Source organism: Corynebacterium sp. 335C (assembly GCF_053525695.1).
Map to the genome: position 1 here is coordinate 56,424 of NZ_JASTTB010000002.1, position 56,442 is coordinate 112,865.

The 56,442-nt window shown below is 74.4% G+C and carries 52 protein-coding genes, 1 tRNA gene and 2 pseudogenes (2 of these 55 running past the window's edge); 33 read left to right on the forward strand and 22 right to left on the reverse strand.

Annotated elements, in window-relative coordinates:
- Positions 1-649, forward strand: partial view of a biotin--[acetyl-CoA-carboxylase] ligase gene (locus QQS41_RS07255; RefSeq protein WP_448852053.1) — the 3' portion only. Its footprint begins 188 nt before the window's first position; the window shows 649 of its 837 coding nt (coding positions 189-837); its start codon lies off the left edge, out of view; the stop codon is at positions 647-649.
- Positions 650-1,108 (forward strand): hypothetical protein, encoded by a 459-nt coding sequence (locus QQS41_RS07260; protein WP_448852054.1) that lies wholly within the window; start codon positions 650-652, stop codon positions 1,106-1,108.
- Between the two features lie 47 nt (positions 1,109-1,155).
- Here the strand turns inward: QQS41_RS07260 and QQS41_RS07265 are convergent, their stop codons facing one another.
- The gene (locus QQS41_RS07265) at positions 1,156-2,694 is read right to left on the reverse strand and encodes a DUF1846 domain-containing protein (RefSeq protein ID WP_448852055.1); all 1,539 of its coding nucleotides are present in this window, start codon (positions 2,692-2,694) and stop codon (positions 1,156-1,158) included.
- A gap of 56 nt (positions 2,695-2,750) precedes the next feature.
- On the opposite strand from QQS41_RS07265, the gene QQS41_RS07270 reads away from it, so the two are divergent.
- The 6 genes from QQS41_RS07270 to QQS41_RS07295 all read left to right on the forward strand — a co-directional run bounded on the left by QQS41_RS07270 (position 2,751) and on the right by QQS41_RS07295 (position 9,146).
- Positions 2,751-3,986 carry a 5-(carboxyamino)imidazole ribonucleotide synthase gene (locus QQS41_RS07270; RefSeq protein WP_448852056.1) on the forward strand — a complete coding sequence of 412 codons (1,236 nt, stop codon included), beginning with the start codon at positions 2,751-2,753 and terminating at the stop codon, positions 3,984-3,986.
- Positions 3,987-4,088: 102 nt separating this feature from the next.
- Positions 4,089-4,601, forward strand: coding sequence for a 5-(carboxyamino)imidazole ribonucleotide mutase (purE, locus tag QQS41_RS07275; RefSeq protein ID WP_448852057.1), 513 nt, complete (start codon positions 4,089-4,091; stop codon positions 4,599-4,601).
- 519 nt (positions 4,602-5,120) lie between these two features.
- Positions 5,121-5,840 (forward strand): ATP-binding cassette domain-containing protein, encoded by a 720-nt coding sequence (locus QQS41_RS07280; protein ID WP_448852058.1) that lies wholly within the window; start codon positions 5,121-5,123, stop codon positions 5,838-5,840.
- A gap of 156 nt (positions 5,841-5,996) precedes the next feature.
- Positions 5,997-6,743, forward strand: a complete 747-nt coding sequence (locus QQS41_RS07285) for a hypothetical protein (RefSeq protein WP_448852059.1) — start codon at positions 5,997-5,999, stop codon at positions 6,741-6,743.
- Positions 6,744-6,980: 237 nt separating this feature from the next.
- On the forward strand, positions 6,981-8,276 hold the full coding sequence (locus tag QQS41_RS07290) for a sensor histidine kinase (RefSeq protein WP_448852060.1): 1,296 nt from the start codon (positions 6,981-6,983) through the stop codon (positions 8,274-8,276).
- Between the two features lie 12 nt (positions 8,277-8,288).
- On the forward strand, positions 8,289-9,146 hold the full coding sequence (locus QQS41_RS07295; protein ID WP_448852537.1) for a response regulator: 858 nt from the start codon (positions 8,289-8,291) through the stop codon (positions 9,144-9,146).
- Positions 9,147-9,784: 638 nt separating this feature from the next.
- On the opposite strand, the gene QQS41_RS07300 is transcribed toward QQS41_RS07295, so the two are convergent.
- The 6 genes from QQS41_RS07300 to rpmB form a co-directional block, all read right to left on the reverse strand.
- Positions 9,785-10,501: a TIGR03089 family protein gene (locus QQS41_RS07300; protein ID WP_448852061.1), complete on the reverse strand. Its 717-nt coding sequence runs from the start codon at positions 10,499-10,501 to the stop codon at positions 9,785-9,787.
- Between the two features lie 102 nt (positions 10,502-10,603).
- Positions 10,604-11,530, reverse strand: a complete 927-nt coding sequence (locus QQS41_RS07305; protein WP_448852062.1) for an AEC family transporter — start codon at positions 11,528-11,530, stop codon at positions 10,604-10,606.
- 340 nt (positions 11,531-11,870) lie between these two features.
- Positions 11,871-12,122: a 30S ribosomal protein S18 gene (rpsR, locus tag QQS41_RS07310; protein ID WP_303145165.1), complete on the reverse strand. Its 252-nt coding sequence runs from the start codon at positions 12,120-12,122 to the stop codon at positions 11,871-11,873.
- Positions 12,123-12,135: 13 nt separating this feature from the next.
- Positions 12,136-12,441 carry a 30S ribosomal protein S14 gene (gene rpsN / locus QQS41_RS07315; protein ID WP_448852063.1) on the reverse strand — a complete coding sequence of 102 codons (306 nt, stop codon included), beginning with the start codon at positions 12,439-12,441 and terminating at the stop codon, positions 12,136-12,138.
- A 3-nt stretch (positions 12,442-12,444) separates the two neighbouring features.
- Positions 12,445-12,609, reverse strand: coding sequence for a 50S ribosomal protein L33 (gene rpmG / locus QQS41_RS07320; protein WP_018019289.1), 165 nt, complete (start codon positions 12,607-12,609; stop codon positions 12,445-12,447).
- A complete protein-coding gene (rpmB, locus tag QQS41_RS07325; protein ID WP_448852064.1) occupies positions 12,610-12,846 on the reverse strand; it encodes a 50S ribosomal protein L28 in 237 nt (78 codons plus the stop codon).
- Between the two features lie 560 nt (positions 12,847-13,406).
- On the opposite strand from rpmB, the gene QQS41_RS07330 reads away from it, so the two are divergent.
- From QQS41_RS07330 to QQS41_RS07355, 6 genes are all read left to right on the forward strand, one after another.
- Positions 13,407-13,676, forward strand: a complete 270-nt coding sequence (locus QQS41_RS07330) for a type B 50S ribosomal protein L31 (protein WP_448852065.1) — start codon at positions 13,407-13,409, stop codon at positions 13,674-13,676.
- 21 nt (positions 13,677-13,697) lie between these two features.
- Entirely contained in the window at positions 13,698-13,871 is a 174-nt protein-coding gene (gene rpmF / locus QQS41_RS07335) for a 50S ribosomal protein L32 (protein WP_448852066.1), read from the forward strand.
- Between the two features lie 235 nt (positions 13,872-14,106).
- Positions 14,107-14,799 (forward strand): response regulator transcription factor, encoded by a 693-nt coding sequence (locus QQS41_RS07340; RefSeq protein ID WP_448852067.1) that lies wholly within the window; start codon positions 14,107-14,109, stop codon positions 14,797-14,799.
- Positions 14,796-16,379 carry a sensor histidine kinase gene (locus QQS41_RS07345; RefSeq protein ID WP_448852068.1) on the forward strand — a complete coding sequence of 528 codons (1,584 nt, stop codon included), beginning with the start codon at positions 14,796-14,798 and terminating at the stop codon, positions 16,377-16,379. Before QQS41_RS07340 ends, QQS41_RS07345 begins: the two co-directional genes overlap by 4 nt.
- Positions 16,380-16,569: 190 nt before the next feature.
- Positions 16,570-17,970 carry a S1C family serine protease gene (locus QQS41_RS07350; protein WP_448852069.1) on the forward strand — a complete coding sequence of 467 codons (1,401 nt, stop codon included), beginning with the start codon at positions 16,570-16,572 and terminating at the stop codon, positions 17,968-17,970.
- Positions 17,971-18,024: 54 nt separating this feature from the next.
- Positions 18,025-18,675 (forward strand): MogA/MoaB family molybdenum cofactor biosynthesis protein, encoded by a 651-nt coding sequence (locus QQS41_RS07355; RefSeq protein ID WP_448852070.1) that lies wholly within the window; start codon positions 18,025-18,027, stop codon positions 18,673-18,675.
- A 628-nt stretch (positions 18,676-19,303) separates the two neighbouring features.
- Here the strand turns inward: QQS41_RS07355 and mscL are convergent.
- From mscL to QQS41_RS07370, 3 genes and pseudogenes are all read right to left on the reverse strand, one after another.
- Positions 19,304-19,693 (reverse strand): annotated as a pseudogene (gene mscL, locus QQS41_RS07360) (large conductance mechanosensitive channel protein MscL); the annotation flags it as partial.
- A 52-nt stretch (positions 19,694-19,745) separates the two neighbouring features.
- Positions 19,746-20,417 (reverse strand): SAF domain-containing protein, encoded by a 672-nt coding sequence (locus tag QQS41_RS07365; RefSeq protein ID WP_448852071.1) that lies wholly within the window; start codon positions 20,415-20,417, stop codon positions 19,746-19,748.
- Positions 20,418-20,683: 266 nt separating this feature from the next.
- Complete coding sequence (locus QQS41_RS07370; RefSeq protein WP_448852072.1) at positions 20,684-21,361, reverse strand: 5-formyltetrahydrofolate cyclo-ligase; 678 nt, start codon at positions 21,359-21,361, stop codon at positions 20,684-20,686.
- Positions 21,362-21,423: 62 nt separating this feature from the next.
- Here QQS41_RS07370 and QQS41_RS07375 point away from each other — a divergent pair, with 62 nt between their 5' ends.
- The 5 genes from QQS41_RS07375 (at position 21,424) to QQS41_RS07395 (ending at position 26,122) form a co-directional block, all read left to right on the forward strand.
- Positions 21,424-22,398, forward strand: a complete 975-nt coding sequence (locus QQS41_RS07375; protein ID WP_448852073.1) for a UTP--glucose-1-phosphate uridylyltransferase — start codon at positions 21,424-21,426, stop codon at positions 22,396-22,398.
- Between the two features lie 64 nt (positions 22,399-22,462).
- Positions 22,463-23,731 carry a molybdotransferase-like divisome protein Glp gene (gene glp / locus QQS41_RS07380; RefSeq protein ID WP_448852074.1) on the forward strand — a complete coding sequence of 423 codons (1,269 nt, stop codon included), beginning with the start codon at positions 22,463-22,465 and terminating at the stop codon, positions 23,729-23,731.
- An 8-nt stretch (positions 23,732-23,739) separates the two neighbouring features.
- Positions 23,740-24,396 carry a GNAT family N-acetyltransferase gene (locus QQS41_RS07385; RefSeq protein WP_448852075.1) on the forward strand — a complete coding sequence of 219 codons (657 nt, stop codon included), beginning with the start codon at positions 23,740-23,742 and terminating at the stop codon, positions 24,394-24,396.
- A gap of 172 nt (positions 24,397-24,568) precedes the next feature.
- On the forward strand, positions 24,569-25,942 hold the full coding sequence (gene sepX, locus QQS41_RS07390) for a divisome protein SepX/GlpR (protein WP_448852076.1): 1,374 nt from the start codon (positions 24,569-24,571) through the stop codon (positions 25,940-25,942).
- Between the two features lie 104 nt (positions 25,943-26,046).
- Positions 26,047-26,122, forward strand: a tRNA-Ala gene (locus QQS41_RS07395).
- 97 nt (positions 26,123-26,219) lie between these two features.
- Here QQS41_RS07395 and QQS41_RS07400 read toward each other — a convergent pair.
- Positions 26,220-27,314: a GNAT family N-acetyltransferase gene (locus QQS41_RS07400; protein ID WP_448852077.1), complete on the reverse strand. Its 1,095-nt coding sequence runs from the start codon at positions 27,312-27,314 to the stop codon at positions 26,220-26,222.
- Positions 27,315-27,373: 59 nt separating this feature from the next.
- Here QQS41_RS07400 and QQS41_RS07405 point away from each other — a divergent pair, with 59 nt between their 5' ends.
- On the forward strand, positions 27,374-27,970 hold the full coding sequence (locus QQS41_RS07405; RefSeq protein ID WP_448852078.1) for a TetR/AcrR family transcriptional regulator: 597 nt from the start codon (positions 27,374-27,376) through the stop codon (positions 27,968-27,970).
- A gap of 82 nt (positions 27,971-28,052) precedes the next feature.
- Here QQS41_RS07405 and QQS41_RS07410 read toward each other — a convergent pair whose 3' ends face one another.
- Positions 28,053-29,132: a VanZ family protein gene (locus tag QQS41_RS07410; RefSeq protein WP_448852079.1), complete on the reverse strand. Its 1,080-nt coding sequence runs from the start codon at positions 29,130-29,132 to the stop codon at positions 28,053-28,055.
- A 164-nt stretch (positions 29,133-29,296) separates the two neighbouring features.
- Between QQS41_RS07410 and QQS41_RS07415 the strand changes: the two genes are divergently transcribed.
- Entirely contained in the window at positions 29,297-29,701 is a 405-nt protein-coding gene (locus QQS41_RS07415; RefSeq protein ID WP_448852080.1) for a DoxX family protein, read from the forward strand.
- 36 nt (positions 29,702-29,737) lie between these two features.
- Entirely contained in the window at positions 29,738-30,541 is an 804-nt protein-coding gene (locus QQS41_RS07420) for a zf-HC2 domain-containing protein (RefSeq protein WP_448852081.1), read from the forward strand.
- A 60-nt stretch (positions 30,542-30,601) separates the two neighbouring features.
- Here QQS41_RS07420 and QQS41_RS07425 read toward each other — a convergent pair whose 3' ends face one another.
- Positions 30,602-32,263, reverse strand: a complete 1,662-nt coding sequence (locus QQS41_RS07425) for a dolichyl-phosphate-mannose--protein mannosyltransferase (RefSeq protein ID WP_448852082.1) — start codon at positions 32,261-32,263, stop codon at positions 30,602-30,604.
- A gap of 68 nt (positions 32,264-32,331) precedes the next feature.
- Here QQS41_RS07425 and rsmI point away from each other — a divergent pair, with 68 nt between their 5' ends.
- The 4 genes from rsmI (at position 32,332) to QQS41_RS07445 (ending at position 39,017) form a co-directional block, all read left to right on the forward strand.
- On the forward strand, positions 32,332-33,198 hold the full coding sequence (gene rsmI / locus QQS41_RS07430; RefSeq protein WP_448852083.1) for a 16S rRNA (cytidine(1402)-2'-O)-methyltransferase: 867 nt from the start codon (positions 32,332-32,334) through the stop codon (positions 33,196-33,198).
- 411 nt (positions 33,199-33,609) lie between these two features.
- The gene (locus tag QQS41_RS07435; protein WP_448852538.1) at positions 33,610-35,274 is read left to right on the forward strand and encodes a BCCT family transporter; all 1,665 of its coding nucleotides are present in this window, start codon (positions 33,610-33,612) and stop codon (positions 35,272-35,274) included.
- A gap of 21 nt (positions 35,275-35,295) precedes the next feature.
- On the forward strand, positions 35,296-37,242 hold the full coding sequence (locus QQS41_RS07440) for a BCCT family transporter (RefSeq protein ID WP_448852084.1): 1,947 nt from the start codon (positions 35,296-35,298) through the stop codon (positions 37,240-37,242).
- A gap of 89 nt (positions 37,243-37,331) precedes the next feature.
- Positions 37,332-39,017 carry a BCCT family transporter gene (locus tag QQS41_RS07445; protein WP_448852085.1) on the forward strand — a complete coding sequence of 562 codons (1,686 nt, stop codon included), beginning with the start codon at positions 37,332-37,334 and terminating at the stop codon, positions 39,015-39,017.
- A gap of 308 nt (positions 39,018-39,325) precedes the next feature.
- On the opposite strand, the gene QQS41_RS07450 is transcribed toward QQS41_RS07445, so the two are convergent.
- Positions 39,326-40,597, reverse strand: a complete 1,272-nt coding sequence (locus tag QQS41_RS07450; protein ID WP_448852086.1) for a chorismate-binding protein — start codon at positions 40,595-40,597, stop codon at positions 39,326-39,328.
- A 54-nt stretch (positions 40,598-40,651) separates the two neighbouring features.
- Here QQS41_RS07450 and metG point away from each other — a divergent pair, with 54 nt between their 5' ends.
- Positions 40,652-42,490 (forward strand): methionine--tRNA ligase, encoded by a 1,839-nt coding sequence (metG, locus tag QQS41_RS07455; protein WP_448852087.1) that lies wholly within the window; start codon positions 40,652-40,654, stop codon positions 42,488-42,490.
- Between the two features lie 40 nt (positions 42,491-42,530).
- Here metG and QQS41_RS07460 read toward each other — a convergent pair whose 3' ends face one another.
- From QQS41_RS07460 to QQS41_RS07485, 6 genes are all read right to left on the reverse strand, one after another.
- Entirely contained in the window at positions 42,531-42,794 is a 264-nt protein-coding gene (locus tag QQS41_RS07460; protein WP_448852088.1) for a hypothetical protein, read from the reverse strand.
- Between the two features lie 70 nt (positions 42,795-42,864).
- Positions 42,865-43,479 (reverse strand): TetR/AcrR family transcriptional regulator, encoded by a 615-nt coding sequence (locus QQS41_RS07465; protein WP_448852089.1) that lies wholly within the window; start codon positions 43,477-43,479, stop codon positions 42,865-42,867.
- A 79-nt stretch (positions 43,480-43,558) separates the two neighbouring features.
- Positions 43,559-43,699: a hypothetical protein gene (locus tag QQS41_RS07470; RefSeq protein WP_448852090.1), complete on the reverse strand. Its 141-nt coding sequence runs from the start codon at positions 43,697-43,699 to the stop codon at positions 43,559-43,561.
- Positions 43,696-45,153, reverse strand: coding sequence for an ABC transporter ATP-binding protein (locus QQS41_RS07475; protein ID WP_448852091.1), 1,458 nt, complete (start codon positions 45,151-45,153; stop codon positions 43,696-43,698). The genes QQS41_RS07470 and QQS41_RS07475 overlap by 4 nt, the downstream gene beginning before the upstream one ends.
- Entirely contained in the window at positions 45,150-45,935 is a 786-nt protein-coding gene (locus QQS41_RS07480) for an energy-coupling factor transporter transmembrane component T (protein WP_448852092.1), read from the reverse strand. The genes QQS41_RS07475 and QQS41_RS07480 overlap by 4 nt, the downstream gene beginning before the upstream one ends.
- 17 nt (positions 45,936-45,952) lie before the next feature.
- Complete coding sequence (locus tag QQS41_RS07485) at positions 45,953-46,558, reverse strand: MptD family putative ECF transporter S component (protein WP_448852093.1); 606 nt, start codon at positions 46,556-46,558, stop codon at positions 45,953-45,955.
- Positions 46,559-46,831: 273 nt separating this feature from the next.
- Here QQS41_RS07485 and QQS41_RS07490 point away from each other — a divergent pair, with 273 nt between their 5' ends.
- The 5 genes from QQS41_RS07490 (at position 46,832) to QQS41_RS07510 (ending at position 53,376) form a co-directional block, all read left to right on the forward strand.
- Positions 46,832-47,683 (forward strand): TatD family hydrolase, encoded by an 852-nt coding sequence (locus QQS41_RS07490; RefSeq protein ID WP_448852094.1) that lies wholly within the window; start codon positions 46,832-46,834, stop codon positions 47,681-47,683.
- Positions 47,684-48,039: 356 nt separating this feature from the next.
- Positions 48,040-49,170: a transglycosylase family protein gene (locus QQS41_RS07495; protein ID WP_448852095.1), complete on the forward strand. Its 1,131-nt coding sequence runs from the start codon at positions 48,040-48,042 to the stop codon at positions 49,168-49,170.
- Positions 49,171-49,284: 114 nt separating this feature from the next.
- Positions 49,285-50,196, forward strand: coding sequence for a 16S rRNA (adenine(1518)-N(6)/adenine(1519)-N(6))-dimethyltransferase RsmA (gene rsmA, locus QQS41_RS07500; protein WP_448852096.1), 912 nt, complete (start codon positions 49,285-49,287; stop codon positions 50,194-50,196).
- A 151-nt stretch (positions 50,197-50,347) separates the two neighbouring features.
- Positions 50,348-51,331 (forward strand): GHMP family kinase ATP-binding protein, encoded by a 984-nt coding sequence (locus QQS41_RS07505; RefSeq protein WP_448852097.1) that lies wholly within the window; start codon positions 50,348-50,350, stop codon positions 51,329-51,331.
- 194 nt (positions 51,332-51,525) lie between these two features.
- A complete protein-coding gene (locus tag QQS41_RS07510) occupies positions 51,526-53,376 on the forward strand; it encodes an ABC-F family ATP-binding cassette domain-containing protein (protein ID WP_448852098.1) in 1,851 nt (616 codons plus the stop codon).
- 99 nt (positions 53,377-53,475) lie between these two features.
- Here the strand turns inward: QQS41_RS07510 and QQS41_RS07515 are convergent, their stop codons facing one another.
- Entirely contained in the window at positions 53,476-54,912 is a 1,437-nt protein-coding gene (locus QQS41_RS07515; protein WP_448852099.1) for a carboxylesterase family protein, read from the reverse strand.
- 308 nt (positions 54,913-55,220) lie between these two features.
- Here QQS41_RS07515 and QQS41_RS07520 point away from each other — a divergent pair, with 308 nt between their 5' ends.
- A complete protein-coding gene (locus tag QQS41_RS07520) occupies positions 55,221-55,721 on the forward strand; it encodes a YbaN family protein (RefSeq protein WP_448852539.1) in 501 nt (166 codons plus the stop codon).
- Here QQS41_RS07520 and QQS41_RS07525 read toward each other — a convergent pair.
- Positions 55,693-56,442, reverse strand: a pseudogene (locus QQS41_RS07525) (alpha/beta hydrolase family protein); its annotated part runs 6 nt beyond the window's last position; the annotation flags it as partial. The gene QQS41_RS07520 and the pseudogene QQS41_RS07525 overlap by 29 nt on opposite strands.

Sequence of the window (56,442 nt, forward strand, 5' to 3'; positions counted from 1 at the left end):
CGCCGGGCGGGGCCGCATGTCCCGGGCGTGGGAGACCCCGCCCGGGGTGAACCTGGCCCTGTCGGCGCTGCTGCGCCCGGAGGGTGTGCCGCTGACCCGCCTCGGCCTGCTGCCGCTGGTCGCGGGCATGGCCGTGCGCGACGCGCTGCGGGAGGCTGCGGGCGTCGACGCGCAGGTGAAGTGGCCGAACGACGTGCTGGTCGGCGGCCGCAAGATCTGCGGCATCCTCGTCGAGGCCGCGTCGCTGGAGCCGCCGGCGATGGCCGTCGGCATCGGCGTCAACGTGCTGATGACGCGGGAGCAGCTGCCCGTGCCGCACGCGACGTCGCTGGCCCTGGAGGGTGCGTCGGACCTCGACGCCTCCGATCTGCTGGCGGCCGTCTGCCGCGCCCTCGAGGCCCGCGCGGACCAGTGGCGCACCGACGTCGCCGGGTTCCTCGCGGACTTCCGCGACGGCTGCGTCACCGTCGGCATGGACGTGCGCGTCGAGCTTCCCGACGGCTCCGCCTTCACGGGCCGCGCCACCGGCGTCGGCGGGGACGGGGAGCTGGAGGTCGTCGACGACGCCGGCCGCCGGCACGTCGTCACCGCCGGCGACGTCCGCCACGTCCGCGCCGCCGGCGGCGGCTACGCGGGGGACGGCGCGTAGATGCCCTTCCCCTACGACGAGATGGACCCGGGGGAGGAGGTCCTCCTCGACGTCAACCCCGTCTTCACGGACCTCGTGCGGCCGATGGTCGAGCTCGCCGTCATCACCGGCGTCATCTGGCTGCTCGTCGGCTTCATCGACGGCCCCTACATCGGCGACGGCGACCTCCGCGGCCTGCGCGCCATGCTGCTGACCGCCTGGCCGCTGCTGCTGGCGTGGCGCGTCGGCGCGCCCGTGCTCGGCTGGCTGGGCCGGCGCCTCGTCGTCACCGACCGGCGCCTCATCCTGCGCCGCGGCATCGTCCGGCCCGACATCGTCGTCGTCGACCTGCGGTCGGTCCGCGGCGTCGGCCGCCGCGGCTCGGTGCTCGAGGTGTCGACGGGCCCGTGGCGGCCGCCGCTGGTCATCGAGGGCGTGCCCGGCTCCCGCCGCGTCGCCCGCGTCATCGCCGGGCGCTGACGGGGACGCCGCCGGGCGCCGTCGTCAAGCCCCTGACCCGCGGACCCCTAGCGCTTGCGGTACAACGCGCGGCGCTGGAACCGCGGCTCCGAGGTGACCAGCATCCCGAGGTTGCGGAAGATGCCCTCGTCGACCGACCCGAGGATCGTCGTCGTGTGCGCGTCGCAGCCCCGCAGCGTCGACAGCTCCTCCAGCGCCCGCCGCGCGTTCGGGTCCGTGTCCGCCGACACGCTCAGCGCGATGAGCACCTCGTCGGTGTGCAGCCGCGGATTCCGGCTGCCCAGGTGCTCCGTCTTCAGCGACTGGATCGGGCGGATGGACCCCGGCGCCAGCAGCTTCACCTCCGGATCGATGCCCGCCAGGTGCTTCAGCGCGTTCAGCAGCATCGCCGCGGAGCAGCCCAGCAGCGGCGACGTCTTGCCCGCGATGATCGTCCCGTCCGGCAGCTGCATCGCCGCCGCCGGGGCGCCCGTCTCCTCCGCCATCTCCAGGGCGGGGGCGACCACCGGGCGGTCCGACGTCGACAGGCCCAGCTTGCCCATGATGATCGCGATGCGGTCCGAGACCTCCGGATCCGACTCCGTCCGCGCCTCGTCCACCAGCGCCTTGTACAGGCGGCGGATGATCTCCTGCTCCGCCGCCCGGCGGCACACCGCGTCGTCCACGATGGCCATGCCCGCCATGTTCACGCCCATGTCCGTCGGCGACTCGTACGGCGAATCCCCGGAGATGCGCTCCAGCAGCCGCTTCAGCAGCGGGAACACCTCGACGTCGCGGTTGTAGTTCACCGCCTGCTCGCCGTGGGCCTTCAGGTGGAACGGGTCGATCATGTTCACGTCGTCGAGGTCCGCCGTCGCCGCCTCGTACGCCATGTTCACCGGATGATCGATGGGCAGGTTCCACACCGGGAACGTCTCGAACTTCGCGTAGCCGGCGACCGTGCCCCGCTCATGCTCGTGGTAGATCTGCGACAGGCAGGTGGCCAGCTTGCCGGAGCCCGGGCCGGGGGCCGTCACGACGACGACGTCGCGCGTCGTCTCCGCGTACTCGTTCCGCCCGAACCCGTCCGGGCTGATGATGAGATCCGCGTTCGCCGGGTACCCCGGGATGCGGTAGTGCCGCGACACCGTCACGCCCAGCTTGATGAGGCGCTCGCGGAACGCCACCGCCTCGTCGTTCGACTCCTCGTACTGCGTCAGCACCACGTGCTGCACCAGGAAGCCCCGCTCCCGGAACACGTCGACCAGGCGCAGCAGATCCTCCTCGTAGGGGATGTCCAGGTCCGCGCGGACCTTCTTGCGCCGCAGGTCGCGGGCGTTGATGCAGACCAGGATCTCCATCTCGTCGCGGATGCGCTCCAGCATGGCGATCTTGTTGTCCGGCGTGAAGCCGGGCAGCACGCGGGAGGCGTGCATGTCGTCGAAGAGCTTGCCGCCCATCTCCAGGTACAGCTTCCCGCCGATGGACTCGCGGCGGCGCCGGATGTGCTCCGACTGGAGGGTGATGTACTTCTCGCGGTCGAAACCGACCGGACGGTCGCCGTCCGGGGAGGTCGCCGCCGGGGTGGTGCTCGCATGCTCGGCCATGGGCCCCGATGATAGTGGTCGCGGGGGCCGGAGGGCCCGCCGCCTATGATGGGGCCGTGACCGACGACGCCCGCGAACACCCCGCCCACGCCCCCGGTATGCCCGTCATCGCCGTCATCGGCGACGGCCAGCTGGCCAGGATGATGCAGACCGCCGCCATCGAGCTCGGCCAGTCCCTGCGCCTGCTCGCCGGATCGCCCGACTCCTCCGCCGCGCAGGTGTGCGCGGACGTGGAGCTCGGCGACTACACCGACCTCGCGGACCTGCGCCGCGCGGTCGCCGGCGCCGACGCGATGACCTTCGACCACGAGCACGTGCCGACGGAGCACCTCCGCGCCCTCGAGGCCGACGGCGTGTCCGTCCAGCCGGGCCCCGACGCCCTGGTCCACGCGCAGGACAAGCTGGTCATGCGCAAGCGGCTGCGGGAGATGGGCGCGCCCGTCCCGCCGTTCGCCGCCATCGAATCGGTCGAGGACGCGGCCGGCTTCGCGCAGGCCGTGTCGGGCCAGGTGTGCCTGAAGGCGCGCCGCGGCGGCTACGACGGCCACGGCGTGTGGTTCCCGTCCGCCGACGAGCTCGAGCCCCTGGTTCAGCGCCTGCTTGACGACGGGGTGCCGCTCATGGCGGAGAAGAAGGTCGACCTGGCCCGCGAGCTGTCCGCGATGTGCGCCCGCACCCCCTCCGGCGAGGTCGCCGCGTGGCCCGTCGTCGAGTCGGTGCAGCGCGACGGCATCTGCTGGGAGGCCGTCTGCCCCGCGCCGGGCCTCGACCCCGCCCTGGAGGAGCGCTGCCGCGAGCTGTCCACCCGCATCGCGGAGGAGCTCGGCGTCACCGGCGTCCTGGCCGTCGAGCTGTTCGAGATCCGCGACGAGGCCGGGCAGCCCGACATCGCCGTCAACGAGCTGGCCATGCGCCCCCACAACACCGGGCACTGGACCCAGGACGGCTGCGTGACCTCCCAGTTCGAGCAGCACCTCCGCGCCGTGCTCGACGCCCCGCTGGGGTCGACCGAGCCGACCGCCGCCGTCACCGTCATGGCCAACACCCTCGGCGCCGACGAGGACCCGGAGCAGCCCGTCGCCGAGCGCTTCGACGAAGTCCGCCGCCGCTTCCCGCACGCGAAGATCCACTGGTACGGCAAGGGCCACCGCGCCGGCCGCAAGCTCGGCCACGTCAACGTCAGCGGCGCCGACGGCTCGCCGGAGGGCGTCGCCCGCGTCCGCCGCGAGGCGGAGCTCGCCGCCGGCTACGTCGTCAACACCACCTGGGCCGACGGCTGGTCGGCGGACTGACCGCCGCGCGGCCGCGCGGTTGCGCGGGCGCGCCCATCCGACGGCGCTGACCTGCGCACACCCGCACTCACCCTGTACTCGCCCGGACGAAGGAACGGACACATGGAGAACGTCAACGGCCCGCTCGTGGGCCTCATCATGGGCAGCGACTCGGACTGGCCGACGATGCAGCCCGCCGCCGAGGCCCTCGCGGAGTTCGGGGTGCCGTTCGAGGTCGGCGTCGTCAGCGCCCACCGCACCCCCGACCGCATGCTCGAGTACGCCAAGTCCGCGGCCGGCCGCGGCCTGAAGTGCATCATCGCGGGCGCCGGCGGCGCCGCCCACCTGCCGGGCATGGTCGCCGCGGCGACGCCGCTGCCGGTCATCGGCGTGCCGCGCCCGCTGGAGAACCTGGAGGGCGTCGACTCCCTGCTGTCCATCGTGCAGATGCCGGGCGGCGTGCCCGTCGCCACCGTCGGCGTCGGCCAGGCGAAGAACGCCGGCCTCCTCGCCGTGCGCATCCTGTCCGCCGGCCACCCCGAGCTGGTCGCCGCGATGGAGAAGTACCAGGACGACATGCGGGACCAGGTCCTGGAGAAGGACCGCCGCCTGCGCGAGTCCCTGCTCGGGGAGTAGGGGAGCGGGGCGCCCGCCCCGTACACCCCTTCGTCCCGACCCGTTTTCGGCCGTTCCGACCCTGTTAGAACCGGGTCTGAACGGCCGAAAGCGGGTCTGGCCTGCGGGGGATGATGGCTCCGGGCGGCCGAAAGCGGGTCTGGCCTGCGGGGGAGGGCGGATCCGGGCGGCCGGAACGGGGTCGCGGCGGGGCCCGAAAGGGTGCGCAACGAGCACGAACGGGGCCGCGACGATGCATGGGCAGGTGTGCAGGACCCGGCCACATGATTTCCGGGTCGAGCGCAGCGCACGCCCGTACGACCCCGGTATCGGCCGCCGGGCGCGCGGGCCCGCGGAAGTCGCCGGCGCGCCCGCCATCCGACCCCGGCACCCCGCCGGGCGGCCCCGGAGCACCCTCCCGGCTACCCCGGGACGACGCCGGCGCACCCGGCGTCATACCGGGGGATGATTCCCGATGACCTGGGGAAATGGTCCCGTGGTCCGATGTTTCCGCGCCCGCCGCGGACGAACATGATGGACATGTTCAACGTCACGGACCTCACGAAGACCTACGGCGGCAACCCCGTCATCGACCACGTCACCTTCACCGCCCCCGACGGCCTGGTCACCGGCTTCCTCGGCCCCAACGGCGCCGGCAAGTCCACCACCATGCGCTGCATGCTCGGCCTCGACCGCGCCGACTCCGGCACCGCCCACTTCGCCGGCGCCCCGCTGCACGAGCACCGCAACCCGGCCCGCGTCGTCGGCGCCATGCTGGACGCCGAGTGGATGAACCCCGGCCTGACCGCCCGCACCCACCTGCGCTCCATCGCCGCCGGCGCCGGCATCCCCGACTCCCGCGCCGACGAGTGCCTGCGCCAGGTCGGTCTGGAGTCCGTCGCCAAGCGCCGCATCTCCGGCTTCAGCCTCGGCATGCGCCAGCGCCTCGGTCTCGCCACCGCGCTGCTCGGCGACCCCGGCAACGTCATCCTCGACGAGCCGGCCAACGGCCTCGACCCCGACGGCATCCGCTGGCTCCGCGGCACCGTCCGCACGCTGGCCGCCGAGGGCCGCGCCGTCCTCATCTCCTCGCACCTGCTGCACGAGATGCAGCTCATCGCCGACCGCCTCGTGATCATCGGCGGCGGCCGCATCCTCGGCGAGTGGGACAAGGACGACCTCGTCTCCCGCCACGGCGACCTCGAGACCGCCTACTGGTCCATCGCCGAGGGCCACGTCACCTACGGCGCCGGCCGCTAGCCCCCGCCCCCGGCACCGGCCGGAATCGCCCCGGCCGCCCCGGCACCCGGCGCCATCGCGCACCACTCCGCGCCCGGAACGAACGCGCGGACACCCGACCCCGCACCACGCACGACCACCGCGGACGACCACCGCGGACGACGAAGGAGAACCACCATGACCGCCCCCACCACCGCCCGCACCGCCGCCGGCGACCGCACCCGCGTCCCGGGCTTCGGCGACGCCCTCCGCTCCGAGCTGCGCCGCCTCGCCGGACTGCGCTCCACCCTCGTCTACGCCGTCCTCATGATCGGCGCCATCGCCGGCCCGCCGCTGGTCCGCATGCTCTTCATTGACAACGACCAGGCCGTCGGCCTGAAGGGCTGGACCGACGTCCTGGCCATCTACATGGTCATCGCCGTCATCTTCGCCGCCAGCGGCGCCGCCTCCGAGTTCGCCCAGCACCGCATCGCCTTCGTCCGCATGACGCGCCAGCACCCGTGGGTGGGCCACCTCGCCCTCGTCGCCGCGCACGTCATCGTCGTCGCCCTCTCCGGCGTCATCGGCATGGGCCTCTCCATCGCCATGGGCTTCGCGTCCGGCCGCCTGAAGTTCGAGGACTTCGGCGACGTCTTCACCCAGCTCGGCAGCATGGTCTGCCTGGCCGCCGCGGCCGCGGGCTTCGGCATGCTGGTCCGCAACCAGGTCGCCGCCATCGGCGTCCCGCTGGTGTGGCTGTTGGTCATCGAGAGCATCTTCAGCGCCATCCCGAACGAGACCCTGAACCGCATCTGGGAGTTCATGCCGGGCGCCGCCGTGGACCGCCTCTCGCTGGCCCCCGCCGGCTGGATCGCCATCGCCGCCTGGACCATCGGCCTGCTGGTCATCGGCCTGGTCGTCGCCTCCCGCCGCGACCTCCGCTAAGCGCCCGGGCGGACACGGCCGGCACCCGCCGGCCCGCCCGTCCCCGCGCATGCGGCCCCCACCCGGCACCGCCCGGCCACGCCCCGGCGGCCGCCGCACCGGCCACGCCCCGGCGGCCGCCGCACCGGCCCCCGCGCCCACCCCGGGCGCGGGGGCCAAGCGCGCCCCGCGCCGTCGTCAAGCAAATCCACCTGGAGGATGACGCGCGCGGGCCGCCGCCCGCCTAGCGTGAGGGGCATGGACGACACCCGCCGCATCCCGCGCCCCCGCCTGCCCCGGCTCCCCGTCGGGCGCGGGGGACCCGGCGGTCGGCCGCCCGGCGAACCCTCGCCCCGCGTGCTCGTCGCCGCCGACGCGGTGCTGGCGCTGGTGGCGCTGGGCGCGGGCTACGTCATCGACTTGTCGTCGACGTACCGGTGGGGCGGCCCAGACCAGCCGTGGCTGGAGATCGACTGGTGGGTGGGGCCCCTCCTCGGCGCGTGGTGCCTCGCGACGGGCGCCGTCTTCGCCGTCCACCGCATCCGCCCGGGCGTCGCGACCGCCGCCCTGCCCGCGCTGATGCTCGTGCACCTCGCGCTGCTGCAGACGGGCCTCGCCGCGGCCGCCGGCCTGTACCTCGCCGTCAGCCACCTCGGCCGCTACGCCCCGCCGCGGTGGCGGATGCCCGCGCTGGCGGCGGCCGTCGCCGGCACGGTCGCGGCGTGGTGGTTCCGCGGCGGGCACCTGCACTCCGGCGACGATCCCGTCGCCGCGGCCGCGCTGCTCGTGCCCGCGGTGATGGGCATCGCCCTGTTCTGGGTGCTCGGCTCCGCGGGGCGCTTCGACGACGAGCGGCTGGCCGCCATGCGCGACCGCGCCGAGCTCGCGGCCATCGCCGAGCGCACCCGCATCGCCCGCGAGATGCACGACATCGTCGCCCACTCCCTGACCGCCGTCATCGCGCAGGCCGACGGCGGCCGCTACATCGCCGCGAAGGACCCGGCCCGCGCCGCCGAGGCGCTGGAGACCATCGCCGCCACCGCCCGCGGTTCGCTGGCCGAGATGCGCGGCCTCCTGTCGGTGCTGCGCGACGAGGACTCCGCCACCGGCGACGCCCCCATGCCCGGCGTTGACGCGCTGCCGCAGCTGTTCGGCGAGGCCCGTCGCTCCGGCCTGGACGTCGAGGTCGAGGAGACCGGCACGCCCGAGGGCTCCGGCCCCCTCGGCCTGACGGAGCAGCTCACCGTCTACCGCATCGTCCAGGAGTGCCTGACCAACGCCCTGCGCCACGCGGGGCACGTCCCCGTCCGCGTCGAGCTGGACTGGGGCGCCCGGGAGACGACGGTGCGCGTCGTCAGCGGCAGGCGCCCGGGTTCCGCGGGTTCGCGTGACGACGGCGCCGGCCCCGGCTCCCGCACCGCCGCGGGGGAGGGGCCCCGCCCCGGCCGGGGCATCACGGGCATGCGGGAGCGTGTCGCGGCGCACGGCGGCTCCCTCGACATCGACGACTCGCGGGACGCGTTCACCGTCACCGCGCGGATCCCCAGGAGGTAGGACGTGGACGGGATGCAGGACATGACGGGCGCGGACGGCCTGTCCGGCGCCGGCGGCCCGGTGCGCGTGGCGCTGGTCGACGACCAGATGCTCGTGCGCGCGGGCTTCGGCATGGTCATCGAGTCGCAGGACGACATGACCATCGCGTGGGAGGCCGGCGACGGCGCCCAGGCGCTGGAGCGGCAGGCGGCGGACCCGGCGGACGTCATCCTCATGGACGTGCGCATGCCGGGGATGGACGGCATCGAGGCGACGCGCCGCATCACGGAGGCCGTCTCCGCCGCGCCGGAGGGCGGCCCGGCGACGCGGGTGCTGGTGCTGACGACGTACGACGTCGACGAGTACGTCACCCGCGCCATCGCCGCCGGCGCCTCGGGCTTCCTGCTGAAGGACGCCGGGCCGGATCAGCTGCTCGAGGCGGTGCGCGACGTCGCCCGCGGCGAGTCGGCGCTGTCCGCCAGCTCCGCCGCGAAGCTGCTGCGGATGGTGCGGCCGCTGCTGGACGGGGAGCGTGACGACGCCCCGGGCGGCGGCCACGGCGCCGGTGCGGCGGGGTCCGGGGCGGGGGCCGCCGGCGGCCCGGGCGGTTCGGGCGCCGCGGGCGGTGCCGCCGGGGCTGCCGCGGGCTTCGACGGGAGGGGCGGGGACGTCGAGCTCCCGGAGCCGCTGACGGCGCGGGAGGAGGAGATCCTCCGCCTGATGGCCCTCGGCCGGACGAACGGCGAGATTTCGGAGGAGCTGTACATCGCGATGCCGACGGTGAAGACGCACGTCGGCCGCATCCTCATGAAGACGGGGTCGCGCGACCGCATCCACGCGGTGCTCTTCGCGCTGCGGACGGGCCGCGTCGGCGTCGGCGAGCTGGACTGACGCGCGGCCGCGGTTCCGGGCGGCCGACCCGGACGCCCTTCGGCGCCGCCCCACCCTGCTTCCGTCGGACCTGGACGTACGTGGCCCTGGCGGCCGTCCAACGTGGACGTACGTAGCCCGGGAGACCGCCCAACCTGGACGTAGGCGGCCCCTGCGTCCGTTCAACCTGGACGTACTTGGCCCGACCTGGACGTACTTCTAGCTACGTCCAGGTCGGGCTACGTACGTCCGGGTTCGCGCGGTGATGAGGCGAAGTACGTCCGGGTTCCAGCAGCCGGGAGGCCATCCGCGTCCATCGCGGCATCGGGGGCGCGACGGGATCCGCCGGCATTCCGCGGGAACCCCGGCGACCGACGGAGTTCGCCGGACGCCACCGGAGGACTGTGGGCGCACGTGACGCCACGGCAGGGTCGTTTCGACCCGGTTGGCCCCGCGCAAGCGGCTCCCTGCGCATGGACAGACCCACTTCCGGCCGTTCCGACCCAGTTCTAACAGGGTCGAAACGGCCGGAAGTGGGTCGGGGACCGCGGGGCAGGGGCCGCGCGAGTGGAGCGACCCGGCCGAAAGCGGGTCGGGACCGCGGGGGAAGGAGCAGGAGCAGGGGCAGGAGCGGGTCGTGTCCGCCTCCGCGCCCCCGCCTACACCCGCGCGGCGTTCTCCATCTCCGCGATGGCGGCGACGCGCGCCTCGTCGCCGCCGCGGACGACGACTACGGAGCCGCAGGACGCCCAGGCCATCAGCACGCCGGAGACCCAGGCGTCGGCGTCGAGGGCGCCGTCGGCGTCCAGCCAGCCGCGGGTGAGCAGGCGTGCCCGGTCGTTGCAGCGTTCGCGGGCCAGGGCCCGGGCGCCGTCGCCGAGCTGCCGGACGGAGCGGCCGCCGAACAGCGGCTGGTCCGAGTCGGGGCCGGGGCCGGCGTAGGCGTCGCCGTACATCCGCACGGTCGGCCCGAAGTCGACGACGCCGGGCGGCAGGTCCAGCCCGCATTCGACGACGCCGCGGCCGAACGCGTCGTCCGTCACCGCCGACAGCACCGCGTCGGGGGCCTTCTCCTCCCACTCCGACAGGCGGTCGAGGGAGGTGAAGACGGCGAGCGGCTCATCGTCGGAGAGCTCCACCCCCGCCCGGGCGGCACCGAGCACGATGCAGGCCGCCGGCCACGTCAGCGGGAGGTCGACCCAGGCGCGGTCGCCCGGCTCCAGGTCGAACTCGTCGTGGAGCATGTTGGCGACCTTGGACGCCCAGTTGTCCAGCGTCGCGGCGTTCAGGTCCGTGCGGCCGCCGGTCGTCTCGTCGTAGCACGTGAGGCGCGGGGTCGACGGGTCGGTGTCCAGGAGGTGATTGAGGAGATCCACGCCACTCGATCGTAGCGGCGTCCGCCGTTCCGGGTCGCCGGGGAGCCCCCGGGATGCGGTTCCGCACAGCCGGGCGGGCCACCCCGGTGCCTCGTTCCCGCGCTACCCCAGCACCGCCGCGATGAGGAGGATGACGGGGACGCAGGCGAGCGTCGTCACGAACCCGGAGTCGCGGGCCTGCACCGACCCGATGCCGTAGCGCAGGGAGAACGTGAACACGTTCTGCGCCGTCGGCAGCGCCGCCACGACGACGACCGCGAGCAGCGCCGTGCCCTCCAGCCCGAAGGCGACGCCGGCGAGCCACGCGAAGAACGGGTGCGCGGTGAGCTTCAGCACCGACGACAGCAGGACGGCCTTGCGCGGGGAGACGCCGCGCCGCAGGACGGGGGCGCCGTACATGCTGATGCCGAACGTCAGCAGCGCCATGGGCACGGCGGCGTGGCCGAGCATCTCCAGCGGGTCCATGATGACCGCGGGCGGGGCGAACGGCAGGTGACCGAGCGTCAGCCCGCCGATGGCGCCGAGGGCCATGGGGTTGCGCAGCGGCGACAGGATGATGGACCGCCAGTCGATGCGCCCGTGCCGGGACGTCAGCACGTCGAGCACGGTCAGGGTGGCGGGGGAGTAGAGGCCGATCTGGAACAGCAGGGCGGGCACGACGACGAGCGGGTCGCCGAGGACCGCGGCGGCGATGGGCACGCCGAGGTTGGCGACGTTGTTGTAGCTGGCGGCCATGCCGCCGACGACGCGCTCGGCGCCCTTCTGCCCGAGCAGCAGCCGGGCGAGGACGTGGTAGACCACCGCCGACGCCAGGGCGGAGATGGCGGCGACGGCGAGCGGCACGCCGAGGACGTGCGAGGTGTCGGTCGTCGCCAGCGTGTGGATGAGCATCGCCGGCAGTGCCACCCAGAACACCACGAGGTTGAGCGCCGCGCCGCCGCCCTTCGGCAGGATGCCGGAGCGGCCGACGAACCAGCCCGCCAGGACGATGAGCGCCACCGACGCGAAGCCGGACAGGATGTCGGTCACGTCCGGGGCCTCCTTCGGGCGGGTCGGTCGGGTCGGTCGGGTGGGGTGGTGCGGTCGGCGCGGGCCATGCGGCCCGCGCGGGTCACGCGGCCCGCGCGCATCGCGCGGCCGTCACGTGGTCCGCGTGACGACGGCACCCGCCGCGGCGGGCACGTCGCCGGGCGCGCGGGCGCCCCGCGCCGGTGCCAGGGTACGCCCCCCCGGACATGGGACGACCCCGCGTCCCTGCCCGGTGTCGGGCGGGAGGCGGGGTCGTCAGCGCTGTTGTCCGCACTATCCGCGGTCCGTGTGGTCGGACGCGCCAGGTGCGGCCAGCGCCAAAGCAGCCGTCGGGGCCGTTTTAGCGGCTGGTGAACGGCAGCAGGGCCATCTCGCGGGCGTTCTTCACCGCGGTGGCGACCTGACGCTGCTGCTGCGGGGTCAGGCCGGTGACGCGGCGGGAGCGGATCTTGCCGCGGTCGGAGATGAACTGGCGGAGCAGGTTGATGTCCTTGTAGTCGACCTTCTCAACGCCGGCGGCCTTGAGCGGGTTCTTCTTCGGGCGGCGGGACTGCTCCATCCGCGCCTTCTTGGAGGAGTGGTTGCGCTTCATGTGAGTTTCCCCTTTACCAGCTGGACTTACGGACGCCCGGGAGCTCGCCGCGGTGGGCCATCTCACGGACGCGGACACGGGACAGGCCGAACTTGCGGAGGTATCCGCGCGGACGGCCGTCGGCGGCGTCGCGGTTGCGGACGCGGACCGGGGAGGCGTCGCGGGGCTGGCGGTTCAGCTCGTACTGCGCGTCCATGCGATCCTCGTCGGAGGTGTTCGGGGACTTGATGATGCGCTTGAGCTCCTGGCGGCGCTCAGCGTAGCGGGCGACGATTTCCTTGCGCTGCTCGTTCTTCGCGATCTTGGACTTCTTGGCCATGACTTATCGCTCCTCGCGGAATTCGACGTGCTTGCGGGCAATCGGGTCGTACTTCTTCAGGGTGATGCGATCCGGGTTGTTCCGCTTGTTCTTCCGCGTGACGTACGTGTAGCCGGTGCCAGCGGTGGACTTCAGCTTGATGATCGGGCGGATGTCATTGCGCGCCATTTAGATCTTCTCCCCTCGCGCGCGGATCTCGGCCACGACGGCCTCGATGCCACGCTTGTCGATGGTCTTCATGCCCTTCGGGGACACGTTCAGGGTGATCGTGCGGCCCTCGGAGGGGAGGTAGTACTTCTTGCGCTGGACGTTGGGGTTCCAACGGCGCGACGTGCGCCGGTGCGAGTGGGAGACGGACTTGCCGAAGCTCGGCTTCCGTCCCGTGACCTGGCAAATCGCCGACATGGGCTTTCCTTTGCTTTTCAGCGCCCCCTGCCCTCACGTGGTGCCGCACCGGGTCCGCCGCATCCCGTTTCCGGGGGCTGCAGGGCGTACTCGGGGCGCCGACGTGCCGTGCACGGGGCGTCAAACGAATAATTCAGACAACAGCGAGAGTCGAGCATACAGACCCCACCCCCCGTTCTCCTAATCCCCTGGACATCGCCCCGGGGGATCGCGCGGGCGCGCGCCCGCGAGCAGGGCGGACGCCGCGTGGCGACGGGTGCCGCGCAGGTCGTGGCCGCGGCCCGCGGCGCCGCGGGCCGGGCCCGCCGGCCGCCGCCGGGCGGCGGGTGATTATGGAATCCGGGGTCCGCGCGGTAACGTGCCCTCCAGCGTCATCGCCGACGCGCGAGCCGTCGTGCCGTTCCACGGCCCCGCGGCCCGCGGTCCGGCCCCCGCGGGCCCGCCGGCGGTGCGGCATGCAATCGACACCCAACTCGGGCACGACCCGGGCCGCGGGGTTCTCCCCGCCATCTTCGCCCGGGACCGACCCGTAGTTCAATCCTGAGGGACATCGAGAACACATGAAGAAGGACATCCACCCCGACTACCATCCGGTGGTCTTCCAGGACGCGGGCACCGGCACGCAGTTCCTGACCCGCTCCACCGCGACGTCGCAGCGCACCGTGCAGTGGGAGGACGGCAACGAGTACCCGCTCATCGTCGTCGACGTGACCTCCGAGTCGCACCCGTTCTGGACCGGCGCCCAGCGCGTCATGGACACCGCCGGCCGCGTCGAGAAGTTCCAGCGCCGGTACGGCAACCGCGTCCGCCGCTCCAAGAAGACCAACTAGCCCAGAGGAGGGTTATCCGAGATGGCAGTTCCGAAGCGCCGCATGTCGCGGGCCAACACCCGCACCCGCCGTTCGCAGTGGAAGGCCGACAACACGGCCCTCCAGGCGGTCAAGATCGACGGTCGCGTGCACATGATCCCGCGCCGCCTGGTCAAGGCCGCCCAGCTGGGTCTGGTGGACGTCGAGCAGTTCTAAGGCTCCGTTCGGGTCCGGCCCGCACGGCCGGCCCGCGCATCGTCCCGACGGGGGCGCCGCACTCGCATACGCGAGGCGGCGCCCCCGTCGGCGATCGTGCGGGCGCGGCGCGGTTCCCGTCGTCAAGCACCGCGGGGGAACGCGGGGAGCGCGACGGCGCACGCGGCGGCCGCGCCCGACGCGCCGGGGCGCCCCGCCGTGGCCGCGCGCCGCGGCGGTGGGCAGAATGGACCGCATGATGATCCTCGTGGTTGATGACGACCAGGCGGTGCGCGAGTCGCTGCGCCGGTCGCTGACGTTCAACGGGTACACCGTGTCGCTGGCGGAGGACGGGGAGCAGGCGCTGGCCATGATCTCCGCGGACCGCCCCGACCTGGTGATCCTCGACGTGATGATGCCGAAGCTCGACGGCCTCGACGTGTGCCGCCGGCTGCGCAGCGAGGGCGACGACCTGCCGGTGCTCATGCTCACCGCCCGCGACAGCGTCTCCGAGCGCGTCGCCGGCCTGGACGCGGGCGCCGACGACTACCTGCCGAAGCCCTTCGCCCTGGAGGAGCTGCTCGCCCGCGTGCGCTCCCTGCTGCGCCGCGCCGCGCTGGAGCCGACCACGGCGCAGGAGCCGGCGACGCTGCGGTTCGAGGACCTGTCGCTCGACCCGGACACCCGCGAGGTGTTCCGCGGCGACCGGGCGATCTCCCTGACGCGCACGGAGTTCGCGCTGCTGGAGCTGCTGATGAACAACCCGCGCCGCGTGCTCACCCGCACCGCGATCCTCGAGGACGTGTGGGGCTACGACTTCCCGACCTCCGGCAACGCGCTGGAGGTGTACATCGGCTACCTGCGCCGCAAGACGGAGTCGGAGGGCGAGCCCCGCCTCATCCACACCGTCCGCGGCGTCGGCTACGTGCTGCGGGAGACCGCGCCGTGATCCTGCGCCGCCGCCCGGCCACCGGCGGCGGCCGCGACGCACGGGAGGCGGCCGCCGCGGACGCGGGGGAGCCGCAGGCGCCCGCCGATGCGGCCGCCGTCGCGCCCGGGGACGCGCGTGACGACGCCGACCCGGTCGGCGAACGCCCCGCCGGCGCGCCGAAGCGCCGGTTCTCCCTCCGGTGGCGGCTGACGCTGCTGACCGCCGGCATCGTCGCCGCCGCGATGGCGCTGATGACGGGCACCGCCTACCTGACGGTCCAGGCGACGCTGTACCGGGAGGTCGACGAGAACCTGACGACGCAGGCGACGCAGCTGCTCAACTCGCCGTACGCCACCGAGTTCGCCATCGAGCCGGCGGTGCAGGCGGAGGCGCTGAAGATCCTGGCGCCCGACCTGGACGCCATGTTCTTCGCCCGCAACTCCGTGTCGGGCCGCGGCGACGTCATCACCCTCGCCGGCCCGGAGCTGGCGGTGCTGCGCGGCAACCGGCCGGATTCGCTGCGCACCGACGAGTTCACGAACCAGCGCATCTACGCCGTCCACGACGCGTCGGGGGCGACGCTGGTGCTGGCGCAGGACATGTCGTCGACCGACGCAGTCCTGCGGTCGCTCGGCTCGGTGCTGTTCGGGATCGCCGCCATCGGCATCTTCTTCGCCCTGGCCGCCGGCATCACGGTCGCCACGGCCGGCCTGCGGCCCGTCGCCAGGCTGCGGCGCGCCGCCGAGCGCGTCACCGCCACCGACGAGCTGCGCCCCATCCCCGTCCACGGGGAGGACGAGCTGGCGCTGCTGACCCGCAGCTTCAACGAGATGCTCGCGGCGCTGCAGGCGTCCCGGCAGCGGCAGGCGGAGCTCGTCGCCGACGGCGGCCACGAGCTGAAGACGCCGCTGACGTCGCTGCGCACCAACGTCGAGCTGCTGATGTTGGCGTCGCGCCCCGGCGCCGCCGCCAACATCCCGGAGGAGGACCGCCGGGCGCTGGAGGCCGACGTCATCGCCCAGATCGAGGAGCTGTCGACGCTGGTCGGCGACCTCGTCGACCTGGCGCGCGAGGACGGCCCGCAGCAGGTGTTCGAGGAGGTCGACCTGGCCGACGTCGTGGCGACGTCCCTGGAGCGCGTCGAGCGGCGCCGCGCCGACGTCACCTTCGACGTCCGCGCCGCCGACTGGTTCCTCGTCGGCGACTCCGCCGCGCTCGGCCGCGCCGTGCTGAACCTCATGGACAACGCGGCGAAGTGGTCGCCGGAGGGCGGCACCGTCCGCGTGCGCCTGGCGCCCGTCGGCGACTCCCTGGCGGAGTTCACCGTCGCCGACTCCGGCCCCGGCATCCCGGAGGCCGACCGGCTCAAGGTCTTCGAGCGGTTCTACCGCTCCATCCAGTCCCGGTCGATGCCGGGTTCGGGCCTGGGCCTGGCCATCGTGAAGCAGGTCATCATCCGCCACGGCGGCACCATCGTCGTGGAGGACTCCGACGACGGCGGCACGCTCATGCGCGTCCGCCTGCCCGGCACCGCCGACCGCGACGCGCTGGGCGAGCCGGCGGAGCCCGCCGGGGGAGCGGACGGCGCCGCGTCGTAGCGGCCGGTCCGGCCGGCGTGCCGCGCCGGTCCGGCCCGGCCGCCCGGCGCACCCGGGCCGGCCGGCCCGACGGCGGCGCCCCCCCCTGAGCGTCCCCGTGGACGGCGATCATGCATCGTCGCGGGAAATATTCTTCATTGCGAAGACCGTTTTCAGCGTCCGCTCAGACGCCTGATGCAGCATGGTCCGCATGACTGATTTCGGACGTGGCGGTGTCGACGGCTCCTCCGGCCCCATGGGCCGCGGCGATTCCCCCGGCGGCGGCGCCGGGGGCTTCGGGCAGGGCCCCGGCGGACCCGGCCACGGCGGCGCGCAGCAGTACGGCGCGCAGCAGTACGGTGCGTCGCAGTACGGCGCCCCGCAGGCCCCGCAGCAGGGTTACGGCGCCGCGGGACAGGCCCCGTACGGCGCCCCGGCCGGTCCGGTCGGCGCGACCGGCGCACAGGGCGCCGACGGCGCGCATGACCCGGGCCACCCGGCCGGCGACGGCTCCGGCGGGAAGTCCCGCGGCAAGGGCCTCGGTGCCCTGGCGGTGGCGGCGCTGATGGTCGCCTCAGCGGCGGTCGGCGGCGTCGCCGGCGGCCTCGTCGCCAACAACGCCGACGGAGGCTCGTCGTCCGGCGCGATCGGCTCCGGCCAGTCCGTCACGGACGCCGAGCCCGCCCCGCCGGCCCCGGAGGGCACCATCGAGCGGGCGGCGCAGAAGGCGCTGCCGTCGGTGGTGTCCATCGCCGTGGAGACGCCGACGAAGGGCGCGACCGGCTCCGGCTCCATCCTGTCGCCGGACGGCCTGGTGCTGACGAACTACCACGTCGTCGCCGACGCGGAGGATCCGCAGGCGAAGGTCGAGGTGCGGCTCAACGACGGCACGGTGCACCCGGCGCGCTTCATCGCCGGCCACGCGCAGAGCGACATCGCCGTCATCCAGATGGAGGGCGTGCAGGGCCTGCAGCCCATCGGCCTCGGCGACTCGGATCAGCTGCGCATCGGCCAGGAGGTCGTCGCCGTCGGCTCCCCGCTGGGCCTGACGTCGACGGTGACCTCCGGCATCGTCTCCGCGATGAACCGCCCGGTGAGCGCCCAGCAGGGCGGCGGCGAGGCGTCCGTCATCGACGCGGTGCAGACCGACGCGGCCATCAACCCGGGCAACTCGGGCGGCGCGCTCGTCGACCTGGAGGGCAACCTCGTCGGCGTGCCGTCGGTCATCGCCTCGGCGTCCGGCCCGGGCGAGATGGCCGGCTCCATCGGCCTGGGCTTCGCCATCCCGGTGAACCAGGCCCGCCGCATCGCCGACGAGCTCATCCGCACCGGCGACGTCACCATGCCCGCCATCAACGCGACCATCGACGTCCGCTCCACCGGCGGCGCCCTCATCGCGGAGGTGATGCCGGGCGGCGCCGCCGAGAAGGCGGGCCTGCGCCGCGGCGATCTCATCGTCAAGGCCGGCGACCGCCAGATCGACTCGGGCGTCGCGCTCATCGCCGCGATCCGGTCGCAGGAGATCGGCGAGACGGTGAAGCTCGTCGTCGCGGACCCCCGCACGAGGGAGACCCGCGACGTCGACGTGCAGCTCGAGGCCTCGGGGGAGTAGCCCCCGGGGGCGGCGGTCCCCCGATGCGCGGGAACCGTCGACAAGCGCCCCGCGATGGGCGAAGATGAACCCACCTCCGGCCGGGCGCGCCCCGGCCGGCACCGACAGGAAGGCGGCGAGGACGACATGGTCGACGGATACCCCGGTAACCCGGACGGCGACGGCGCGGTGATGGCCGCGGAGCCCGACGAGGGCACGCTGGCGGAGGTCGAGGAGCTGCTCGACGCGGACTCGGGTCCGCGCCGCGCGCTCGTCGTCGTGGTCGGCGACCGGGCGGACGAGGATTCGCGCACGCAGGAGCTGATGGTGGAGCTGCTGGGGGAGGACGGCTACTACGTGGACGCCGTCATCGACGTCCCGTCGGTGAAGTCCCGCATCCGCCAGGCGCTCGAGACGGGCGTCGTCGGCGGCGCCGACCTGGTGGTCACCGTCGGCGGCGTGGGCGTCGGCCCGCGCGACCGGGTGCCGGAGGCGACGCGGAAGGTGCTGGACCGCCGGCTGCAGGGTATCGAGGAGGCGCTGCGCGCCTCGGCCCTGTCGGCGGGCGCGCTGGACGGCGCGCTGTCCCGCGGCCTGGCGGGCGTGTCCGGCTCCACGGTCATCGTCAACATCGCCGATTCGCGCGCCGCGGTGCGCGACGGCATGTCGACGCTGGGCCCGCTGGTCGACCACGTCTGCGACGACCTGGGCCGCTGGCGGGTCTGATGCCCGCCGCGCGCAGGCCGCGGCGCCGCGCGGTGTACCGCTCCCCGGAGGTGCGGGATCCGCGTGACGACGATCCCCGCGCCGCCCGTATCCGCAGGCTCCGCGGCGCATCCGGCCGCGGCGCATCCGGCCGCGGCGGTGCCGCGGGGCGGGCGGGGAGCGCGGCGGCGGAGTCGCCGGACGACGCGGGCGGCTTCCCGGAGTCGTTCTGGCGGGAGCAGCGGCCCCCGCACTGGTGACCGGCCGGATGGCCCGGGCATCGCGCCGGCCCCGCGCCGGTTCCCCGGTGGGCGGCCCCCTGACCCGGGCATGACGACGGCCCCGCGCATCCGATTGGGTGCGCGGGGCCGTCGTCGTGGTGCGGGAGGCCGCGGCGCTGCGGTGCCCCGGAGCGGCCGCGGGGTTACCGCAGCTTCTTCGCCAGGCCGCCGAGCGGGCCCGGCAGCTTGCCGGCGACCGTGTCGGCGACGCGGGAGCGCAGGCCGGCCTCGTCCTTGTCCGCCTCGGAGCCGGCCTCCGCGTCCGCGTCGGCGTCCGCCGCGTCGGCCTCGCGGACGGCGAGGGCCGCGGCGCGGGCGGCCTCCACCACGTCGTCGTCCGAGCCGCGGGCGGCGGCGTCGCGGGCGGCCTGGGCCTTCAGCAGGTCGCGGATCTCGGTGAGCAGCTCGCCCTCGGTCGGGCCCTGCTCCTCCTTCTTGTCCTTGCGGATGCGCTCGCGGAGGGCGGAGTACTTCGCCATCGGCGCGACGATGACGAAGTACAGCACCGCCGCGACGATGAGGAAGTTGATGACGGCGGTGATGACGGCGCCGAAGTCCAGGAACGTGTTCGCGTTGTCCCGCAGGATGCGGAAGCCCAGGCCGTCGGCGTTGACGCCGCCGATGGAGGCGATGAGCGGGTTGATGAGGTTCTTCGTGAACGCCGTGATGATCGCGGTGAACGCGGAACCGACGACGACGCCGACCGCCAGGTCGACGACGTTGCCGCGGGTGATGAAGTCCCGGAAGCCCTTGAGCATGTGGGTGGATCCTTTCGCGCCCGGCCCCGGCGGGGCGGGCGACTGGGTCGCGTCAGTGGTTCTGCCGTGCCCCCTCGCCGCCGTGACCTGCGAGGACCAGCGTGAGGGGACTGTCCAGGCTAACGGCCGCGACCCGCGCGGCCGAATCGGCGGGCAGCGCGAGCAGCACGACCCCGTCCTCCGCCGCCGTCAGCACCCGGGCGCCGGCGGCGATGGTCGACGGCGCCGCATCGGCCGCGCCACCTGGGGCGATGACCTCGACGACATCGCCGATGGACAGCACCGCCGTCAGCCCCGCGTCCTGCGGCGCCACGGCGACGACGCGCGCGCCCGGCCCGCCGGCGAGCTTCTCCGCCAGCTCCGGGCCGACCAGCCGCGCCGCCGTCACGGGCTCGCCGGCGCCGATGGGCCCGGCGGCGGTGGCTCCCTGGACCTCGGCGGCGGTGGCGCGGGCGCCGTCCGGCACCAGGTCCGCCGGCATCCGCGCCACCCGCACGTCCGCGTCCGCCAGCACCGCCCCCGCGGCCACGGGCCGGGCGGCGACGACCACGGGCCGCGTGCCGTCGCCGGCGCCCAGCACGTCGGCGGCCAGCAGCAGAACGGCCAGCCCCGCGAGCCCCGCCGCCAGCGCCCGCCGGGCCAGCAGGCCGCCGCGGGCCCCGCGCAGCCTGCGCGCCCACGCCGGGCCTGGGGCCGATCCCCGCGCCGTTCCCCGATCCGTCATCGCGCCCCGTGCCCCGCGTCCGCCGCGGTCCCGCGTGGCCGCGCGCCGACTCGTCCCGTGCATGCCGTCGATCCCCTCCGCCGTGGCGCGCCCCCGCCGCGCGCCGTCGCCCCATTGGACGCGCGGGCGGCGCGGGCGGTTCCACCGGATTCGCGCGGCGCCCTGGCGGCGGCGCGACCGCGGCGGGGCCGCCTGACGGTGAAGGTGCGGCGAGATGCGGAGGGGAGGGGCGGAGAACAAGGAACCCGGAGGCGGGCCGAAGCGCCTCAGCCCCCGATCGGCTCCACGCCGTCGCAGGTGATGAGCGCCCCGACGGGCCGGTCGTGGGCATCCGCCGGGACCTCGTCGACGACCTCGCCCGGGTGCAGCAGCACCGCCGTCGGCGCGTCCGGGCGCGCGAACTCCAGGGACCGGTCGTAGTAGCCGGCCCCGCGGCCCATCCTCATCCCGCGCCGGTCGGCGGCCACGCCCGGCAGCACGATCGCGTCGGCCAGGCCCAGCGCCTCCGGGCCCAGCACCTCGCCGTCCGGCTCCGGCAGGCCGAAGCGGCCCGGCCGCAGGCTCCCCGTGAACCAGCCCCAGCGCAGCGCCGCCGGCGGACCCGGCGGGCACACCGGCAGCAGCAGCCGCACCCGCGGCTCCGCGCCGGGGGCGCCGCCCCCGCCCGCGGCATCGTCCAGGGCGCCCAGCAGCGCGGCCGGCAGGTCCGCGGCCGCGCCGGGCTCGGACCCCGCCGGGACGTGGGCGGCGACGACGATCGGGGCGTCGTCACGCGACGACGCGGAACCCCGCGCGGCGGCGACCCCGCGCACCCACCCCGCCGCATGCCGCATCAGGCGCGCATCGCGCGCCGCGACGTCCCCCGCGCCCGGCCGCGCGGCCAGCAGCCGCGCCCGCAGATCGGATTTCCGCTGGACCACGTCGTTTCCCCGGGAAATGGTCATGCCCGTGACACTACCCCCGGCGCTTCCGGCCCGGCGCCCGCGGCCCGGGTAGGGTGGCGCGCATGACCGCAGACGCCCCGAGCACGCACGACCCCCGGCCCGCGCGGACCGTCATCGTCCCCGCCGCCGGAATGGGCACCCGCTTCCTGCCGGCCACCAAGACGGTGCCGAAGGAGCTCCTGCCGGTCGTGGACACCCCCGGCATCGAGATGATCGCCGAGGAGGCGGCCGCCGCGGGCGCCGAGCGCCTCGCCGTCGTCACCGCCCCCAGCAAGGACGGCGTCCTCGGCCACTTCGACGACCGCCCCGACCTGGAGGAGACCCTCCGGGAGCGCGGCAAGGACGCCATCGCCGCGAAGGTCCACCGCGCCACCGAGGTCATCGACGTCGAATCCGTCGTCCAGGACAAGCCGCTCGGCCTCGGCCACGCCGTGCTCGTCGCCGAGGAGCTCCTCGACGACGACGAGGACTGCGTCGCCGTGCTCCTGCCCGACGACCTGGTGCTGCCGCTCGGCGTCCTCGACCGCATGCAGCAGGTCCGCGACCGCTTCGGCGGCTCCGTCCTCTGCGCCCTCGAGCTGCCGCGCGACGAGGTCTCCAACTACGGCGTCTTCGACATCGACCCGTCCGACGCCCCCGAGGACGGCTGGTCCGACGTCCGCCGCATCTGCGGCATGGTCGAGAAGCCGGAGCCGGAGGATGCTCCGTCGAACTTCGCCGCCGTCGGCCGTTACCTGCTCGACCGCGCCATCTTCGACGCCCTGCGCCGCATCCCCCGCGGCAAGGGCGGCGAGTACCAGCTGACCGACGCCATCGAGCTGCTCATCTCCGAGGGGCACCCCGTCCACATCGTCGTCCACGACGGCTTCCGCCACGACCTGGGCAACCCGGGCGGCTTCATCCGCGCCTGCGTCGACTTCGGCCTGCGCCACCCCGACTACGGCCGGGGCCTGCGCCGCTACATCGAGCAGCGCATCACCGAGGAGGACACGCCGCTGCCGCCGTTCTCCGGCGATCAGGGGGCCCCGGCGAAGTAACCTCGACCCGAGGAATGCACGCAGGTCCGGCCCCGCGGGGCCGGCGATGAAGGAGGTCGGGCGCATGCGGTCCGTCGAGGAGCAGCTGGCCGGCATCACCGCCAACGCGGTGATGCCCGATCCGGTGCGCGTGGCGATCTCCGAGTCGCTGGGCCTGCTGTGCGCCGAGGAGGTCGTCGCCGACCGCGCCCTGCCCGGGTTCACCCAGGCCGCCATCGACGGCTACGCCGTCCGCGCCGTCGACGTCAACGGCGACGCCGTCGGCTCCGCCGACCGCGCCGACCGCCCAGCCGACTTCGCCCCCGTGACCCTGCCCGTCGACGGCGAGGTCCCCGCCGGCTCCCGCCACCCGCTGCGCCTGCAGCCGCTGCACGCCGTCCGCGTCCACACCGGCGCGCCGCTGCCGTCGCTCGCCGACGCCGTCGTGCCCCTGGACTGGACCGACCGCGGCACCCGCAAGGTCACCGTCGACAGGCCCGTGCGCACCGGCGACTTCGTCCGCCGCGAGGGCGATGACGTGCAGCCCGGCGACGTCGCCGTGTCCTCCGGCTCCGTCATTTCGCCCGCCCAGGTGGGCCTGCTCGCCGCCGTCGGCCGCTCCAAGGTGCTCGTGCACCCGCGGCCGCGCATGGCCGTCATCTCCATCGGCCCGGAGCTGGTGGACATCGACCGCGAGCCCGGCCCCGGCCAGGTCTACGACGTCAACTCCCACGCCCTGGCCGCCGCCGGCCGCGACGCCGGCGCAGAGGTCCACCGCGTCGGCATCGCCGACGGGGAGCCGCGCCGCATCCGCGACATCATCGAAGGCCAGCTGCTGCGCTCGGAGCTGCTGGTCATCACCGGCGCCGTCGGCGGCGACGCCGGCCGCGACGTCCGCCGCGTCCTGGCGGACATGGGCGAGCTGGACGTCACCCGCGTCGCCATGCACCCCGGCTCCGTGCAAGGCTTCGGCGTCCTCGGCGACGACCGGGTGCCGGTGTTCCTGCTGCCGGGCAACCCGCTGGCCGCCCTGGTGGCGTTCGAGGTGATGGTCCGCCCGCTGGTGCGCATCGCGCTCGGCCGCCGCAACCCGCGCCGCCGCGTCGTCCGCGCCCGCCTGGTCGCCCCGCTGGAGTCCATCGCCGGCCGCCGCGGCTACGTCCGCGGCCAGCTCATGCGCGACCGCGACACCGGCGGCTACCTGGTGCAGCCGCTCGGCGGCCCGACGGGCGCGGAAGCGCATCTGCTGGCGGGCCTGGCGGAGGCGAACTGCCTCGTCGTCATCCCCGACGACGTGGAGCGGCTGCGCGCCGGCGAGGACGTCGACGTGCTGTTCCTGTCCCGCCAGGCGTAGGGGCGCCGGTGCGGACGGAGCGCATCGAGGTCGGCGCCGGCGCCGTCAGGCTGCGCCCGCTGGCCCGCGGCGACCGCGACGCGTGGCGCCGCCTGCGCCTGCGCGACGAGGCGATCCTGCGCCCGGTGGAGCCGACGATGCCGGACCCGTGGGCGCGGTCCCACACCCGCGCGGACTTCCGCCGGCAGCTGCGCGGCGCCCGCCGGGGGCTTCGCGACGGGACCTCCTTCATCGGGGTCATCGAGGTCGACGGCCGCTTCGCGGGGCAGCTCACGCTCGTCGACGTCCGCCCGTTCCCGCTGCTGACCTGCGCCGCCGGGTACTGGGTGGACTCGGAGCTGGTGGGCCGGGGCGTCGCGACGGCGGCGCTGGCCCTCGGCGTCGACCATGCCGCGGCCCTCGGGCTCCACCGCGTCACCGCGACCGTCCTGCCGGAGAACACGGCGTCGCGGCGCGTGCTGGCGCACTGCGGCTTCGCGGAGGAGGGCGTGATGGCCGGGGCGATGCACATGGACGGGCGCTGGCGCGACCACATCCTCGCCGCCCGCCTGGTGGGGGAAGACCACCCGTCGGCGGTCGACGACCTGATCGTCGCCGGCCGGGCGCGGCGGCTGGAGGAGGACCCGGACGCGCCCGACGACTCGTGCGTCTACGGGGAGGCGTGAGCGGCGGGCCACGCGGCGCCGCGTGAGCGCGCGGCGGCGCGGCGGCGCGTGAGCGGGCGGGGCCGGTCAGCCCGGGTTTCCGGCGTTTTCCCGGCGTGGCGGCGCCCGCGGGCGGCGCGGCGCGTTTAGGCTCCGAAACGGTACGCCGTACGTCCGTTCAGGAGGATCCCGCATGTCGAGTTCGCTGCTTCTCGTGCTCATCATCGTGGTGTGGGTGTTCGTGCTCGCTCCGCTGGTGGTGAACAAGCGGGAGCCGATCCGCCGCACCTCGGAGGGGCTGGGCAAGACGCGCCTGCTGCACCGCGGCGGCGACGAGCTGTCCGCGAGCCGCCGCCCGCGCTTCACCGGCGACGACGTGCGCCGCCGCGACGACGCCGACGACGATCTGCTGGAGACCGTCGACGCGGAGCCGGACGGCATCGACGGCCTGCTCATCGACGACGCCCCGGAGCGCGACGCCCGCGCCGCCGACCGCGCGGATGCGCCGGTCGACGGCGACGTCGTCGAGGGCGACGTCGTCTACGAGCTGGAGCCCGCGCACGCCGCGGACGCGGCCGACGAGGCGGACGTCGTGGACGAGGCCGATGCCGCGGACATCGCGGACGAGGCCGGCGCCGCCGATGCCGCCGATGAGCGTGACGACGCCGCCCGCCGCGGCGGCCGCGCCGACGCCGTGGCGCTGACGGCCGACGACCTGGGCGCCGCCGACGACGCCGACGAGGCGGACGCCGCGGACCTCGCGGATGCGGCGGACGGGGCCGATGCGGAGGCCGGCGAGGCCGGCGCCCGCCCGGCCGCCACCGCCATCGTCGCCCCGGCCGGGGACGCCGACCCGGTCTCCGCGGACGTGCGCTCCTCCGGCCCGGACGAGGGGCTCGACGCCCACGACGCCGCCGGCGACTTCCTGGTCGCCCGCGATCGCCGGACCGCCGCGGAGAAGATGGCCGACCGGGCCGCCGCCGCGGAGGCCGCGAAGGCCGTCGAGGAGCCCGCCGGGGCCGAGGCCGTCGAGGAGCCCGCCGCCGAGGCCGGCGACTCCGCCGACCGCGACCTGCACGTCGTCGCCGACGACGAGCTGACTCCGGACGACTACGCCTGGGCCGCCGCCCACCGCGGCCGCGGCGGCTTCGACCCGGTCGCCGCCGCCCGCTACGCGGAGACCCGCTTCGCGCGCCGCCGCCGCACGGTCTACGGCCTGCTGGCCGCCATCCTGGTCACCCTGGTGCTGGGCTTCGCGCTCGGCGGCTGGTGGTGGGCCGCCCCGGCCGTCGCCGTGGCCCTCACCGTGGCCTACCTGGTGACGCTGCGCCGCACCGTCGTCGCGGAGCAGGAGCTGCAGGCCCGCCGCATCGCCGGCCTGAAGCGCCGCCGCATGGGCGTCCGCAGCCTGGAGGCCGAGGAGCTGGGCATCCCGCAGCGCCTGCGCCGCCCGGGCGCCATCGTCGTCGAACTGGATGACGAGGACCCGGACTTCGCCGACGTCCCCGTGCTGGAGGACGACGGCTTCCACGACGACTGGGACGGCCGCCGCGCCTCCGGCCTGTAGCCGCGACACCCTCTTTCCGCGCCCCACCTGCCGTTTTGGCAAGTGCGGCGCGCGTTGTTAGGATGGTCGACGTTGCCGACGCGGACAGGTTCCGCGGAACGCACGGGGCTATAGCGCAGTTGGTAGCGCGTCTCGTTCGCATCGAGAAGGTCAGGGGTTCGATTCCCCTTAGCTCCACCACCGGGAACCCCGGGCCGCATGGCCCGGGGTTCCGTCGTGCACGGGGGAGGGGACCGTCGTCACGCAACGGGGCGGGCGACCGGGGGAGCGGTCGAGGTCATGCCTCCCGCGACCGCGGGGCCGCGTCCTCGGAGGCGAGCCGCGCGAAGACGAGGGTGTCGGTCCATTCGCCCTTGCTGAACCAGTCCCGGACGTGGTGCGCCTCGAGCCGGAGCCCGACGCGGCGTGCGAGCGCCGCCGAGGCGGTGTTGCGGGCGTCCATCTGCGCGGTGACGCGGTGGAGCCCGTAGTGGCCGAACCCGAGGGCGAGCACCGCCCGGACCGCCTCGCTCGCGAATCCCCGCCCGCCGTGCCCCGGGTCGAGGACCCACCCGATCTCCGCCTGCCGATGCTCCCGATCGGTGAGCCACAGGGCGACGTCCCCGATCGGGGTCCCGTCATGTTCGATGACCACGGCGAGCGCGCCGCTCTCGCCGTCGAGGCAGGTCTTGGGCAGGCGCTCGGCCAGCTTGGTGCGGGCGACGTCCGCGGTCCACGGGTCGTCCAGCAGGTAGCGGGCGACGTCGGGCCGCGAGTAGAGCTCGTGGAGCCATCCGGCGTCGCCCTCCTCGTGCGGGCGGAGCCGCAGCCGCTCCGTCTCCAGCGGCCACCGGATGGCGGGTGCGAGGTCGAGACGGTGGTGGATCGGGTCCCCGGGGAGTCCCGCGGGGGCGGTCCCGGCGCGTCGGCCGACCTCGCGGAACCCCGCCGCCGTCAGGCAGCCACGCGCGGCCCGGTTCTCCGGGTGCGAACGTGCGGTCAGGGCGCGGAATCCGCCGGCGCGGGCGAAGCGCGCCGCCAGCTCCAGTCCCCGGCGGGCATGTCCGGCCCTCCGTTCGCCGGGGAGAATCCAGAACTCGATACCGGCGGTTCCGGAGCCGGCGTCGACGAGCGTGAGGGAGCCCACGAACCGGTCCGTCCCGGCGTCGGCGAGCGCGAGGACCGTTGCGGCATCCGGCGAGGGGTCCGGCGCCGCATCGTCGCGGATCATCGGGCGCATGTCCTCCGGGGTGAGGTCCGGCCTCGGCGGGAGGTGGAGGCGCTGCACGGACTCGTTGCGGGCGCCGGCGGCATAAGCCTCCTCGTCCCGGTCGGACGGGAGGCGCAGGCGGGTGTTCCCGGCGGTGAGCGGAAGGGAGGTGACGTCCAGCATGCCTGTAACCGTACAGCGTTCGGATAATTAACTAAAGGGTGTTTGGTTAGGTTGGTGGGGTGAGCTACTGGGAACACCGCAAACCCGTGCAGCGCCTCCGGGCGGTGGACGTCGGCGAGGTCGCGAGGGCGTCGGTGCGGCTGCTGGACGACGGCGGCCTGAGGGCGCTCACGCTGCGCTCCGTGGCGCAGCAGGTGGGCGTGGCCCCGGCCAGCCTGTACTCCCGCGTGGAGTCGGTCGACGACCTGTTCGACCTCGCCCTCGACACGGCGCTCGCCGACGATCCCGCGATGTCCGCGGCGGTCCGCGACGCCGACCTGCCCACGCTGATGACGGCCTTCTTCGAGCACCTCACGGCCCACCGCTGGGCAGGCCAGGTCATCGGCATGCGCGCCCCCAGGGGCCCCGCCTACCTGGCCCTCTCCGAGCGGATGTGCGTCCTGCTCGAGCAGGCGGGCGCCCCGGATCCGCTGGGGACCGCCTACCGGCTGTCCAACCTGGTGATCGGCGCCTCCCTGACCGCCCCCATGGCATCCGACGAGAGGAGCTCCGCCATCGACCCGGACGCGGCCCCCACCTACGCAAGGCTCCATGCGGGGCACCCCGTCGATCCGCGCGGGATCCTCGCCGAGGGCATCCGGGCGCTCCTGACCTAGGGGCGCGCTCCGCGCCGTCCGACCGCGTCGGGGGAGGGGGCGTCGTCACGCGGCGGACGCCGGGCACGCGCCGCGGCGGCCCCTACGCGCCGGCCCGGGCGTCGCGCATGCGGCAGCCGGCGACGACGCCCGTCAGTCCCTCGACGCGACCGAGGACGGACGCGGCGCAGACCGCCGCCCACGCCAAGCCGGCGAGCGCCCACGGCAGCCCCAGCGCGACGAGCGCGACGGCGACGCCCTGCCCCGCCAGGGCGCGCAGCACCAGCGCCGCCCGGCCCAGCGCACCGGGGCGGCCGGGCACGGGCCGCAGGTGCACCGCCCGCTGGCCGACGGAGCCGCCCGCGCCGATTGCGGCGGCGCCGACGATGAGCGCGAGGCACCCGGTGAGCGCGCCGAGCGCCGGCACCGGCACCCCGCGGACCGCGAGCGTCGCCCCGGTCCCGGTCCAGGGGAGCGTGACGACGGCGCCCGCCGCGGCCGCCAGGGCCAGCGCGCACGCGTCGACCGCCATGCCGGTCAGCCGCCGGGAGGCGGTGACGGGGCGCACGACGTCGCGGCGGGCCTCCATCTGCAGCAGGGTGCGGCGGGGCTTCGGCAGCGCCGCGGCGAGGAGCAGACCGATGGCGGCGCCGAGGACGTTGGTCATGAGGTCCGTGACGTCCGCGTGGCGGTACGGGCAGGGGGCGAGGCCCCAGTTGCCGGTCAGCTGCGTGACCTCGATGAGCAGCGACGTCGCCAGGGCCAGCAGCAGCACGCGGCGCCGTCGCCACTCCAGCAGGCGGCGTGTGAACAGGCCCAGCGGCACGAACAGGGCGACGTTCATCGCCGCCTCCTGCACCGGCCAGGCGCGCACCAGGGCGGCGGGGCCGGAGCGGTCGACGACGCGGGCGATGGTCCGCGGCAGCTCCGTCGGGTCGAGGTGGATGGCGGACTCGCCCGCCCGGGCCGCGCAGAACCCGGGCGTGAAGTCGGGGATCGGCAGGATCGTGAACGCCCCCAGCGCCGCGGCGTAGACGACCGCGGCGAGCGACCAGCCGAGGCGGGCGCCCTCCACGCCGCCGAAGCGGCGGTGGTGGCCGACCAGCAGCGGCAGCAGGAGCAGCGCGACCAGCGCCGGCCCGAGCACCAGGGACCACTGGAAGCGCTCCGCGATGACGTGCATGCGCCGTCCTCCTCATCCGGTCGTCGTCGGTGCCCGCGGCGGGTCGCGCGGGCCGGACCATGGTGCGCCATCGCGCCGCCGCCCGCGAATCGGCGCGCCGGGGCGGCGGACGTGACGCGCGGTACCTCCGGGCCGGCGGTGCGGCGGCGGGTAGCATGGCCGCCATGGATCGACCTGCCGTGCGCGACGGAGCGCTGCTCATCGTCCGGCTCATCCTGGGCGGGATCTTCATCGCCCACGGGTGGGACAAGGTGTTCGGGACCGGCGTCGCGAAGACGACCGGCTACTTCGTCGGCTGGGGGATCCCGCAGGCGGAGATGACGGTGTGGCTCGTCGCCCTCGTGGAGATGGTCGGCGGGGCGCTGCTGGTCCTCGGCCTGCTGGCGCCCATCGTCGCGGGCGTGCTGGTCGTCGCGATGCTCGGCGCGGCGTGGTTCGTGCACATGGGCAACGGCCTGTTCGTCGCCGACGGCGGCGCGGAGCTGGTGCTGGCGCTCATCGCGGGCCTGGTGGTCATCGTGACGTTCGGCGCCGGGCGGGCGAGCCTGGACCGGATGTTCACGCGATGACGGACGCCCCCGGACGGCGGGAAGGAGGGGCCGGGCATGGACTGCGGTGACGTCCGCGCGGCCCTGTCCGCGCGCCTGGACGGGGAGCCCTCCGGCGTCGACGACGACGTCGTCGACGCCCACCTCGACGCCTGCGCCGACTGCCGCGCGTGGTTCGATCGTGCGGTCGCGCTGAACCGGTCGCTGCTCATGGGCCCGGCGGACGCGGGGGAGCGTGACGACGTGACCTCCGCCGTGCGCGCCGCCGCCATGCGCGTGCCGGAGCACCCGGACCTGGAGGACCTGTCGGAGCGGATCCTGTCGACGGTGGAGCCCGAGCGGCGCCGCCGCGAGCGCTTCTGGACGGTGATGAGCGTCGGCGGCCGCGTCGTCCTCATCCTGCTGGGCCTGCTGTACGTGGGGTGGGGCGTCGGCCTGGTCGTCGCCGCAGGCGCCGCCGCCGACTCCGGGGCGCCGGGCGCCGCCGGGGGCGCCGGGGGCGCCGACGGCGCGGCGATGCGGGACTGGGCGGACGCGGCGCGGCTGGCCGCGGAGGCCGCCGCCATCCGCTTCGCCCTGGCCGTCGGCCTGTTCTGGGCGGCGTGGCGCCCGAAGGCCGCGATGGGCATGGCGCCGGTCTACGGCGCGGCGGCGATGTTCTCCGCCGGGTTCGGCGCGGCGTCGCTGGTGCTCGGCGGCGTCGACGCGGCGGGCGTCGCCAAGCTCGTGCTGCTGTTCGCCTCCGCGGCGGCGCTGGCGGCGGTGTGGCTGGGCGGCTACACGCCCCAGGCGCTGGCGCAGGCGTGGCGCGCGGCGTCCGGCCGGTCCGTGCGGGGCCTGCCGCGCGGCGGCTGGGACTGAGCCGCCGGTCGGCGTCCTGGGCCAGGCCTGCGGTGGCCCCGGCCGGGCGGGCGCGGCCCGTCAGGACCAGCTCGGCAGCCAGAACCGCAGGTTGAACGTCTCCTCCGGCAGCATCACGCCGGTCATGATCGGCAGCCAGAACGTGAACGCCGCGACGACGAGCGCCAGATGCGCCACGACGACGGCCATGCCGGCGCGCCGGCCCCGCCACGTCCACCGGCACAGGTCGGCGGCGATGATCGCCATGGCCATCAGCACGAACGGGATGAGCGCGGTGGCGTAGAAGAAGTACATCTGGCGGTCGTACGCGATGACCCACGGCACCCACGACGCCAGGAACCCCACCGCCGGCAGCGCGAAGCGGCGGTCGCGCCGGACCACCCACCGCCACAGCGCCCACAGCACCACCGGCACCAGCAACCACCAGATCGGCGGGGTGCCGAACAGCATCTGCCAGCCGCGGCAGTCGTGGCCGCCCATGCACGTGCCCTCCGAGGAGTAGTAGAGCATCGGCCGGCCCGACCACAGCCACTCCCACGGCTTCGACTCCCACGGGTGCTCGTGGCCCCCGGACGTCGTCAGCGACCCGTGGAACTCCAGCACGCCGCGCTGGTAGTGGATGAACCGCGCCACCGCGTCCGGCAGCATCCCCGTCACCGACGACGGCAGGCCGGTGTCCAGCTGGTCGGCGGGCAGGCGCCGGTAGACGCTGGTCTCCTGCGCGAACCAGGACCGCCACGCCAGGACGTGGACGATGAGCGGCACCAGCACGATGTCGCGCAGCGCCGGGGCGACGTCGAGCCGCAGGGCGCCGAGCATCGGCCGGCGCACGCCCGCGCGCCGCCGGTCCGCGACGTCGAGGAAGACGGTGAGCAGGCCGAACGCCGCGATGTAGTACAGGCCCGACCACTTCACGCCGAGCGCCAGGCCCAGCAGCACGCCGGCCGCCAGGCGCCACCAGCGCCACGACAGGTACGGCCCGTAGGTGGCGTCCCCGCGCACGGGGACCCCGTCGTCACGCACATCGGCGGCATCCGCGTCGGGCGCGTCATCGCCCCCTCCGGAGCGCACCCGCGCCCGCCAGCGCAGCAGCCGCTCCGCCATCCGGTCGCGGTCGACGAACAGCGCCCACGCCGCCGCGACGATGAAGAACGTCTGGATGATGTCCAGCATCCCGACGCGCGACGACACGAACAGCACCCCGTCGAACAGCCCGTACAGGCCGGCCAGGAGGGTCGCGAGGGGGACGCCGGCGATGCGGCGGACCACGTCCATCATCAGCAGGAGCGTGACGACGCCGAGGGCCGCCGACGTCACCCGCCACCCCAGCGGGGAGTACCCCAGCAGCCACTGGCCGAACGCCATCACGTCCTTCGCCACCGGCGGGTGGACCACCAGCCCGAAGCCGGGGTTGTCCTCGATGCCGCCGATGACGCGGCCGGACAGGGAGGAGTCCGTCGAGCGGAGGATCTGCCACGCCTGCGGCACGTAGTGCTTCTCGTCGAACACCGGGGTGCCGCCGTCGGTCGGATGCGACAGGCCGGTGAAGCGCGTCACCGCGCCCAGCAGACCGACGAGGACGAAGACGACGGTGTCGTACGCCGTCCACGGCACGGGCCGGCGCGGCGGGCGGGGCTCGCCGGGGGAGCCGCCGCCCCGCCGCCACGGGGCGCGCCGCGGGGGCTGCGCCGGGCGGACGGGGCGGGCCACGGCTCGGTTCACCCCGCCGATGGTACTGGTGGCGCGGCCACGGCGGCGGAGCGGCCGCCGCGGGGCGCTAGGCTGGCGGCATGCACGGCGAACGACGCGGCCCCGCACACCCGCTGGCCCCCGGGATCACCCTGGCGGCGACGCCCCTGGGCAACATGGGCGACGCCACCGACCGGCTGCGCGACGCGCTGGCCGACGCCGACGTCATCGCGGCGGAGGACACCCGGCGGGCCCGGTCGCTCGCCTCCGCGCTGGGGGTGGAGATCCGCGCCCGCGTCGTGTCGAACTTCGATCACAACGAGGACGGCCGCGCCGCCGACCTGGTGGAGGCGGCGAAGTCGGGGCGGAAGGTCCTCGTCGTCACGGACGCCGGCATGCCGGTGGTCTCCGACCCTGGCCTCGGCGTCGTCGCCGCCGCCCACGACGCCGGCGTGCCGGTGACCTGCCTGCCCGGCCCGTCCGCCGTGACGACGGCGCTGGCGCTGTCCGGCCTCGGCGTCGGCCGCTTCGCCTTCGACGGCTTCGCCCCGCGCAAGTCCGGCCCCCGCCGCCGGTGGCTGGAGTCCATCGCCGACGAGCGCCGCGCCGTCTGCTTCTTCGAGTCCCCGCACCGGCTGGCGCAGACGCTGGACGACGCGGTCGAGGTGCTCGGCGGCGACCGCCGGGCCGCCGTCGTCCGCGAGCTGACGAAGCTGCACGAGGAGGTCAAGCGCGGCACGCTCGCCGAGCTCGCCGCCTGGGCCGCCGACGGGGTGCGCGGCGAGATCACCGTCGTCCTCGACGCCGCCGAGCAGCGCGCCGCCGACCCCGCCGATCTGGTCGGCGAGGTCGAGGACCGCGTCGCCGAGGGGGAGCGGCTGAAGGATGCCTGCCGGGCGGTCGCCGCGGCCCACGGGCTCGGCGGGCACCGGGAGCTCTACCAGGCCGTGCTCGACGCGCGCGGGTAGCGGGGCCGGCTGACGCGGGGCCGCCGCCCGCCGGCGGCCGTCGTCCACGCCCGTTCGGGCGCACCGCATTCGCCGGATCCCGTCCGGTCGGGATGACACCGCCCCGCGCGATTCGGGGCCGTGCGGGCGCCGATCCGGTCGCATCCAGGGGTGAAACGAAAATCGTGACCGATTCGTGACCGTGTCGCCTATCCGCTCGGCCTGACCTGGTGGTATTCGCGCGACGCGCCTGGGCGAAAACTGAAGGAACGCTGAAAACCGCAGGTCCGCGGTTTGAATTCCCTTCACCTCTGGCGAAGATTGTCTCTTATGAGCAACAGAGGACACGAAGAGAAGAAGAAGGGGAGTGACGACGTCCGCACCACGGCCGCCGAGGCCGAGGCCGTGACGTCGCCCGTCGCCGTCGACGACATGCCGGCGCCTCCGGCGGAGGATTCGGAGGCGCCTCTGGACTGGAAGGTCGCGGCGCCGGCGGGCGTGCTGCTGCTGGCCGTGGTGCTGTGGGGTCTGCTGGCCCCGCAGAACTTCTCCGACTTCGCCGCCGCCGCGCTCGACGCGGTCGTCGGCAACGTCGGCTGGCTGTTCGTCTTCATGGGGACGGTGTTCGTCTTCTTCATCCTGGCGATCGCCATCTCGAAGTTCGGCCACATCCGGCTGGGCCAGGACCAGGAGGAGCCGGAGTTCTCCACCGCGTCCTGGATCGCCATGATGTTCGCCGCCGGCATGGGCATCGGCCTGATGTTCTACGGCGTCGCCGAGCCGCTGACGCACTACATCAACGGCGTGCCGGGCCGCTCCGAGAAGGAGGTCGGCACCGCGATGGCGACGACGATGTTCCACTGGGCGCTGCACCCGTGGGCCGTCTACGCCATCGTCGGCCTGGCCATCGCGTACGGCACGTTCCGCCTGGGCCGCAAGCAGCTCATCTCCGCGGCGTTCATCCCGCTCATCGGCGCGAAGGCCGCCGAGGGCTGGCCGGGCCGCATCATCGACATCCTCGCAATCTTCGCGACCGTGTTCGGCACGGCCGCCTCGCTGGGCCTCGGCGTGCTGCAGATCGCCGCGGGCCTGGACCACACCGGCCTGATGGCGAACCCGGGCACCTGGGTGCTCGTCGGCATCATCGTCATCCTGGGCGCGGCGTTCCTCGGCTCCGCGCTGTCGGGCGTGAGCAAGGGCATCCAGTACATCTCGAACTTCAACATGGTCGCCGCCCTGGTGCTGGCGCTGTTCGTGCTGCTGGTCGGCCCGACCATCGCGATGCTGAACCTCATCCCGACCTCGGCGGGCTCCTACCTGTCGCAGTTCTGGGAGATGGCCGCCCGCACGGCCGGCTCGGCCGACGGCACCGCCGGCGACTGGCTGTCCTCCTGGACTATCTTCTACTGGGCGTGGTGGATCTCCTGGTCCCCGTTCGTCGGCATGTTCATCGCCCGCATCTCCCGCGGCCGCACCATCCGCGAGTTCGTCTTCACCGTCGTGCTCGTCCCGGCGACCGTGTCCCTGGTCTGGTTCGCCATCTTCGGCGGCACCGCCATCGACCTGGAGCAGACGGGCCGCTCCATCTGGGGCGACGGCTCGGCGGAGAGCCAGCTGTTCGGCCTGTTCGACACGCTCCCGGCGAGCGGCATCGCGTCCTTCATCGCGATGATCCTGCTGGCGACGTTCTTCATCACCTCCGCGGACTCCGCGTCGACGGTGATGGGCACGATGAGCCAGTCCGGCCGCATCAACGCCTCCAAGCCGATCGTCGCGTTCTGGGGCGTCGCCACCGCCGCCATCGCCGTCGTGCTGCTCATCTCGGGCGGCTCGGAGGCCCTGAGCAACCTGCAGAACGTCACCATCATCGCGGCGTCGCCGTTCCTGCTCATCGTCATCGCGCTGATGTTCTCCATCGTCAAGGGCCTGTCGGATGACCCGATGTACCTGGACGAGAAGGAGCAGCGCCGCTTCGCCCTGAAGCTGGCCCGCGAGCGCCGCCTCGCCGAGGCGGAGAAGCGCCGCCAGCAGGGCCGCCGCCCGGAGCGCGGCCGCCGCAGGGCGGACGACGCCGCGACCGATGGCGCCGCGGGATGAGCGCGGGGGGAGCGCGACGACGTGACGCGTGACGACGTGCCCCGCGACGGCGCGGTGCGCGACGACGCGGCGCGTGACGACGTGACCCGCGACGGCCTGGCCGTCGCCGTCGGGGCCGACGGCTCCGACGGCGGCGATTCCGCCGCCCACGGCGCCACCGCCGGCGACCCCGCCGACGGCAACCTCGGCCAGGTGGACTACGACGGCGGCATCAACTGGGCGGTCGTCGCCCCGACGCTGGTGCTGTCGCTCGGCATCGTGGCGTGGGGTCGTGCGGCCCCGGAGAACTTCGGCGCCGCCGCGGCGAACGGCCTGGACTGGGTGGTGTCCAACCTGGGCTGGCTGTTCGCGCTCATCGCCACGCTCGTCGTGGTGTTCGTCGTGGCGCTGGGCTTCTCGAAGTACGGCGCCATCCGGCTGGGCCGCGACGACGAGCGCCCGGAGTTCCGGACGACGTCGTGGATCGCCATGATGTTCGCCGCCGGCATGGGCATCGGCCTGATGTTCTACGGCGCCTACGAGCCGCTGAACCACTATCTGACCCCGCCGCCGAACGCGACGGGCGAGGTGCCGGTGTCGACGGCGTTCGCGCACACGCTGCTGCACTGGACCATCCACCCGTGGTCGATGTACGCCGTGGTCGGCCTGGCCATCGCGTACGCCACGTTCCGCATGGGCCGGAAGCAGCTCATCTCCTCGGCGTTCATCCCGCTCATCGGCGTGCGCCGGGCGGAGGGCCCCGTCGGCAAGCTCATCGACGTGCTGGCGGTGTTCTCGACCATCTTCGGCACCGCGACCTCGCTGGCCGTCGGCGCGACGCAGGTCGGCGCGGGCCTGGACTTCGTGGGCTTCATCGGGGAGCCGACGACGACCACGTACGTCCTGGTCATCGTCATCCTCGGCGTCGCCTACCTGCTGTCCGCGATGTCGGGCGTCAGCCGCGGCATCCAGCTGCTGTCGAACGTCAACATGGTCTTCGCGGCGCTGCTGGCGGTGTTCGTGCTGTTCGCCGGCCCGACCATCGCGGTGCTGGATTCGCTGCCCATCGCCGTCGGCAGCTACTTCGACCAGTTCCTGGAGATGACCAGCCGCACCGCCGCCTCCGCCGACGGCACCGCCGGCGAGTGGCTGTCCACCTGGACCCTGTTCTGGTGGGCGTGGTGGATCTCCTGGTCCCCGTTCGTCGGCATGTTCCTGGCGCGCATCTCCCGCGGCCGCACCATCCGCGAGTACCTGCTGGGCGTCATCGCCGTCCCGTCGGGCGTCTCCACCATCTGGTTCTGCATCTTCGGCGGCACCGCCATCCACCTGGAGCAGGCCGGCGAGTCCATCTGGGGAGACGGCACCCCGGAGACGGTGCTGTTCCGGATGCTGGACACGATGCCGTGGGCGACCGTGTCGTCCATCATTGCGATGATCCTGCTGTGCGTCTTCTTCATCACCTCCGCCGACTCGGCGTCGACGGTGATGGCGACGATGTCGCAGAACGGCCGCGTCATCCCGACCCCGTGGCTGTCCGCCGTGTGGGGCGTCATGACCGCCGTCGTCGCCAACGTCATGCTGGTGTCCGGGGGGGCAGGACGCGCTGTCGAACCTGCAGAGCATCATCATCGTGGCGGGCACGCCGTTCCTGCTCATCGCGGCGCTGCTCATCGTGTCGCTGCTGAAGGGCTTCACCGACGACCCGGTGTACCTGGACGAGAAGGAGCGGAGGCGCTTCGCCCTCCAGCTCGCCCGGGAGCGGCGCATCGCCGAGCGCGGCGCGCGGAAGGCGTCCGCGGGCGACGCCGGCGCCGCGTCCACCGGGTAGGCGCCGCGCCGTCCCCGCGACGGCCCCCGCACGGGTTTCCCGTGCGGGGGCCGTCGCCGTCGTCACGCGCAACCCCCGCGCGACCGGCCACCCCGTACGGGCGCATCCGTGCGGGGCTGATTCCCGCTGCCGAGGTCGGGGAGGGGCACCCGGCATAGGCTGGGGAAAGGCCCGTTCACCTAACGCCGCGCCCCGCGCCGCGCCGGGCGGGCCGTCACCCGACCTCCACGGAAACGGAAGTGAACGCATGGCAACCCAGGACACGACCCGCCCCGACCGGACGGCCCCCGACCCCTGGGACGCCCCCGACGACGGCCCGGCGCGGATCAACCCGAAGGTCGCGGTGCCCGGCCTGGTCGTCATCCTCGGCATCGCCGCGTGGGCAATCTTCGGCGGCGAGTCCTTCTCGACGGCGGCGACGACCGCGTTCCAGTGGGTCGTCGACAACGTCGGCTGGTTCTTCATCATCATGGCGACGGTCTTCTTCGTCGCCATGGTCGCCATCGCCCTGAGCCGCTACGGCTCCATCAAGCTGGGCGGCGACGACGAGGAGCCGGAGTTCTCCACGCCGTCGTGGATCGCCATGATGTTCGCCGCCGGCATGGGCATCGGCCTGCTGTTCTACGGCGCCTACGAGCCGCTGTACCACTACCGCGAGGGCGTGCCCGGCCACGAGACCCACGAGTTCGGCACCGCCTTCGCGACGACCCTGCTGCACTGGGGCCCCATCGCGTGGGCGACGTACGCCGTCGTCGGCGTCGGCATCGCCTACGGCACCTTCCGCCTCGGCCGGCCGCAGCTCATCTCCGCCGCGTGCACCCCGCTCATCGGCGAGCGCCGCGCCCGCGGCTGGATCGGCGCCGTCATCGACGTGATGGCCATCGTCGTCACGGTCTTCTCCACCGCGATGTCGCTGGGCCTCGGCTCCGCGCAGATCTCCGCGGGCATGAACGCCGTCGGCTGGACGGAGACGTCGACCGTGCCGGTGATGCTGGGCATCATCGGCCTGCTGGCCATCGGCTACCTCGCGTCGGCGATGTCCGGCGTCGCCCGCGGCGTGCGCATCATGTCCAACGCGAACATGGCGATGGCCGCCGCGCTGGCCATCTTCATCCTCATCGCCGGCCCGACCGTCTACATCCTCAACACCGTCCCCACCGCCACCGGCGCCTACGTGGACCAGCTGTTCGAGATGCTGAGCCGCACCGCCAACTCCGACGACGGCACCGCCGGCGAGTGGATGGGCGCCTGGACCGTCTTCTACTGGGTGTGGTGGGTCGCCTGGACGCCGTTCGTCGGCATGTTCCTGGCGCGCATCTCCCGCGGCCGCACCATCCGCGAGTTCGTCATCGGCATCGTCGCCGTGCCGTCGCTGCTGACGCTGCTGTGGTTCTCCATCTTCGGCGGCGCCGCCATCTTCTACGAGCAGCGCGGCCAGTCCGTGTGGGGCGACGGCACCGCCGAGGCGATGCTGTTCGAGCTGCTCGACCGGCTGCCGTTCTCCGGCGTCGTGTCCGTCCTGACGATGGTCCTGCTGGCGACGTTCTTCATCACCACCGCCGACTCCGCCTCCACCGTCATGGGCACGATGAGCCAGTACGGCCGCGTCAACCCGACCCCGTGGGTCACCGGCGTGTGGGGCCTGATGACCACGCTCATCGCGTGCGTCATGCTCATCTCCGGCGGCACCGACGTGCTGGATTCCCTGCAGCCGATCATCATCGCGGCGTCGTCGCCGTTCCTCATCGTGGTGATCCTGCTGCTCGGCTCGCTCATCAAGGGCGTCATCGAGGACCCGAGCCAGCTCGACCGCCGCGAGGCCCGCAAGGCCTACCTGCGGCTCCTGCGCGAGCAGCGCAACCGCGCCCGCGACGGCGAGCCGGTGCCGGAGAAGCCGGCCGTCATCCCCGACGACGGCATCCCGGAGGCGTAGCGTGTTTTTTGCGTGACGACGGTGCCGACCCCGGCGCGGATCCTCCCGCGCGGGGGCCGTCGCTGCCTCCGGCGCCCGCGCTTCCGCTGCCGCCGACTGCCATCCGCGGGCCGGGCAGGGCACTCGTGCACAACTGGCCATTCTGCCGCCGCGGCTGGCGGCAAAAGCCCAAGTCGCGATCGGCCGCCACGGCGAAATGATGGCCACTTGTGCACGGGTGCCCCGCGGCTCCGTGGCGGGAGCTGGTGGAACGTCGGTCGGAGGGGAGGATCCTCGGCGGGAGGGGCCGGAGCCGGCCGCGTGCGGCGTCAGACGGGGCGGATCAGGGGAGCGGCCTTGGCCAGGACCTCCGCCCACTCGCCATCGGGCGTCGAATCGATGGTGATGCCGCCGCCGACGCCGGCCTCGACGACGCCGCGCGACGTCGAGTCCGGCGTGCCGTCCGGTGATCCGCTGGGCGCGTCGGCCGCCGGCGTGCCAACCGCGCCAACCGCGCCGGCTGCTCCGGGCGTCCCGTCCGCCTCGCCCGGTCCGCCCGGTCCGGCCGGGGTGGCGCGGAACTCCGCTGTCCGGATCGCGACGTTGAGCTCCATCCGATGGCCGTTCGAGGCGCCGATGGCCCCGCAGTGCACGCCGCGGTCGACCGGCTCCCACTCGTCGATGAGCTCCGCCGCCCGCTTCTTCGGCGTGCCCGTCACCGACGCCGGCGGGAAGCACGCCTCCACCAGCTCCCGGTTCGGCAGCCCCGCGGGCAGATCCGCCCGCACCGTCGAATGCAGGTGCCACACGCCCGGGGCGCGGCTCACCGACAGCAGGTCCGGCACCGTCACCCCGCCCGTGCACGCCACCTGGCCCAGATCGTGGCGCACCAGGTCGACGATCATGATGTTCTCCGCGACGTCCTTCCGGCTGGCCAGCAGCTCGGCCGGGTCGCGGTCGAGCGGGACTGTGCCCTTGATGGGCGTCTCCCGCACGACGTCGCCGTCGCGCACCAGGAACTCCTCGGGGCTCAGCGACGCGACGACGACATCGCCGCCGTCGGTGTCCCGGCCGACGAGGAACGCCGCCCGCGCCGGGCGGAACCGCTGCACCCGCGCCGCGAACCAGCGCGCCGCGACCTCCACGACGTCGCCGTCGAACGTGCCGGCGAACCGCGTCGACAGGCACGCCTGGTACACGTCGCCGCGGCGGATGGCCTCCAGGCACGACTCCACGCCGGCGCGGTGGGACGCCTCGTCGCCGCGGTCCCACGCGATGTCGGGGTCCGCGACGGCGGAACCCGCGGAGGGGCCCGCCGCGCGGCCGGGGGAGCCGGCGCCGGGGCGGGAGGCGTCGTCAAGCAACTCCACGTCGGCGACGTAACCGCCGACCGCGGCCCCCGCATACGGCCGCCACCCCAGGAACCAGCCGGCGCCCGGCGCATCCGGGAACAGCTCCCCGTCCGGCATGGCCCGCAGGTCCGTGTCGCGGGCCAGCAGCCCCGCCCCGCCGAACCAGTCGCCCAGCAGCGCCGCCGGCCGCAGGCCCCGCGCCGCCAGCTCCGGCAGCAGCGCCGCGGCGGCCATCACGTCCATGCCCATGGCAGGGGAGCCTAGCTGCACGGATGGCGCGGGCCATGGTTTACCCTGATGTGCATGTCACGCATCCTCACCGCCGTCGCCTGGCCGTACGCCAACGGACCCCGCCACATCGGCCACGTCGCCGGCTTCGGCGTCCCGTCCGACGTCTTCGCCCGCTACCAGCGAATGCGCGGCAACGAGGTGCTCATGGTCTCCGGCACCGACGAGCACGGCACCCCGCTGCTCGTCCAGGCGGAGAAGGAGGGCGTCGGCGTCCAGGAGCTCGCCGACCGCTACAACCGGCAGATCGTCGAGGACCTCGCGGGCCTCGGCCTGTCCTACGACCTGTTCACCCGCACCACCACCCGCAACCACTACGCGGTGGTGCAGGAGCTGTTCCGCGGCCTCCACGACAACGGCTACATGGTGAAGCAGACGACGATGGGCGCCATCAGCCCGTCCACCGGCCGCACCCTGCCCGACCGCTACATCGAGGGCACCTGCCCCATCTGCGGCGCGCCGGGCGCCCGCGGCGACCAGTGCGACAACTGCGGCAACCAGCTCGACCCGTCCGACCTCATCGACCCGGTGTCGAAGATCAACGGCGAGACCCCCGAGTTCGTCGAGACGGAGCACTTCCTCCTCGACCTGCCCGCCATTGCCGAGTCGCTGACGGAGTGGCTGAAGACCCGCGAGGACTGGCGCCCCAACGTCCTGAAGTTCTCCCTCAACATCCTGGAGGACATCCGCCCCCGCGCCATGACGCGCGACATCGACTGGGGCGTGCCGATCCCGCTCGACGGCTGGCAGGACAACAACGCCAAGAAGCTCTACGTGTGGTTCGACGCCGTCGTCGGCTACCTCTCCGCCTCCATCGAGTGGGCCCACCGCATCGGCGCCCCGGAGCGGTGGCGCGAGTGGTGGAACGCCGACGACGCCCTGTCCTACTACTTCATGGGCAAGGACAACATCACGTTCCACTCCCAGATCTGGCCCGCCGAGCTGCTCGGCTACAAGGGCCAGGGCTCCCGCGGCGGCGAGGCCGGCGAGTTCGGCGACCTCAACCTGCCCACCGAGGTCGTGTCCTCCGAGTACCTGACCATGTCGGGCTCGAAGTTCAGCTCCTCGAAGGGCGTGGTCATCTACGTCAAGGACTTCCTCAAGGAGTTCGGCGCCGACCCGCTGCGGTACTTCATCGCCATGGCCGGCCCGGAGAACCAGGACACCGACTTCACCTGGGACGAGTTCGTCCGCCGAGTCAACAACGAGCTGGCCAACGGCTGGGGCAACCTGGTCAACCGCACCGTCTCCATGGCCCACAAGAACTTCAAGGAGGTCCCGCAGCCGGGCGAGCTCGACGACGCCGACCGCACCCTGCTGGACCTGGCGGAGCGCACCTTCGACGAGGCCGGGGCGGCGCTGGGCGCCTCCCGCTTCCGCGCGGGCATCACCGCCGTCATGCACGTCGTCGGCGAGGCCAACGCCTACATCGCCGCGCAGGAGCCGTGGAAGCTGGCGAAGGACCCGGAGCAGCGCGAGCGCCTGGCGACCGTCCTGTGGACGGCGCTGCAGGTCGTGTCCGACTGCAACGTCATGCTGACGCCGTACCTGCCGTTCAGCGCGCAGAAGGTCCACGAGACCCTCGGCCGCGACGGCGAGTGGGCCGCCCAGCCGCGCATCGAGGAGGTCGCCGACGACATGCCGGTGAACCCCGTCGGCGCCGGGCTGCCCGCCGAGGGCCGCACCTACCCGATCATCACCGGCGAGTACTCCAACCAGCAGGCCCGCTGGGGCCGCGTCGAGATGGTGCCCGGCACGCCGCTGGCGAAGCCGAAGCCGCTGTTCGCGAAGCTCGACCCGGAGCTCGCGCAGACCGGCCCCGAGTGGGCGCCGGTGCAGCCGAAGGAGGCGTAGCCGCCGCGTCCGCGGTGTTCGCGTGACGACGGCCCCCGCCTCAGGCCTCGCCGATGCGGGACGCGGAGCCCCACGCCGCCTCCACGTGGCCGACGGCGAGCTCCAGGGCGGCGACGGCCGCCCGCAGCTCGTCGCGCACGTCGGCGACCGCCCCGGCGGGGGTGTGCACCGCGCTGTCGTCGACGGTCAGGCGCGCCGGGTCCCACGTTTCCGTCTCCGCGACGAGGAGGCGCAGCTGATCGGCGACGCCGTCGAGAACCCCGTGGGTCATGCCCACCTGCCCGTACAGTTCCTGCGGCCGCATGCCCGGGAAGGTACCAGCGCGGGGGAGCGGCCGCCCGTCGGCGCAGGTGGCGCGGGGCGCGGGTGGTCCGTCAGAGGCGGCCGAGCTCCCGCAGCGCCTCGTGGTGCAGGCCGTGTTCCAGTCCGGCGATGAAAAACTCCGTGAAGCGGCGCAGGCCCTCGCCGACGGTCCAGTCCTCGGCGGGGTAGACCCGGCTGGGCACGCCCGACTCCTCCGATTCCCGGTCCAGCATCCTGCGGGTGACGTCGATGCCGCGGGTGCCGCTGCCGTCGTCGGCGAGCATCGTCTCCGCCGTCAGCGCCGAGGCGATGGCGTAGCTGCCCAGCGTGCCGACCGCGAAGTCGATGTCCGCGTCGTCGCCCGGGAAGCCCGCGCCCGTCAGCGCCGCGGCCGTCGCCCGGATGTAGTCCTGCGCCGCCGAATGCGCGCCCGGCGTGCCCAGGATGGCGGCCGGCATGCCGGGATTGGCCAGCAGCTCGGCGAAGAACACGTTGCAGTAGTCGCGGATGATGTCCTGCCACGTCCCCGACGGGTCCGGGCGGCGCATCCCGTCCGCGATGTCCCGCAGCGCCATGAGCACCAGGTCATCGCGGCCGTCGGCGACGCGGTACAGCGACGCCGTGGACACCCCGAGATCGCGGGCGACCTCGCCGAGCGTGAACGTCGCGAGGTTGCGGCCCCGCACGGCGGCGACGGCGTCGTCCCGGCTGAAGCTGGGTTTCGGGCCGGTGCGCCTGCCGCGTCGGGGTTCCGTGATCCCCAGCCTAGTCCCGGCCGGCGCCGGTGCCCGCGGCTCCGGCGGAGCCCGCGCCGGCATCCGCGGCGCGCTTCTCCTTCGCCTCCCGCTCGGCGGCCGCGGCGTCGAACTCCGACCGCCCGGCGGACGGGGCATCCTTCTCCGTCACGGCTCCTCCCTTCCCGGCAGCGCGATCACGCGGTCGGCGCATGCCTCGACGAGCTCCTCGTCGTGGGTGATGACGATGACGACGACGCCGTCGTCCGCGAGCCGGCGCATCAGCGTGCCGATGGCCAGCAGATGCTCGCGGCCGACGCCCGACGTCGGCTCGTCGAAGATGCAGATCCGCGGCCGCCGCGCCATCGCGGACGCGATGACCAGCCGCTGGCGCTGTCCGCCGGACAGGGACTGCGGGTGCCGGTCCTCCAGCCCCGCCAGGTCGACCTCCGCAAGCAGGGCGCGGGCGTCGACGCCGTCGAGGCCGAGCTCCACCTCGTGCTCCACCGACTCGGTGAACAGCTGGCGGGCGACGTCCTGCATGACGATGTACGCCCGCCCCCGCCGCTTGTCGGCGGTCAGCCGCACCCCGTCGAGGGAGACGGCCGCGCCGCGGTTCTCCTTCTCCAGGCCGCAGACGATGCGGGCCAGCGTCGTCTTGCCCGCGCCGTTCGGGCCGGTCAGGGCGGTGATGCGGCTGGCGGGGAAGTCCATGCGGTCGACGTCCAGGACCGTCTGCCCGCGGCGGTAGCCGAAGCGCAGCCCCTCGACGCGCAGGCCCGGGGCGTCGTCCGCCCACGGGTCCGGCTCCCGCGCCGGGGTGGGCGCGAGCCGGCGGAGGCCGAGGCGCCGGCGGGTCCCGTCGTCAAGCGCGAAGAACGCGTCCCCCGTGAAGCGCTCCGCGACCCGCCCGTCGCGCAGGTACAGGACCCGGTCGACGAGGCCGCGCAGGTAGTGGAGGCGGTGCTCGGCGACGACCATGGTGACGCCCCGGGACCGCAGGTCCGCGATGAGCGCGCGGAGGTCGCCGACGGCGGCGGGGGAGAGGTTCGACGACGGCTCGTCGAGCAGCAGCACCCGCGGCTCCGCGGCGATCGCGGCGGCCGCGGCGACGCGCTGCACCTCGCCGCCGGACAGCTCCATGATGTCGCGGCCCAGCAGGCGGACGACGTCGGCGACGGCGGCGGCCTCGTCGACGCGTGCGAGGATCTCCTCCCGCGGCAGGCCGAGGTTCTCCAGCCCGAAGGCCAGCTCGTCGACGACGCGGGCGTTGAAGAAGCCCGTCCGCGGGTTCTGGAAGACCGTCGCGGTCGTGCGGCCCGCGTCGTGCAGCGGCGTGTTCGGGACGTCCACGCCGGCGACGTGCACCGACCCCGACAGCTCGCCGGAGTGGAAGCCCGGCACCAGGCCGTTGAGCAGCTTCAGCACCGTCGACTTGCCGGAGCCCGACGGCCCGCACAGCAGCGTCAGCGTGCCCGGCGCGGCGTCGAAGGTGACGTCGTCGAGGCCGTGCTCCGTCGGCTCGCCCTCGGGGCCGGAGAGGTAGCGCAGGCGGACGTCGCGGACGTCGACGGCGGCGTCCGCGGTGCCCTCGGCGCCCGGCGCGTCCGCGCCCGCGGCGCTCACGACGCCACCGCCAGCGCGACGAGGCCCGCGAGGAACACCAGCACGACGCCGTCCATTGCGCGGAACCGCAGCTTCGTGATGGTCGTCTGCCGCCCGCCGGCGCCGAGGCCGCGGATGATCGCGGCGGCGGCGAGGTCGTCGCCGGAGCGCACGACCATCGACAGCAGCGGCACCAGGACCAGCTCGCCGTAGCGCAGCGGGTGGGCGACGAAGCCGCGGGCGCCGGGGCTGACGCCGCGCAGGGACATCGCCTCGGTGATGGCGCGGGCCTCCCGCATGATGACGGGCAGCATGCGCAGCACGACGGCGACGGGGATGAGCAGCTGCTTCGGGCAGCGCACGGCCCGCAGCGCGGACATCAGCTCGGCGGGGCGCACGGCCCGGATGGCCCACAGGCCCAGGCCGATGGTCACCGCGAAGCGGGCGAACCACAGGCAGGTGACGCCGAGCAGCGCCCATCCGGTGCCCTCGGTCAGGCGGGGGATGAGCAGGTAGCCGGCGCTGAAGACGACGAGGAGGCCGGCGACCCACGCCAGGGTGCGCCACCGGCCGACGGTGGCCAGCAGCACGCAGGCGACGGCGCCGACGGCGATGTAGACGCGGGCGGGCAAGTTGGCCATGGCCAGGGCGTTGCCGGCCAGCAGCATGAGCAGGACGGTGCGCGGGTCGACGCGGAGCGCCTCGCCCCGCCTGACGACGTCCGCCGCCGTCGCCGGGGCCTCCGCGCCGGCCGCGGCTCCGGCGTCCGGCGGTCCCGCGGGCGCGGTGGTCGCGGGGTTCACGGGTTCCTCCCGGGAGGTCACGCCAGGCCGGAGCGGCTGAAGTGGCGGCGGTTGACGCGCACGCCCAGCAGGCCGCCGAGGTAGCCCAGGATGAACAGGCAGAACGTCCAGACGATGAGCAGCCACGGCTGGAACAGGTCGCGCATGGCGTCGGTGTACTCCTGGCCCATCTGCGTCGCGATGTCGGCGTAGTAGGCGTCGGCGTTGTAGAAGATCGGCAGCAGCGGGGTGATGAACACCAGCGTGAAGATGGCGTAGGCGATCGGGATGCGCCTGGCCAGCGTGGCGCGGGGGCCGCGGGCGACGATGACGTCGCCGATGAGGCCGAGGATCGCCGCGCCGGGGATGACGCCCCAGTAGTGGCCGGTGAGGGTCAGCAGGATGCCGAGGACCAGGCCCATGATCGTCAGGGCGCCGATCTTCGGGGTGCGCGCGAGGTGGAGCGCGACGACGATGCCGTTGAGCAGGATGCCGATGGCCCAGCCGACGAACATGAAGATCGGCGCGATGATGCCGATCATGCCCGTCATCCACATGACGACGAAGTAGAGGGCGGTGAAGACGCCCACGTCGATGAGGTTGCGGGTGGTCAGCTTCGGGTTGGCGGCGGCCGGTGCGGACATGGCTCCCCCTGAATGTGACGGAGGTGAACGTTTTACGCAGCCAAGCCTAATCCTAAATGGTGATTAGATTTTGTGTCGTCGGTCACCGCCGCCCCCGTTCGGGGCATGTTGCGTGACGACGGCCGCCGCGCCCGCGGTGCGCGGCGCGGGAGCGGCCCGGGTCCGCGGTTCATCGCGTGACGACGTGCCCCGCCCGGGCGGTCGCCACCCGGCGCCGCCCCGCGCCCGCCCCGCCGCCCGGGGCCGCCGCGCCCGGCCCCTACACTCGGGCGCATGGGGAAGAAGAGGAAGGTCGCCGAGCTGGCGCCGTTCACCACGCCGATGTTCGACGCGCACACCCACCTGGCCTCCTGCGGTGCCCGGGACGCGGAGTCCATCGCCGCGCTGATGGATCGCGCGGCGGCCGCCGGCGTCGTCGGCGTGTGCACCATCGGTGACGGGCTGGAGGAGACGGAGCTGGCCGTAGAGGCCGCGCACCTCCACCCGCGCGTGTGGGCCGCCGCGGCCATTCACCCCACCCGCGCCGGCGAGCTCGACGACGCCGCCCGCGCCCGCCTGGAGGAGATGGCCCGCAACGACCGCGTCGTCGCCATCGGCGAGACCGGCCTGGACTGGTACTGGGTCGGCCAGATGGAGGGATGCGCGGAGCCGGACGTCCAGGAGGAGGCGCTGCGCTGGCACATGGAGCTGGCGGCGGACGTCGGCAAGCCCCTCATGATCCACAACCGCGACGCGGACGCCGACCTGATGCGCGTGCTCGCGGACTTCGACGGCACCGTCATCCTGCACTGCTTCAGCTCGCCCATCGACGTCGCCCGCGAGGCCATCGACCGCGGCTACGTGCTGAGCTTCACCGGCAACGTCACCTTCAAGCGCAACGACGAGCTGCGCCAGGCGGTCGCCGAGGCCGACGCGGACAAGCTGCTCGTGGAGACCGACGCGCCGTACATGACCGCCGAGCCGTTCCGCGGCGCGCGCAACGAATCGCAGTTCATCGGCCACCAGGTCGCGTGCATGGCCGAGGCCCGCGGCCTCGCCGCCGACGAGATGGCCGCGCAGCTCACCGCCAACGCGCGCCGCATCTACGGGCTGCCGGAGATTCCGCCGGTGCCGCGCCCCGCGTAGCGCGCGGAGTCGCGGCCCGCGCCGGGCGCGGGCCGTCACGCGCGTGACGACGAGGCCCGCGCCGCGCGCATCCCGCGGTGCCCGCGTGCATCCGCCGTGACGCGTGACGACGGGGCCCGTGTGGCTGCTGCGACGGAAGCCGCGGTTGGGGCGGTCGTGGCATGCGGCCGGTGTGACCTGCGCAATCGTTTCGGTGAAAAGTCATCGAACAGTTGGACATTGGCCGTGACCGTCCCGTAATCTTCCCCGAAGCGCATGCGGACATATGCATGACGGCAGCCCGGACCGGGCCGCCCGAGAATCCCGACGCGCCACCCCATCCCAGCCCGAAGCCACGTCAGCGAGGTAGACGACCAGTGAGCGCCCTGAAGAAGAACACGGTCAACCGCGGCAACGAGAAGACGCCGGCCGCCGCGAAGGTCGGCGCCGCCGGCCTCGCCGTCGCGGTCGTCGCCGGCGGCGGCGCCGTGGCGCTGTCCCAGCAGAAGGACGTCGAGGTCGTCGTCGACGGCGAGGTCCAGCAGACCTCCACCTGGTCCTCCGACGTGGAGGGCGTCCTCGACGCCGCTGGCGTCGACGTCGGCTACGAGGACGAGGTCATCGCCCAGGACGCCATCTCCGACGGCTCCCGCGTCGAGGTCCGCACCGCCAAGCCGGTCACCGTCGTCGTCGACGGCGAGCGCCGCGAGATGACCACCACCGCCGTCACCGTCGACGAGCTGGTGAAGAAGCTGGGCTTCGGGGAGCGCGACGAGATCGCCGACGCCCCGGCGAAGATCCCGGCCGAGGGCCTGGAGCTGGCCGTCACCACCGCCAAGGACATCGTCCTGCACGACGACGGCGCCGCCCGCCCGCTGACCGTCCCGGCCGCCACCGTCGCCGACGTCCTCGCCGCCCGCGGCATCGAGCTGAAGGAGGGCGACACCGTCACCCCGGCCGTCGGCGAGAAGGTCGTCGACGGCATGGACATCACGGTCTCCCGCGACATCGTCAAGACCGTCATCCAGACCCTCCCGTTCGAGGCCCCGGCCCAGGTCATCGAGGACCCCGACATGTACGTCGGCGAGTCCGAGGTCGTCGAGGCCGGCACCCCGGGCGAGAAGGAGGTCACCTTCACCGTCACCAGCCGCGACGGCGTCGAGCTGTCCCGCGAGGTCGTGAAGGAGAAGGAGCTCGCCGCCCCCGTCGCCGGCGTCGTCCGCCAGGGCACCAAGCAGCGCATCGCCGCCCCGGCCGCCGGCTACGGCGTCTGGGACCAGCTGGCGCAGTGCGAGTCCGGCGGCAACTGGGCCATCGAGACCGGCAACGGCTTCTCCGGCGGCCTGCAGTTCACCGACTCCACCTGGGCGGCCTACGGCGGCACCGCCTACGCGCCGCGCGCCTCCGGCGCCACCCGCGAGCAGCAGATCGCCGTGGCCGAGAAGGTCCAGGCCGGCCAGGGCTGGGGCGCCTGGCCCGCCTGCACCGCGAAGCTCGGCATCCGGTAGCGCCCGTCCGCGCCCACGCGGCGCCCGGGCCGGCCGGAGGGACCCGTCGTCACGCACCCCATGTGCGGGCGGCGGGTTCCGCGCATCCCGGGCCCGCCGGGTAACGTCCCCGGCATGCACGACACCGCCGGGACGGACCCCGCCGCACCCGTCCGCCTGCTCGGGCCCGCCGACATCCGCGCGCTGGCCGAGGAGCTGGACGTCACGCCGACGAAGAAGCTCGGCCAGAACTTCGTCCACGACCCCAACACGGTCCGGCGCATCGTCGCCGCCGCCGACCTCGACCCCGCCGACTACCCCGTCGAGGTCGGCCCCGGGCTCGGCTCCCTGACCCTCGCGCTGCTGGAGCACTGCGGCCGCGCCGCCGCCGTCGAAATCGACGAGCGGCTCGCCGCCCGCCTGCCCCGCACCGTCGCCGAGCGCGCCCCCGGCCGCGACCTCGCCCTGGTCAACGTCGACGCCATGAAGGTCCGCGCCGCCGACCTGCCCGAGGCGCCGACCGCCCTGGTCGCCAACCTGCCGTACAACGTCTCCGTGCCCGTGCTGCTGCACATGCTCGCCGAGTTCCCCACCATCCGCCGCGTCCTGGTGATGGTGCAGGCCGAGGTCGCCGACCGCCTCGCCGCCGAGCCCGGCTCCCGCACCTACGGCGTGCCCAGCGTCAAGGCGTCGTTCCACGGCGACGTCCGCCGTGCCGGCGCCATCGGCCGCAACGTCTTCTGGCCCGCGCCCAAGGTCGACTCCGGCCTCGTGCGCATCGACGTCTTCGGCGTGCCCGGCCCCGGCGGCGAGCCGTCGCCGGCCGGCGAGTCCCCGTGGCCGCGCGACGCCGCCGCCCGCGACGCCGTCTGGCCGCTGGTCGACGCCGCCTTCGCGCAGCGCCGCAAGACCCTCCGCGCCGCCCTGGCCGGCCACTACGGCTCCGCGGCCGCGGCGGAGGAGGCCCTCGTCGCCGCGGGCATCGACCCGAAGCTGCGCGGCGAGAAGCTCGGCGTCGCCGACTTCGCCCGCCTGGCCGGCATCTGACGGGGCGGGCGGGGCGCGGCGCGCCGCCGCCCGGGTGGCCGCGCCCGGGCGCCGCGCACGTCCCGCCGGACACCCGGCCACCCATGAGCCGCCGCGCATGCGCCCCGCGCGCGTCGGCCGCCGGCCGCCCCGCCCGCGCTACGATCCGCCCATGACCGCCGTCACCGCCACCGCCCACGCGGGCGTCACGCTGCGCCTGTCCGTCGGCGACGGCCCCGCCGACCCGGGGCTGCGCCCCTTCGACGCGGTGCGCATGGCCGTCACGCCGGTGACCCGGGTGACGCTGGACGACGACCGGGACGTCGCCCGCGTCTCCGCCCGCCGCGACGACGGCCGCGGCGCCGTCACCGCCCTCACCGTCCGCGGCCACCGCGCACGGCCCGTGCCGTGCGGCCCCGACAACCTCGCGTGGCGGGCGACGGAGGCCGCCATCGCCGCCGCCGGCGCCGGCGCGCGGCTGACCGGGGGCGTGCGCCTCCACGTCGACAAGGGCTTCCCCGGCGGCTCGGGCCTCGGCTCCGCCGCCGCGGACGCGGCCGCCGCGCTCGTCGCCGCCCGCGCGAAGCTCGGCCTGGCGCTCACCGACGGGGACCTGCGGGCCATCGCCGCCGACCTCGGCCCCGCCGTCGTCGCGGCCCTCGACGGCGGCGCCACCGTCATCACCTCCGACGGGGCGGAGGCCGCCGTCGCGCCCGTCCTCGCCCGCGGCCCCTTCCACTGGGTGATGGCCCTGCACACCCAGCCGCTGTCGGCCGCCGAGGTGCTCCGCGCCCGCGACCGCATCGCAGCGGACCGCGGCATCGAGCCCGCCGGGGACCCCAACCCGCTGCTGCGCGCGCTGGCCGCCGGCGACGCGGAGGCGCTGGCCGCGTCGATGCGCAACGAGGTCCAGCCCGCCGTCATCAGCCTCAAGCCCGGGCTGCGCCGCATCTTCGCCGCCGGGGAGGAGGCGGGCGCGCTGGCCTCCACCGTCTCCTCCACCGGCACGGCCGTGGCGTTCCTGTGCCCCGACCGCGCCACCGCCCTCGAGGTCGCCGTCGCCGCCGGGGGAGTGGGCCTCACCCTGGAGGTCATCGTCGCGGAGGGCGCGGCCGGCGCCGCCACCCTGCTGCCGCCGCCGGAGCCGGCGGCGTAGCCGTCGTCAAGCAACCACCGCGCACCTGCGGAACCCGCCGCACGCACCCGCGCCACGCGCCCCACGTGCGTCCCCGCGCACGCCCCCGATCGCGTGACGACGGCCGCTGCCCGCCGCGGTGCCGGACCCGCGGCGCCGCCCCGATAGACTCGACCGGACGCACCCGCACCCGACGACGAAGGAGCCCGCGCCCCGTGGCGAACCTCATCAACCTGGAGAACGTCGACAAGTCCTTCGGGCTGAAGACCCTGCTGGACCAGGTCAGCCTGGGCGTGCAGGAGGGCGACCGCATCGGCGTCGTCGGCCTCAACGGCGGCGGCAAGTCCACGCTGCTGCGCGTCCTCGGCGGCGTCGAGCCCGTCGACTCCGGCCGCGTCAGCCACGCCACCGATCTCCGCGTCGCGCACGTCGCCCAGGACGTCGGCCTGCGCGACGACGCGACGGTGTTCGGCTCCATCATCGAGCCGCTGGGCCTGGCGGAGCACGAGTGGGCCGGCGACGCCTGCGTCCGCGGCGTCCTCGACGGCCTCGGCATCCACGACCTGGGCCTGGACACCCTCGTCGGGGACCTGTCCGGCGGCGAGCGCCGCCGCGTCAACCTCGCCGCCGCGCTGGTGCGGGACCTGGACCTGCTCATCCTCGACGAGCCGACCAACCACCTCGACGTCGAGGGCGTCCAGTGGCTGGCCGACCACGTGCTGTCGCGGAAGTCCGCGCTCGTCGTCGTCACCCACGACCGCTGGTTCCTCGACACCGTCGCCACCCGCACGTGGGAGGTCCACGACGGGCAGGTGGACATGTACGACGGCGGCTACAACGACTGGACCTTCGCCCGCGCCGAGCGCGCCCGCCAGGCCGACGCCGCCGAGGCCCGCCGCCGCAACCTCGCCCGCAAGGAGCTGGCGTGGCTGCGCCGCGGCGCCCCCGCCCGCACGTCGAAGCCCCGCTACCGCATCGAGGCGGCGGAGGCGCTCATCGCCGACGTGCCCGCCCCGCGCGACTCCGTCGAGCTGCTCGCGTTCTCGAAGCGGAGGCAGGGCAAGGTCGTCATCGAGCTGGAGGACGCCGCGCTCGACGCGCCGGACGGCCGCCGCCTCGTCGACTCCCTGACCTGGCGTCTGGCGCCGGGCGAGCGCATCGGCCTCGTCGGCGTCAACGGCTCCGGCAAGACCACCCTGCTGCGGGCCCTGGCCGGCGAGCACCCGCTGGCGGAGGGCCGCCGCGTCGAGGGCGTCACCGTGCGCCTGGGCTGGCTGCGCCAGGAGCTCGACGACCTGCCGCTGGAGATGCGCGTCATCGACGCCATCGAGGACGTCGCCACCCGCATCGAGGTCGGGAAGAAGGAGCTGACGGCGTCGCAGCTGGCGGAGCGCCTCGGCTTCTCCCCGAAGCGCCAGCGCACCCCCATCCGCGACCTGTCCGGCGGCGAGCGCCGCCGCCTGCAGCTGACGCGCGTGCTCATGTCGGAGCCGAACGTCCTGCTGCTCGACGAGCCGACCAACGACCTCGACATCGACACCCTCCAGGAGCTGGAGGACCTGCTGGACGGCTGGCCGGGCACCCTCGTCGTCATCAGCCACGACCGCTACCTCGTCGAGCGCATCTGCGACTCCACGTGGGCGCTCTTCGGCGACGGGGCGCTCACGAACCTGCCGGGCGGCATCGACGAGTACCTGAGCCAGAGGAGGCGGGCGGCGGCCGCGGGAGACGCGGGCAAGCGTTCGCGTGACGACGGCACCCGCCCCGGCGCGGACGCCGCGGCCGGCGGCCCGGCCGGCGCGGCGGAGGCGGGGCCCGCCTCGGGGCTGTCGGCCCAGGAGGAGCGGGCCGTGCAGAAGGAGATGCGCGCCCTGGAGCGGAAGATGGGCAAGCTCGAGCAGCGCGAGGCGAAGCTCGGGGAGGAGATGGCGGCGGCCTCCGCCGACGTCGCCAACCTGGACACCGCGAAGCTCGCGGACCTCGACCGGCAGCTGGGAGAGGTCCGGGAGGAGCGCGAGGCCCTCGAGATGGAGTGGATGGAGCTCGGCGAGCGCCTGGAGGGCTAGCCGCGGGCGGTCCCGCGCATGCGGGCTAGCCGCGGGCCAACCGCCCGCGGGGCCGTCGTCACGCGCGGCGGCGACCCGCCGCGGCCCGTGACCCGGGCCCTAGCGCTGCCCCGCGGCGGCCTTCCCGATGCCCGCCGGGCGCGTGCCGGCCGGGCCGAACTCGCGGAAGCGGATGAACGGCTCGGAGCCCTTCAGCCCCACCGCCGGCGGGTTCGACGAGCCGATGCCGGCGTCCGACAGCCGGCCGTCGCGGGCGAACTCCGCCCACGCCGCCCGCATCCGCCGACCGTCGGCGTCGACGACCGCCCAGTCCAGGCCCTCGATGAGGCTGGAGCCGGACCACGAGTCCTCGTCGCCCAGCAGCAGCGGGATGTCGATGATGTGCGCCGACCGCACCAGGCTGCCCGCCGGGCCCCAGTCCAGCCGGTACGTCGCGCCGCGGCCGCCGCCGGCGGCGTGCCGGTCGACGAACCGCTTCATCGGCCCGTAGGTGATGCGCGTGTAGTGGCGGGTGATGGCCTCCATCAGCGGATCGCCGATGAACGGCATCCGGCGGGCGCGCTGCGCGTCCTCCCGGAACTCGCTGAACAGCGCCGCCTCGCGGGTGGTGTGGCCGACGAGGACCTCCACGCGCGGGGCGACCTCCTTCAGCGCCGCGTCGACGCCGGAGCGCGGCGGCAGCGGGTCGTGGCCGTACTGCGGGCCGAACGGCATGTTCGCGAACAGGCCGTGGTCCTGCGCCGCCTCCGTCGCCCGGCCCTCCGCCTCCAGCATCTCCTCCACCGGCATGTCCTTCGACAGCGGGCCCGCGGCGGCGAGCATGTCGTCGGTCATCGCGCCGCGCTCGCCGTGCATGCCGAACGGCGCGGACTGGACGATCGCCCGGTCGAACAGCGGCCCGTCCGCCCGGCCCTCCAGCATGTCGTGGCCGTCGGCGACCATCAGCGCGACGATCGCGTCGGCGCCGGCGGACTGCCCGAACGCCGTCACCTTCGCCGGGTCGCCGCCGAACGCCCCGATGTTGCGGCGCACCCAGCGCAGCGCCTCCCGGATGTCCATCAGCCCCAGGTTCGCGGGGGCGACGTCGCCGTCGCCGAGGAAGCCGAACATCCCCAGCCGGTAGGTCACGGTGACCACGACGACGCGCTGCTCCGTCACCAGACGCCGCGGGTCGAAGCCCGGCAGGTCGCCGGAGCCGGAGACGTACGCGCCGCCGTGCACCCACACCATCACCGGGGCGCCCGCGTCGGCCGGCAGCCCCGCCGGGACGTGGACGGACAGGCGCTGGCAGTCCTCGTCGACCCGCAGCTTCGACGCCGTGCGGCTGACCGCCAGCGCCGTCGACGGCGGCGTCTGCGGGCACGCCGCGGCCGGCGTCTCCGCGATGAGCAGGTCGTCGTGCGGCTCGACGGGGCGCGGGACCTCGTACCGGCCGCCGACGGCGTAGCGGATGCCGAGGGCGCGGTCGACGCCGTCGCCGCTGACGCCGGCGACGTCGCCGTCGGGGGTGGACCACTGCGGGCGGGACTTGTTCATGCCGGAAATGATGTCATGAATGGAACCGTTTCGGGCGCGCACCGCCGCGACGGGGGGAGGGCGCGGGGCGGGGGCCGTCGCAAAGCACATGATCGCGCGCGGGGTCGCCGACGGCCGCGCACGGTCCCGCACACGATGAGGAACGGGCGTCGGGGTTAGGTCACCGGCGCCGAATCACCTTTGAGTGGCCTTGGTCCGCGGCGCTACGATGGACGGGTCCCCCGGACACCGGGGCCGGGGCCGGGGACCGGCGCGACGGGCGCCGGCGGGCCCGGAGGCGGAGAGGAGAGCGGATGTCGTCCGGACCGATGCGATGGGCGCTCATCGCGGTGGGGCTGGTCGCCCTGGCGCTCGGCTCCATCGGCGTGTTCCTGCCGCTCATCCCGACGACGCCGTTCCTGCTGCTCGCCGCGTTCTGCTTCGCGCGCACCTCCACCCGGCTGCACGCGTACCTGATGAACCACCGCATCTTCGGCCGCTACCTCCGCGAGTACCGCGAGGGCCGCATGAGCACGAGCTACAAGATCCGGACCCTCGCGCTCATGTGGGCCGGCCTGCTGTTCTCCATGTGGATGGTGGGGAAGTGGTGGGCCATCCCGCTGCTCGGCGCCATCGGCTGCGGCGTCACCGTCCACATCATGCGGCTCCACCCGTCGGAGGCGGTGCCCGCCGCCGGCGCCGCGGGCGCGGGCGATGCGCCCGTCGCGGATGCGCGTGACGACGGGGACCGCGCCGCGGAGGCCCCGGACGCCGGGGCGGCCGAGCCCGCTACGCCTTCGGAAGGTAGGGCTCGACCCACGTCCGGATGACGTCGGCCGCGCGCTGCGCCGCACCGGAGCGCGTCAGCATGTGGTCCGCACGGTCCAGGGAGACCAGGGACTTCGGGTAGCGCGCCAGCGTGAAGATCTTCTGGGCGTTGTCGATGCCGACCGTCTGATCCGTCGGGGAGTGCAGCAGCAGCAGCGGCTTGCGCAGCTTGTGCAGGTACGTCTCCGGGTTGTTGTCCGCCAGCACCTCCAGGAACTCGCGGGACATCGGGATGTCGCGGCCCGCGATGGACAGCGTCTGCGTGCCGTTGCGGTCGATGTCGCCGATGGCGTCCGCGAAGTGGAAGATCGAGTGCGCCGGGTCGAACGGGGCGCCGATCGTCGCCACCGCCTTCACCTTCGGCATCTGCTGGGCCGCCAGCAGCGACGCCGCGCCGCCGAGCGAGTGGCCGATGAGCAGGCTCGGCGCTTCGTACTCCGCCTCCAGCAGCTCGTAGGCCTTCACCAGATCCGCGACGTTGGTGAGGAACGTCGTCTGGTCGAAGGAGCCGCCCGACTGGCCGAGGCCCGTGAAGTCGAAGCGCAGGCACGCGATGTCCTGCTTCGCCAGCGCCTTGCACACGCGGGAGGCGCCCGGCACGTGCCGGTTGCAGGTGAAGCAGTGGGCGAAGAGGGCCCACGCGCGCGGCGAGCCGGAGGCCGGCATGTCGATGGACGCGGCCAGGGTTTCGCCGGTGGAGCCCTCGAAGGTGATGTTCGTCGT

Bases quoted from the DNA above. Each gene is read 5' to 3' on its own strand.
- QQS41_RS07285 (WP_448852059.1), top strand. From the start codon at position 5,997: ATGACCGCCCCCACCACCGCCCGCACCGCCGCCGGCGACCGCACCCGC.
- QQS41_RS07460 (WP_448852088.1), bottom strand. From the start codon at position 42,794: ATGCGGCCGCAGGAACTGTACGGGCAGGTGGGCATGACCCACGGGGTT.
- purE (WP_448852057.1), top strand. From the start codon at position 4,089: ATGGAGAACGTCAACGGCCCGCTCGTGGGCCTCATCATGGGCAGCGAC.
- sepX (WP_448852076.1), top strand. From the start codon at position 24,569: ATGTCGAGTTCGCTGCTTCTCGTGCTCATCATCGTGGTGTGGGTGTTC.
- rsmI (WP_448852083.1), top strand. From the start codon at position 32,332: ATGCACGGCGAACGACGCGGCCCCGCACACCCGCTGGCCCCCGGGATC.
- QQS41_RS07400 (WP_448852077.1), bottom strand. From the start codon at position 27,314: ATGCTGGACGTCACCTCCCTTCCGCTCACCGCCGGGAACACCCGCCTG.
- QQS41_RS07485 (WP_448852093.1), bottom strand. From the start codon at position 46,558: ATGTCCGCACCGGCCGCCGCCAACCCGAAGCTGACCACCCGCAACCTC.
- QQS41_RS07490 (WP_448852094.1), top strand. From the start codon at position 46,832: ATGGGGAAGAAGAGGAAGGTCGCCGAGCTGGCGCCGTTCACCACGCCG.
- QQS41_RS07435 (WP_448852538.1), top strand. From the start codon at position 33,610: ATGCCGGCGCCTCCGGCGGAGGATTCGGAGGCGCCTCTGGACTGGAAG.
- QQS41_RS07445 (WP_448852085.1), top strand. From the start codon at position 37,332: ATGGCAACCCAGGACACGACCCGCCCCGACCGGACGGCCCCCGACCCC.
- rpmB (WP_448852064.1), bottom strand. From the start codon at position 12,846: ATGTCGGCGATTTGCCAGGTCACGGGACGGAAGCCGAGCTTCGGCAAG.
- QQS41_RS07340 (WP_448852067.1), top strand. From the start codon at position 14,107: ATGATGATCCTCGTGGTTGATGACGACCAGGCGGTGCGCGAGTCGCTG.
- rpsR (WP_303145165.1), bottom strand. From the start codon at position 12,122: ATGAAGCGCAACCACTCCTCCAAGAAGGCGCGGATGGAGCAGTCCCGC.
- QQS41_RS07410 (WP_448852079.1), bottom strand. From the start codon at position 29,132: ATGCACGTCATCGCGGAGCGCTTCCAGTGGTCCCTGGTGCTCGGGCCG.
- QQS41_RS07375 (WP_448852073.1), top strand. From the start codon at position 21,424: ATGACCGCAGACGCCCCGAGCACGCACGACCCCCGGCCCGCGCGGACC.
- QQS41_RS07260 (WP_448852054.1), top strand. From the start codon at position 650: ATGCCCTTCCCCTACGACGAGATGGACCCGGGGGAGGAGGTCCTCCTC.
- QQS41_RS07450 (WP_448852086.1), bottom strand. From the start codon at position 40,597: ATGGGCATGGACGTGATGGCCGCCGCGGCGCTGCTGCCGGAGCTGGCG.
- QQS41_RS07355 (WP_448852070.1), top strand. From the start codon at position 18,025: ATGGGCGAAGATGAACCCACCTCCGGCCGGGCGCGCCCCGGCCGGCAC.
- rpmF (WP_448852066.1), top strand. From the start codon at position 13,698: ATGGCAGTTCCGAAGCGCCGCATGTCGCGGGCCAACACCCGCACCCGC.
- QQS41_RS07370 (WP_448852072.1), bottom strand. From the start codon at position 21,361: ATGACCATTTCCCGGGGAAACGACGTGGTCCAGCGGAAATCCGATCTG.
- QQS41_RS07330 (WP_448852065.1), top strand. From the start codon at position 13,407: ATGAAGAAGGACATCCACCCCGACTACCATCCGGTGGTCTTCCAGGAC.
- QQS41_RS07520 (WP_448852539.1), top strand. From the start codon at position 55,221: ATGCGATGGGCGCTCATCGCGGTGGGGCTGGTCGCCCTGGCGCTCGGC.
- QQS41_RS07505 (WP_448852097.1), top strand. From the start codon at position 50,348: ATGACCGCCGTCACCGCCACCGCCCACGCGGGCGTCACGCTGCGCCTG.
- QQS41_RS07265 (WP_448852055.1), bottom strand. From the start codon at position 2,694: ATGGCCGAGCATGCGAGCACCACCCCGGCGGCGACCTCCCCGGACGGC.
- QQS41_RS07295 (WP_448852537.1), top strand. From the start codon at position 8,289: ATGCAGGACATGACGGGCGCGGACGGCCTGTCCGGCGCCGGCGGCCCG.
- QQS41_RS07290 (WP_448852060.1), top strand. From the start codon at position 6,981: ATGGACGACACCCGCCGCATCCCGCGCCCCCGCCTGCCCCGGCTCCCC.
- rpmG (WP_018019289.1), bottom strand. From the start codon at position 12,609: ATGGCGCGCAATGACATCCGCCCGATCATCAAGCTGAAGTCCACCGCT.
- QQS41_RS07350 (WP_448852069.1), top strand. From the start codon at position 16,570: ATGACTGATTTCGGACGTGGCGGTGTCGACGGCTCCTCCGGCCCCATG.
- QQS41_RS07280 (WP_448852058.1), top strand. From the start codon at position 5,121: ATGTTCAACGTCACGGACCTCACGAAGACCTACGGCGGCAACCCCGTC.
- QQS41_RS07415 (WP_448852080.1), top strand. From the start codon at position 29,297: ATGGATCGACCTGCCGTGCGCGACGGAGCGCTGCTCATCGTCCGGCTC.
- QQS41_RS07420 (WP_448852081.1), top strand. From the start codon at position 29,738: ATGGACTGCGGTGACGTCCGCGCGGCCCTGTCCGCGCGCCTGGACGGG.
- rpsN (WP_448852063.1), bottom strand. From the start codon at position 12,441: ATGGCCAAGAAGTCCAAGATCGCGAAGAACGAGCAGCGCAAGGAAATC.
- QQS41_RS07515 (WP_448852099.1), bottom strand. From the start codon at position 54,912: ATGAACAAGTCCCGCCCGCAGTGGTCCACCCCCGACGGCGACGTCGCC.
- metG (WP_448852087.1), top strand. From the start codon at position 40,652: ATGTCACGCATCCTCACCGCCGTCGCCTGGCCGTACGCCAACGGACCC.
- glp (WP_448852074.1), top strand. From the start codon at position 22,463: ATGCGGTCCGTCGAGGAGCAGCTGGCCGGCATCACCGCCAACGCGGTG.
- rsmA (WP_448852096.1), top strand. From the start codon at position 49,285: ATGCACGACACCGCCGGGACGGACCCCGCCGCACCCGTCCGCCTGCTC.
- QQS41_RS07365 (WP_448852071.1), bottom strand. From the start codon at position 20,417: ATGACGGATCGGGGAACGGCGCGGGGATCGGCCCCAGGCCCGGCGTGG.